We start from the raw sequence: 57671 nt of genomic DNA on the forward strand, positions 1-57671 counted from the left end.
GGCACGGCATACCGCAGCGGTCGGCGCGCCGAGGGCCGCGGCGAGCTCCTCTGGGTCATCGCCCACGCCTCTGGGGGATCGCCAGGCCCCGACCCCGGCGACGCCGCCGACCTCGCCCGCGCCGTCGACGAGCTCGCCCGCGGCCGGGTCTCGGTCAGCCGGGCCCCGGAAAGTGCTGTCCCCGCGCTGACCGCCGCGCTCGACGCCCCGAAAGACGACCGGTGGATGGTGAGGGCCCGGCGTCGGCACCTGTGCGCCGCTGTACTCCTCGACCTCGTGACCGAAGACGACGGCGCGGTACGAGGTCCCAGCATCGTTCACCCGGCGGTGCAGCGAGCGCAGGTCTGGATCGAGGCCCACCTCGACGAGCCAGTCACGGTGAACCAGCTGTCCCGGGTGCTGGGTCTGTCGCATACGCAGCTGCACGAGGCCTTTGTCACGTCGATCGGCACCAGCCCCAAGGACTACGTACTGCGGGTCAAGCTTGAGCGCGCGAAGGTGTTGCTCAGGTCCGGGTCGCTGGGCATCACCGACGTGGCCCACCAGCTGGGGTTCTCCTCGAGCCAGCAGTTCGCGCGCGTGTTCCGCCGGTACGAGGGGGTTTCGCCCAGCCGGTGGCGCGACCACGGAGATTAACGCGACGAAGATCTCTCGACATGTCCATACGCCGGGGGGACGCCTCAGTCCTGACCGGCCCCGACGACGCGTTCTTCTGCCACCGCGTCAGCGAGGCGCTCGCCTTGGGATACCTCCTCCACGAAGGTCCGTCGCTGACGTTCAACGGCAGCGACGTCAACGCCGTCAAGGAAGGCCGCGACGCCTGGCAGGGCAAGGGCTGCTGCGCGCCTCCCGCCACCGCTGCGGTCCCCTCCGCAGGCGCCAAGGCAGACGCCTGCGGCAACTGCACGCCCGGATGTGCCTCGTCGGCGTAGATCCGTGGTGGAGCATACGGTCAGCGTGGGATCAGCGAGCCCTCTTCCGTGACCATCAGGCGTGCCTGGTGGCCGGCCGGCGAGCAGTTGCGGCCGTTGGGATAGGTGGGCTGCGGGGTGGTGCTGATCTGTCGGTTGAGCACGGTGGCGCCGCGCTGGTTCTTGAGTACCAGCGTGACGTGTATCGGCTTTCCTGGCAGGTCACTTATGATCGCGAAGCCAGGCCAGATGGAGGGCTCGGGGGTTTGGCGGGTCCTGGCTGCCGGGCTTTCTGCGGCGGTAGCGGATTCCGTGCTCATCACGGGGTTTCCTGGGGTTGCCGGTTCGTCCGGCGAGGTCTTACGCAGCTGTAGCGTGCGCTTGTGGCAGGTGTCGTCCCAGCACACGGTGAGGGCCGCGTCGGCCACCCTGTTCGCCAGTTTTGGGTGAGCCTCGACCCGGATCCCGGCGGGCGCGTCTATCAGGGTGCAGAGACGGGTGTCTCCCGCAAAAACCCCGCACCCGGTCAGCAGCGTCAGAGCCGCCAGAGGTACTGCTAATCCGACGTTGTGTCGCACGCTGGCTCCTCGGCAACCGTCTGCATTTTGATCAATGGCCACTCATGCTCGCACGGCAACTGCACCGTGCCGCTCGGCTCGGACGGTCGCTGACGCTGGGAGGGGGGTTTGTTGGTGTGCAGGGTGGCCGCTGGCCTGGTGTGTTGTTGGTTTACTGAGAGACGAGATGAGCCGTTCGAGCGGGCAGGTCGGGGGCGGTGAGCTGGGGTTATGTGTTCTTAGAACTCCTAACGAAATGATCTTCGAGGTGGTTGGATCACTCCAGGAGCGATGATCCGGGGGTGCGGAGTGGCGCGGCCGAAGCCGTGGGAAGTCGATGACGAGTTGTGGGCGGTGATCGAGCCGCTGCTGCCCAAGGTCGAGCGCCGTACCCGGCATCCGGGGCGCAAGCGGCATCCGGACCGGCTGGTGTTCCAGGGCATCCTGTTCGTGCTGCACACCGGGATCTCCTGGGAACACCTGCCGCAGGAGCTCGGCTTCGGGTCGGGCATGACCTGCTGGCGCCGCCTGGCCGAGTGGACCGAGGCCGGGGTGTGGCCCCGGCTGCACGGGGTGCTCCTGGCCAAGCTGCGTGGCGCGAACGCCCTGGACTTCTCCCGGGCGGCGGTCGACGGCTCCCACATCCGGGCGTTAAAGGGGGATCCAAGACGGGACGAAGCCCTGTAGACCGGGGCAGGACGGGCAGCAAGCGCCACGTGATCACCGATGCCACAGGCATCCCGCTCGCCGCCACCCTGACCGGCGGCAATCGTAACGACGTCACCCAGCTGATCCCACTGCTCCAAGCCGTGCCGCCCGTGCGCGGCAAGCGCGGCAGGCCCCGGCGCCGCCCGGACGTGGTGCTGGGCGACCGCGGCTACGACCACGACAAGTACCGCCGCCTCGTCCGGGACCTCGGCGTGAAGCCGCTGATCGCCCGCCGCGGCACCGAGCACGGCTCCGGCCTGGGCACCCAACGCTGGGTAGTAGAGCGCGCATTCGCCCACCTGCACTGGTTCCGCCGCCTGCGGATTCGCTGGGAGATCCGCGACGACATCCACGAAGCCTTCCTCACCCTCGGATGCGCACTCATCTGCTGGCGACGCCTGAATTCATTGCGATAGGAGTTCTTATGCCGCTGCTCTGCGCCGGCGCCGTCCGGGGCCTGGTGACAAGTGGCACCTGGACGAGGTGTTCGTCAAGATCAACGGCGTGCAGCGGTACCTGTGGCGGGCCGTGGACCAGCACGGGAACGTGCTCGACATCCAGCTGCAGAACCGGCGGGACGAGGCCGCGGCCAGGCGTTTCTTCCGGAAGCTGATGAAGAAGACCCAGTCGGTGCCCCGGGTGATCGTCACCGACAAGCTCCGCTCCTACGGCGCCGCCCACCGCCACGAGATGCCGTCGGTCGAACACCGCTCGCACAAGGGCCTGAACAACCGGGCCGAGAACTCCCACCAGCCGACGAGGCAACGCGAGCGCGCGATGAAAGGCTTCCGATCGGTGGATGCCGCACAACGGTTCCTGGCCGCGTTCAGCGGCATCTCACCCCACTTCCGACCCCGCCGCCACCTCCTCACCGCCCCGACCTACCGCGCCGAGATGATCACCCGCTTCGCGATCTGGGACCAGATCACCGGTGTCGCCGGCCTGCCCGCCGTAGCCTGAGCCGCTGTCACCACCGAAGCCGAAACGCGCCGAACCGGCTCACACCCTCGAGCACTCGCTCAACCTGACAACGCCCCAGGCCGTGCTGTTCGAGGCGGCGGCGGAAGTTCCAGTCCTGCCTGTATGCCTCGTCCGCGGTGACCCAGGCGACCGGTGTGCCAGCATCCATGGTGCGGGCGATGATGGCCTTGGCCAGGTCGCCCTTGGTCGCGAACTCCCGCTCCTCGGGGATCTACGCCGCACGGCAGCGCCGTCAGGACGATCAGGTCGGCACGCAGCCCAGGGGCCGGCGCGCCCCGGTCGGTGAGCCCGGCGGTGCGAAACTGCCCCGGCCGGACGAGGGCCAGGGCTGGATCCTGCAGACATGACGGCATACGGGAAGATGGACGCACAGGCATGGACTCGCTCGGTGCTCATACGGACTCGACACCCATATGATCGCCAGCGGCCATGCCTGTTCTGCGTCCGGGGCCGCTGTCGGCACAAGCCGACAACCCGTCACATCCAGTGTTCAGCAGGCGAACCGCCCACCTCGAGACGTCTCAGAGACCCTCCCTGCACAACGGAGCTTCGTTCTGTTACCGCCAAAATCTCCTCCAGGGAACGGGCAACACCATGGTTTCCGAATTCTCCCTCTTTATCGTAACGTCCAACGAGCTCCTTCGAGGCGGTCACATCGAGGGCGTGCTGATCGCTTTTCCCGACATAAAGCTCGTTTAGCCGGAGACCGGAGCCGACTCCCCATTCAAGTTTGAATTCGGCAACCGGCGCATACTTGCGCAGATCGATGTTCTGATACGCGCCCGTAAATGTTCCGGCGTCGATCCATTCCGGATCCCCGGTCCTTGCTGCGCCAGCCTGAGCGAATCTCTTGACCTTCAGTTTCACTTCCGATCCCTCGTTCTTCATCAGGATCAGATTGGTTGCGTCCAGGGTATTGGTGTTGTTGTAGGTCAGCTCTCCCGCCGTGTTGCCGACGTCGACATGGTTGAAGATATCGAGGTCGAGCAATTTCTCTCGGTCGCTTAGATTAGCTGAGAGAACGGAGGTGTCCTCCTCGACGGTTGTATTAACCTTGACCTCATTGATCTTGAGCCAGTTGTTCTGTACGCCGTCGGTCAGCTTCACATAACGGGCCGATGTACCGCCGATGTCCACAACATTGATGTTTCCCGCGTCAGTGAACGTGATCGGGTTACCCCACCTCATCCCGTCCGAACTCAGTTCGATCTTGCCGGAGGACAATACGTCCTGGTCGGAGTTGATGAGCATGTCATAAATCGGGATCTCGCTTCCCAGATCGAATATGAAATACCGATTTCCGGTAGACCCCCTGAGCCAGAGATACGTGGACGGATCACCGTCCACAATATTGCTCACATTCCCCGAATAGATACTGGCATTATAAGCTGTTGCAGACAGGGACGTTGAACCGCCGAAACTTACGGAAAGCTTCGTAAGTGCGAAGGTCCTTGCCTCCTCGGACGCGTTCCTCACGCGAATGTATTTAGCCGCATTGATGTGTGGATCCGACCAAGACATCGCGCTCCAGTTTCTCCCGTCTGCCGAGAACTCGGCGGTCAGAAACTTGAGGCCATCGTCAATTTTCAGAGTGTGCGTGTTCTTCAGCCTGTTAAATTGGAATCCAAAATAGTCCCCGGGTTCCAGCGTGATCTCGGCGACGTGCCGCAGTGCTGCGGAAGCGCCTTCGAACGTCAGCGCCTGATTCTTCAGCGCGGATACGTTGGTATAGACCTCTGCTGGTTTTTCCACGTTCACCTGAAACTCTTTGGCGGATAGGCAGCGATTCGGTGATCCGGTGTTCTCGTCGGTGGCACGGTAACGCAAGAATTGTGCGTAAATGTCGAGTCCTTGAGCAGAGATCTTGCTCGTTTCGAATTCCGCATCCTTTGTCCAGTGGCTGTTATCGAGTGACGCTTCGAGCACACCCTTTTTATAGTACTTCGTGTCGTCCATCGCGATGTGTACGTTGTCGATATGCTCTTTCCTGCCTAGATTGACGCCGAAGTACGTGCCGCGCGACACCACCGTGCCCGAGTCGGTCGCCGTCGTCATATCGCCGTCCAGCATCCTCGTGTAGTCGAGGGTCGTGCTGCCGAAACCGCGCACCTTGGGCGGCAGGGAGAGTCTTTCCATAAGCCGCATTTCCAGCAGGGACAGGATCTCCTCGGTGAAGGGAGCGATCTCTTTTTGCGCAACGACCTTTGTCGAGGACGACACTGCTGCTTTAAGCTCTGCTCTGCGCTCAGAAATCAAGTTCATGGCTGCCCGGATTGATGCGGGATCATTCGCAGAGATTTCTCTCAATTTCAGCATTCCTTGCACAGCGTTCCTGCTCGACTGTGCAATCTTCTTCATTTTGTCCAACCAAGGCGTGAGCTCCCCCGAGATACCGTTCGTGCCTTGGTATGCCTTGAGTGTGTCTACGGCACGGACAATCTCTTCGAATGATCGAGCCAGGGACGGAAGCCGGCAGTACCGCCGCCTCGACCGCGGGGGCGATCGGCAGGCCGACGCCGCCCTGCACCGGATCGTGCAGACCCGCCTGCGTGTAATTCGCGCCCCCAGGACCACCAGGAACGCCGTATCAGGAAGGCAAGACCCGACGTGAAATCGTCCGATGCCTCAAACGCTAGGTTGCCCGCGAGGTCTTTCACCTGATCCAGCCCACATCATCACAGTCTTCGTCATAGCGGCTGTGTGATAACGCGTGAGACGTGAGGAACCCCCGTCGGACTGTTCCGGCTGGGGTTCTGCGTGTATCGGCAGGTCATGCTGTGCGCTGCTCGACGCTGTCTTGGCGGAGGTCCGGGCCCTCCGGAGGAGGCGGTGACGACGTGCCGCGCCGTGCCATTTCGGACGGCCGTCGTTGGCGCGTGCGGATCTCGGGTTTGGTGCCCTTCCTCCCCGGCGTGCGATCCGTGCCGAGATGGACGCGGGTGCACCGCTTGATCTGGCGCACGTACTACCGCGAACAGGCCACGGAACGGGACCGGTGGGAGTGATCCCTGTCGCCCGAGGCCGGTTGAAAGCCACACCCGACGCCCCTGGGTGGGCCAACCATACGAAGGGCTCGCCCGGTCCCGTGGAAGAACGTAGGGAGTGGTTGTGAGGGCCGCGTGGCGTGCAACGCGGCCGCACAAGGTCCATCGCAGTGGCTCCGCAGGTGGCCAGGGGGCCCAGAGAAGAGAGCTTCATGCCAGCCCGGCCGCCCACAGGCACAGTCTTGAAGCACCTCGGCAACAGGTTCCACGGCGAACACCTCGTGCTCACGCGGCACTCCTGGGACGGGTCGTCCCATGACGTCCCGTCCCGCTCAATCGCCCGCAGTACCGGTGTTGCCATGAAGGCGACTGTGCCTCCAAGTGCGCTCGAGGTGCTCGAGGTGGAGAGCCGGCAGTGCTCAGACTGCGGTGCCCTCGGCGGCGGCCAGCATGTTCTCGATGAGGTCGGCGGCGCGCGGGGTGCCGCCCTCGGCCCGGGCAGCGGTCTGCAACCGCCGGGATCGGTCGCGGCGTTCCAGGTCCGTGACCAGGTCGTTCAGCGCCGCGCGAAGGGTTTCGGCGATGGCGTCCGAGGTGTCCACACGGCGGGCGATGCCGAGTTCCACGAGCCGGTCGGCGTTCATGAACTGCTCGGCTCCCTGCGGCACGGCGATCATGGGAACGCCCGCGAGGAGCCCCTCGCCGCAGCCGCCCATGCCGGCGTGGGTGACGAAGGCGTCCGCCTGTTCCAGGATCGCGCGCTGCGGGACCCAGGAGTGCACCTCGACGTTGGGCGGGATGTCGCCGAGTTCCCCGGGGTCGGTGTACTTGCCGATCTGGAGTACGACGTGCCAGCCGGGCAGGTCGCCGAAGGCGGCGAGGCACTGGCGGTAGAACTCCGGCCGGCGCGTGTACGCGGAGCCGAGCGAGATCAGCAGCACATGGTCGGCGGCCGCTGGGCGGGTCCAGCCGTCCGTGTCCGCACGGGTGTCGAAGCAGGGGCCGACGAAGGTCACCCTGTCGGTGTCGACTCGATCGGTGTGCGGCTGCATCGCTCGCGGGATCAGGGCGAGGGCCCGGGCGGGCGGCCCGGAGAAGGAGTCCACGTCCCTGGTGGTTGCCCCGCAGTCGGCGAGCCACCGCGCGAACTTCTCCCGGTACGCGTCGGCTCCGGGCAACTTCCGCAGATGCACGGCCACTTCCTCCTCGTAGCCGTCCCAGCCGACGAACGTCGGGGACAGCTGAAGGAGGGGACGGTCCTGCGCCTCGGCGAGGGCGCGCGCGGCGTAGGCGCCGATGTCGTAGAGGTACAGGTCAGCCGGGTCGTCGTCGTAGGCGGCGCGCAGTTGGGGGAGCGCCTGGACGGCGTCGTCGAGGAAGAGGCTCGCCGCGGCGATGGGGTCGTCGGGCCAGTTGTTGTCGGCGACCGGAAGTGTGGAGGCGCAGGGCACCGGTTCCGCGCCGGCGGACTCGATCCGGTCGGCCATGACCGGGTCGTTGGCGTAGGTGACCCGGTGGCCGCGGGCCACGAGCTCGCGGATGATCGCGAGGCTGGGCAGGACGTGGCTGACGATGGGTACGCCGACCATCGCGATGTGGGCACGGGGGCGGGGCATGGCTGATCACTCGTTTCGGGGTGGGGCGGGCGGTATGACGAGGACGCGGTGTCAGGGCCTGCCGATCTGCGCGGCGGCTGCCTCCAGTTCCGCGATCGACCCCGACATGATCGTCCGTACGTGCTCGGTGATGTGTTGCACGGGCCAGTCCCACCACGCCACGGCGAGGAGGCGGGCGACGTCCGCGGCGTCGTAGCGGGTGCGGATGAGCCGGGCGGGGTTGCCGCCGACGATGCCGTAGTCGGGTACGTCGCCGGTGACCACGGCGCCGGAGGCGATGATCGCGGCGTGGCCGATGCGTACGCCGGGCATGACCGTGGCGCCGTGGCCGAACCACACGTCGTTGCCGACGACCGTGTCTCCCCGGCCGGGCAGGTCGGTGATCAGGTCGAAGTGCTCCGCCCAGGAACCGCCCATGGTGGGGAACGGAAAGGTGGACGGGCCGTCCATACGGTGGTTGGCGCCGTTCATGATGAACCGGGTGCCCGTGCCCAGCGCGCAGTACTTGCCGATGACAAGCCGCTCGGGTCCGTAGTGGTACAGCACATTGCGCGTCTCGAACGCGGTCGGGTCGTCCGGATCGTCGTAGTACGAGTAGTCACCGACCTCGATCAGCGGCGACTTCACCAACGCCTTGAGCAGGACGACGCGCGGGTGCTCGGGCATCGGGTGGAGCACGGTGGGGTCGGCGGGAACGGTCGGCATCGTGGAGACGGTTCCTCTCGGGTGGGCCACTAATGCAACAACTGCTGTATTAAGATGCTGGCACAGCCCAGGCACGTTGATCAACCGGATATTGGATTCCCGATGACAGACCCGACGGCCACGACGCCGGACCGCCGTCCGGGCGGTCGCACCGCCCGCATCCGCACCCAGGTTCTCGACGCGGTGCGCGCCGAACTCGCCGAAGTCGGCCACGAAGGACTCACGATGGAGGGTGTCGCGACGCGCGCGGGAGTGCACCGCACCACGGTCTACCGGCGCTGGCGCGATGTCGGTGGTCTGCTCGTCGACGTCATCGATGCCGCCGGCGAGATCGACTGGCAGCCGCCGGACACCGGCTCGCTGCGCGGCGATCTGACGGCCCTCAACCAGGAGATCCAGGAGTCCTTGGTCGTACAGCCGTCGTTCGCCGTCGCTCTGATGGCCGCCTCGTTCCACTCCGAGCGGGCCGCGCGGGCGCAGAAGAAGCTGTGGGCGGACCGGTACACCCAGTGCGAGGTTCTCATCGACCGCGCTGTCGAGCGGGGTGAACTCCCCCCGCGGCGCACGGACGCGCGGAGCCTGTTGATTGCCGCCACGGCGCCGCTGTACCACCAGCTGGTGCTGCTGCGCTCCGATCCCGACCCGCAGCTCCCGGAGCGGGCCGCAGCGGCGGCGGTGCTGGCGGCTGCGGCGGGTGCCTTTCCCGTCCGTCGGGAAGAGAGCGTGTGAGCGAGGAGACAGGGAGCGAACGCAAGCGCAAGAGACGGTGAAGGGACCTCGGCCGGGGGCTCGGTCCCGCCGCCCGGGGACGGAGCCGGGGGAGAGAGGTGCCTGCCGCGTGTGCGACGGCGATGACCGCTTCCACGACGTCGACCCGGAAGTGCACGTGCCGGCGTGGCGCGTACGAAGTGCGAGGGCGGCTCAACAGGCTTTCGAGGCCGGTCCGGGGCCACCGCACGGCCGTGCCCGGCGGAGGGCCGGGCCGTTCGCTGTGCCTCTCCGTTCGCTATACCTCGGACACGGTGAAGAGGCCGCCGTCCGGGTCGCGAATGACGTACGCGGTCTTCGAGGAACCGGCGTGCGAGAACTCGCCCCCGGCGGCGGTCGCGGCCGCTGCGGTCCGCTCGATGTCAGGGACGTGGAAGTCCACGATCCAACGGGGCCGGATCTTCGGATCCGGGGCGGATTCGACGCCCCCGCCGCATAGCGTGACGACCGTACGTCCGGCGACCTGGACGAAGACATGGTCCTGCGCGTAGTCGACCATGCAGCCGCCGGGCGGTCTGGCCCAGCCGAGGACCGCTGTGTAGAAGACGGCGGCCTCGAAGGCGTCACGCGTCTGCAGATCCAGCCGGGCGGGAGCGCTGCCGTACCCGACCGACCAGGCCAGGGCGGGGCCCTCCCAGAAACCGAAGACGGCACCGTCGCGGTCGGTGGCGAGCGCCGCTCGTCCCTCGCCCAGGTCCAGCGGCCCGTTCGCGAGGGTCGCGCCGCGCTCTTCGACCCGGTCCGCGGTCTCATCGGCGTGCTTCACGGCGAAGTACGGTGTCCAGACCGTGGGCGGGCCGATGCAGGGGCAGCGCGACCCGATTCCGGCAACGGGCTTGCCGTGCGCCGTGGCCACCGAGAAATCGCTGCCGAGGTCGCTGTCACGGAAGTCCCAGTCCATGACCGACGCGTAGAAGGACTGTGCGGCAGCCAGATCGGGTGCCATCAGGTTCACCCAGCACGGTGCGCCGGTCACCGGCGTGATCCGTTCGAAGGCCGACATTCGATGCTCCTTCCGCTCCTTCCGGTGAACGCGTCGCCTTCGCGCTGGGCGCTCGGCGTTTCCGGCAACCGGCGGAGCCTTCGAACGGCCAGGGCGTACCGGTCACCGCAGGCCTCTCAGCCGGACACGGGGCGGCCGAAGAGGACGTCGTATCCGGGGGGAAGCTGTAGCAGGATGCGGCGCAGGAGATCCTCGTCGCAGGCGTCCGCCACCACGCTGAGAACGGCGCTCGTGTCCCACGCGGCGGTCTGCTCGGTGGCGCCCTCGACCCACGCGGCGGTGGCACGTACGAGCCGTTCGGGGGTGAGTGGTTCGGCGGCCTGCAACGGGTTGAGCAGGATCAGCGCGAATGTTTCGGGGAGCCGGGCGGCAAGTTCGTTCCGCTCCTTGCCGACCAAGTGCGCCCCGAGCAGCGCCAGGACCACCCGAGCGGCCCGTTCCGCTTCCTGGGGCGTGGGATAGGCGCCGCGTTCCTGGACCGTTTCGAGGAACGCCTGCCATCGCATGTGCGTCAACGGAGGCCCCTTCCCGTGGACCGCGGGCGGAGGGCGGGGCGAGACAGGGGGGAAAGGGCGTGCGCCCCGCCCTCGGCGGTCCACCGATCTAACGCGTCAGGCGGTGATCCGCTTGTCGGAGCCGGCGGTCCTGACCGGTCGCGATCTCCCGGGTGAGCCGATCGAGTTCGCGGAAGGGGTCGGTGCGCATCAGCATCACGAATCACCTCCGGGACGAGTCCGGATATTCTCGTCATGCGCCTCAACTCGGTTGTAACATGTCATCCAAAGGATGACAAGTGTGATGTCATGCGAACGATGACACGCATACGTCCGGGAGGGCTGCTCCGTGACCGAAGTCGACGCGCATGCCTCAGCCGAGATCCCCGGCACCGCGGGTGTTCCGGCCTCGCTCCTCGCCGCCGCCACCGCGCTCGGCACGATCGACGCCGTCCTGCGACAGGCCTGCACACCCGACGGCCCGGAGCCCGCAGGCGCCGCGCCCGAGCCCGCGGACGCGCTGGACGCCCTCCTTCTGCTGGGTGACGTACGTCGGCGTCTCGCGGTATGGGAGCCGTCCCTCATCGAGGTCGCCCGCGAGGCCGGAGCCAGCTGGGCCGAGATCGCCCAGCCGCTCGGTGTCACCAGCCGACAGGCCGCCGAACGCCGCTACCTGCGGCTGCGTACCGGTCCGCTGGGCACCACCGGCGAACAACGGGTACAGGCCATCCGCGACCGCCGCGCCGCCAACCGCACGGTCGCCGCCTGGGCGCGGGACAACGCGGCGGACCTGCGTCGGCTCGCCGGCCGGATCACCTCCCTCACCGACCTCCCAGAGAGGGCCGCCGCAGCCGTCGGCGAGCTCGACGAGGCCCTCGGCGACGACGACCCCGCCCGTCTCATCGGGCCGCTCGCCGACGCGCGCCTCCACTTGGAGGACCATCGCGACCTCGCCGACCGCGTCGACCGCCTCGTCCATCAGGTCGACAACCTGCGCAGGCACAGCGTCAGTCGGCGGCGCGGAGTGACCATGCCCCCGGAGCGGCCGAGTCCGGGGACCGCGCGACGGTGAGCCCACGGGTCCGACCCACGCGGCCGCTCGCCCGGCGGAGTCGGCGTACTCGCTCGACACCCCGGTGAAGCTTCGGTCACCTTTCCCGGGCCGCTGCTCGGCTCCCTCTCCCGCCCGCTTCGGCACCGGCGATCTTCCTGGCCAAGGCGCGGGCCGAGATCGCGGACGGCGCACCGTCGGCCGAGGCCGAGCAGCGTTCGCGGCGGCGGACCACGGCACTGATCGGAGGACGGGAGCGATCGGCGCCTTCGGCGGAGTCCTGGTCAACCTGGCCTTCCGGCAGTCCTTCCTGAAACGCGCACCAGGGGCAGGACGCATTCCTGGCCTTCCTCGGATACTTCTCGGCCGGTGTCTGGTGGTGACCTGGGCCTGCTACCTCCGACGTCCGCACGTCACCCGCCGGGGGTGTGAGAGCGCCGAAAGTCCACCAGGCTGTGCGATGCGGGAAAGACCGCCGTCCGATGCCGGAAATACCGCCGTCGCGGCCCTGCCGGGATGAGTATCGGACCGCTTCGTCCTAGGGTGCGAGCCATGGCAGAGAGTGCAGCTCACCGGGGTGCTGCGGGGTGGGGTGATCACTCTGCCGCCGGCCCCGGAATCCCCGATCCGCGTCGATGGCAGGCGCTCACGGTGTGTTTGATCGCAGGGTTCATGACCCTGCTGGACGTATCCATCGTCAACGTTGCCCTGCCGTCGATCAGGGAAGGGCTCCACACCCCGGAGTCCGACCTGCAATGGGTCCTCTCCGGCTACGCACTCGCCTTCGGCCTGTTCCTGATCCCCGCCGGACGGCTCGGCGACGCGCGGGGACGCCGCGTGGTGTTCATGGCCGGGCTCGCCCTGTTCACCCTGGCATCGGCGGCCTGCGGAGCGTCCCAGTCCAGTCTCTGGCTGGTCGTCGCCCGACTGGTACAGGGCCTCGCCGGAGGCATGATCTCGCCCCAGATCTCCGCGTTGATCCAGCAGATGTTCTCCGGTCAGGAGCGCGGCCGGGCGTTCGGCATGTTCGGCACGGTGGTCGGCATCTCCACCGCTGTGGGCCCGCTGTCGGGCGGGCTGCTGATCCAGGCGGCCGGGGCCCAGGAGGGCTGGCGCTGGGTGTTCTACGTCAATCTGCCGCTCGGGGCCGTCTGCCTCCTCCTCGCCAGGCGGCTGCTCCCGGACACTCCCTCGGCCGGCCGGGTGCGATTGCGTGATCTGGACCCCCTCGGGGTCCTGTTGCTCGGCGCGGGCGTACTGACGCTGCTGCTGCCGTTCGTCCAGGCGCAGCAGTGGCCGGGCGACTGGAAATGGCTGCTGATCCCGGTGGCCGCGGCGCTGCTCGCCGCCTTCATCGGCTGGGAGTCCCGGTGCGGCAGGCGCGGTACGCAACCCGTCGTCACCCTGTCGCTCTTCCGGGTCCGCTCCTACTGGCTCGGCTGCCTGCTGATCCTGCTGTACTTCTGCGGATTCACCTCGATCTTCTTCATCACCACCCTCTACCTGCAGAACGGACTGCACTACTCCGCCCTGCAGGCGGGAATCGCCATCACGCCCTTCGCGCTGGGCTCGGCCGTCGCGGCGGGCCCAGGCGGCCGATGGGTCGGCCGCCTGGGACGGCCCCTCGTCGTGGCCGGGCTGATCACGGTGACCGTGGGGCTGGCGGGCACCGCGCTCGCCGTGCACCTGGTGCCGGGGCGGGGGGCGGGGTGGGCGATGGCGGCCCCACTGCTGCTGGCGGGTCTGGGCAGCGGCCTGGTCATCTCCCCGAACCAGGCGCTGACCCTCTCCGAAGTGCCGGTGGCCACGGCCGGGAGCGCCGGCGGAACCCTCCAGACCGGCCAGCGCGTCGGTTCGGCGATCGGGATCGCGGCGGTCGGCTCGGTCTTCTTCGCCCAGTTGGTCGGCAACGGGTGGGCCATCGCATACGACCACGGACTTGTCGTCGCGGGCGCCTTCATCGTGGCCGCCCTGCTCATAGGGCTGGCAGATGTGTTCGGGGAACGCCGGGGCAGGAGCCGTACACAACGATCCGTCCGCATTCCATCCGCAGGGAGAACGCCATGAGAGACGGCGAGCTGAGTGGAACCACCGGCACCGGGACCACCGGCACAGAGTCCGGCATCGAGCCCGACGGCAACGCGACGTACGGACACAAGGCCTTCAAACGCTCCAGGAGCCACTTCGCCGACCGGATCACCGCCGACGGCCGCGACGGCTGGCCCGTCGAGGCCGGCCGCTATCGGCTGGTCGTCAGCCGCGCCTGCCCGTGGGCGAGCCGCGCACTCGTGTCCCGGCGGTTCCTCGGGCTGGAGGGAGCGCTCTCGCTGGCGGTGGCCGATCCGATCCAGGACGACCGCAGCTGGCGCTTCACCCTGGACGAGGGCGGCCGGGACCCGGTGCTCGGCATCAGATACCTCGGCGAGGCGTACGACGCGCGGGAACGTGACTACCCCGGCGGGGTCAGCGTGCCCGCGATCGTCGACGTACCCAGCGGCAGACTCGTCACCAACGACTTCCAGCAGATCACGCTGGACTTCGCGACCGAGTGGACCGCGCTGCACCGGCAGGGCGCCCCCGATCTCTATCCCGAAGCCCTGCGTGACGAGATCGACGAGGTCATGCAGGGCGTCTACCACGATGTGAACAACGGCGTGTACCGCGCGGGCTTCGCGGCGGAGCAGTCCGACTACGAAGCCGCGTACGAGGATGTGTTCCGGCGCCTGGACCTGGTGTCCGAGCGTCTCGCGGACCGGCGCTACCTCGTCGGCGAAACCCTCACCGAAGCGGACATCAGGCTGTTCACCACGCTGGTGCGCTTCGACGCCGTCTATCACGGACACTTCAAGTGCAACCGCTCGAAACTGGCCGAGGACCGGGTCCTGTGGGCGTACGCCAGGGACCTGTACCAGACCCCCGGATTCGGTGACACGGTCGACTTCCACCACATCAAGCAGCACTACTACCGGGTCCACACCGGCATCAACCCCACCGGCATCGTGCCCGTCGGCCCCGAGCTGTCCGGCTGGCTGACCCCGCACCACCGGGAAGAGCTGGGCGGACGCCCGTTCGGCGACGGCACCCCGCCGGGGCCGGTGCCGCCCGGCGAGGAGGTCCCGCCGTCGGGGCGTCCCTGAACCGGGCACCCGCGGTGGCTCCCGCCGAGGCAGGGGGCAGGGCCCTGTCGAGTCGGCAGCGATCACAAGATATCTTGATGTCAAGCAATGTTGCAGACGTGGAGCGGAGCACAGGGTGACTGACTCGACCATCATCTATACACACACCGACGAGGCCCCGGCCCTGGCGACGTATTCGTTCTTGCCCGTCGTCCAGGCCTACGCCTCCACGGCCGGGGTCAATGTCGAGAGCCGTGACATCTCGCTGGCCGGGCGCATCATCGCCGGCTTCCCCGAGCGTCTCCAGGAGAGCCAGCGCATCGACGACGCGCTCGCCGAGCTCGGTGCGCTGGCCAAGACGCCCGAGGCCAACATCATCAAGCTCCCGAACATCTCGGCCTCGATCCCGCAGCTGAAGGCTGCCATCGCCGAGCTCCAGGCTCAGGGCTACGCGCTTCCGGACTACCCGGACGACCCGCAGACCGATGAGGACAAGGATGTCCGCGCGCGCTACGACAAGGTCAAGGGCAGTGCGGTGAACCCCGTGCTGCGCGAGGGCAACTCCGACCGCCGCGCCCCCGCCTCGGTCAAGAACTACGCCAAGACGCACCCGCACCGCATGGGCGCCTGGTCGGCAGACTCGAAGACGAACGTCGCCACCATGGGCGTCGATGACTTCCGCTCCACCGAGAAGTCCACGGTCATCGCCGAGGCCGGTTCGCTGCGCATCGAGCTCGCCGGTGACGACGGCAGCATCACCGTGCTCCGCGAGTCGGTGCCGGTGCTCGCGGGCGAGGTCGTCGACGCGGCGGTCATGCGCGTCGCGGCCCTGCGCGAGTTCTTCACCGCGCAGGTCGCCCGCGCCAAGGCCGAGGGCGTGCTGTTCTCCGTCCACCTCAAGGCCACCATGATGAAGGTCTCCGACCCGATCATCTTCGGCCATGTGGTCCGCGCCTTCTTCCCGAACACCTTCGCCAAGTACGGCGATGTGCTGGCCGCGGCCGGCCTCTCCCCGAACGACGGTCTCGGCGGCATCCTCAAGGGCCTGGACTCCGTGCCTCAGGGCGCCGAGGTCAAGGCGTCCTTCGAGGCCGAGCTCGCCGAAGGCCCCGCGCTGGCCATGGTCGACTCCGACAAGGGCATCACCAACCTGCACGTACCGAGCGATGTCATCGTCGACGCCTCCATGCCGGCCATGATCCGCACCTCCGGTCACATGTGGGGCCCGGACGGCAACGAGGCCGACACCCTCGCGGTGCTCCCCGACAGCAGCTACGCGGGTGTCTACCAGGTCGTCATCGACGACTGCCGCGCCAACGGTGCCTTCGACCCGTCGACCATGGGCTCCGTACCGAACGTCGGCCTGATGGCGCAGAAGGCCGAGGAGTACGGCAGCCACGACAAGACCTTCGAGATCCCCACCACCGGTACGGTGCGGGTCGTCGACGGCAGCGGCAACGTCGTGCTGGAGCAGGTCGTGGGCGCGGGCGACATCTTCCGCATGTGCCAGGCCAAGGACCTGCCGATCCAGGACTGGGTCAAGCTCGCCGTCACCCGCGCCCGCGCCACGGGCGCCCCGGCCGTGTTCTGGCTCGACGAGGACCGTGCCCACGACGCGCAGTTGATCGCCAAGGTCAAGACGTACCTCGCCGACCACGACACCGACGGCCTGCAGATCGAGATCATGTCGCCGGTGAAGGCGACCGCGTTCTCACTGGAGCGCATCCGCCGCGGCGAGGACACGATCTCGGTCACCGGCAACGTGCTGCGTGACTACCTGACCGACCTGTTCCCGATCCTCGAACTGGGCACGAGCGCGAAGATGCTCTCCGTCGTCCCGCTCATGAACGGCGGCGGCCTGTTCGAGACCGGCGCAGGCGGTTCCGCACCCAAGCACGTCCAGCAGCTCGTCAAGGAGAACTACCTGCGCTGGGACAGCCTCGGCGAGTTCTTCGCGCTGGCTGCCAGCTTCGAGCACCTGGCGAAGACCACGGGCAACGCGCGTGCCCAGGTCCTCGCCGACACTCTCGACCGCGCGACCGGCACCTTCCTCAACGAGGACAAGTCGCCGAGCCGCAAGCTGGGCGGCATCGACAACCGCGGCAGCCACTTCTACCTGGCCCTCTACTGGGCCCAGGAGCTGGCGGCGCAGACCGACGACGCGCAGCTGGCGCAGGCGTTCGCCGGCCTGGCGAAGACGCTGGGTGAGCAGGAGCAGACCATCGTCGACGAGCTGGTCGCGGTGCAGGGCTCGCCGGCCGACATCGGTGGCTACTACCAGCCCGACCCGGCCAAGGCCTCGGCCGTCATGCGCCCGTCGGCGACGTTCACCCAGGCCATCGCCGGCCTGCGCTGACGAGACCGGCATGGAAGGGGGGCGTTCCGGCGCCCCTCACCTCTCGTCCCTTCCGCCCCGGCCGGCATCATGCCCGGCCGGGGCGGTCGCGTACGACGAGCCGCTGCGCCGGTAGGTTCGAACGACCGGATCAACTGCTCGTCGAAGGGGGAGAGACCATGCCGGCAGGCAAGAACGCGGTGGTCACCGGAGGATCGCGGGGTATCGGCCGCGCGATCGTCGAGCGCCTGTGCCGCGACGGGGTGCACGTCGTCTTCAACTACGCCACCAGCGACGACGCGGCCGAGGAGGTCGTCCGCACGGTGCGGGACAACGGCGGCACGGCCACGGCCATCCGTCTCGACCTCACGGACCCGGACGGGGCCCGGCAGCTGATGGAAGCCGCCGAGGAGCGGCTGGACGGACTCGACATCCTGGTGAACAACGCCGCGCTGTGCCTCCCCCCGTCCCTCATCGCGGACACCGACCCGGAGGTGTTCGACAGGGTGATGACGGTCAACACCAGAGCGGTCTTCATGACGATCCGCCACGCGGCGGGGCGGATGCGCGACGGCGGCCGCATCGTGAACATCTCCACCGCGAACACCGTGCGGCCGGGCCCCGGCATCTCCGCGTACGCCGCCAGCAAGGGTGCCGTCGAGCAGCTCACCGCCGTTGCCGCCCACGAACTCGGAGCACGCGGGATCACGGTCAACACCGTCTCGCCCGGCGCGACCGACACCGAGCTGCTGCGCGGCACCAACCAGCCGGAGGCGCTCGAGGCAGTCGCCGGTATGACCCCCCTCGGCCGACTGGGCGAACCTGCGGACGTGGCCGATGTGGTCGCCTTCCTGGCCGGCCACGACGGCCGGTGGATCACCGGCCAGAACGTGCGCGCGACGGGCGGGCTGGCCTGAGGGACGCCCGGGGTCGCCCGGACCGGTCACCGGACCCGGCGTTCACCGTCCTTGCCGGTAACAACGTTGCCCGGTGCGGCAGTTCGGGCTGCCCCGAGGTGCCGTGGCGAAACGATTGAGTGAACCGGTGCGCGGTCGTGGCGGGTTGAGCGGGAGAGAACTCCGTACCCTGCGCCGTGGACCACGTCGTCGTCCGTCACCCCCGCCGATTGCCATATCGGGGGCGAGCGGGGCGGAGGCCCGGACCGGAGGGCGCCCTGACGAGTGAAAGTCACGCGACGGCGGGCGCAGGGCCGCACAGAGTGGCCCCGCGGCTGATTTGCTGCACCTGGAATCTGGCGTGACGCGCGCGGGAGCGGCCGGTCGGCCGGCCGGTGGAGGCGGCGCCCCTGGCGGGTGCGCGGCCTACCCGCGAATGGCAATCGAAGGAGCGTCCCAGTGACGACGACGGGCTCAACCGGGGCAGCCGACGAAGAGGAGGCGTACGCGAACGAGATTCCGGTACGCGCCAAGCAACCGGGCAATGTCGTCATCAAGTGGCTGACCACCACGGATCACAAGACGATCGGCACGCTCTACCTCGTCACGTCGTTCGCCTTCTTCGTCGTCGGTGGTGTGCTGGCCCTCGTCATGCGCGCGGAGCTGGCCCGTCCCGGGATCCAGATCGTTTCGAGCGAGCAGTTCAACCAGGCGTTCACGATCCACGGCACGATCATGCTGCTGATGTTCGCCACCCCGCTGTTCGCCGGTTTCACGAACTGGATCATGCCGCTGCAGATCGGCGCACCCGATGTGGCGTTTCCGCGGCTGAACATGTTCGCGTACTGGGCGTATCTCTTCGGCTCGATCATCGTCGTGGCCGGCTTCCTCACCCCGCAGGGCGCGGCCGACTTCGGCTGGTTCGCCTACTCCCCGCTGACCGACGCGGTCCGCTCGCCGGGCATCGGCAGCGACATGTGGATCATGGGCCTGGCCTTCTCCGGCTTCGGCACGATCCTCGGCTCGGTCAACTTCATCACCACGATCATCTGCATGCGCGCCCCCGGCATGACGATGTTCCGCATGCCGATCTTCGTCTGGAACGTCCTGCTGACCGCTGTGCTGGTCCTGCTGGCCTTCCCGGTCCTCGCGGCGGCCCTCCTGGTGCTGGAGGCGGACCGCAAGTTCGGTGCGCACGTATTCGACCCGGCCTACGGCGGCGCGCTGCTCTGGCAGCACCTCTTCTGGTTCTTCGGCCACCCGGAGGTGTACATCATCGCCCTGCCGTTCTTCGGAATCGTCACCGAGATCCTTCCGGTCTTCAGCCGCAAGCCGGTCTTCGGTTATCTCGGTCTGATCGGGGCGACGATCGCGATCGCAGGCCTCTCGGCGACCGTGTGGGCGCACCACATGTTCGTCACCGGCGGTGTGCTGTTGCCGTTCTTCTCGTTCATGACATTCCTCATCGCGGTACCGACCGGTGTGAAGTTCTTCAACTGGATCGGCACGATGTGGAAGGGGTCGTTGTCCTTCGAGACACCGATGCTCTGGTCGATCGGCTTCCTGGTCACCTTCCTCTTCGGTGGTCTGACCGGTGTGATCCTGGCGTCGCCCCCGTTGGACTTCCACGTCTCCGACTCGTATTTCGTCGTCGCGCACTTCCACTATGTCGTCTTCGGCACCGTGGTCTTCGCGATGTTCGCGGGATTCCACTTCTGGTGGCCGAAGTTCACCGGCAAGCTGCTGGACGAGCGGCTCGGCAAGATCACGTTCTGGACGCTGTTCGTGGGCTTCCACGGCACGTTCCTGGTGCAGCACTGGCTCGGTGCCGAGGGCATGCCGCGCCGCTACGCGGACTACCTCGCCGCCGACGGCTTCACCGCGCTGAACACGATCTCGACGATCTCCTCGTTCCTGCTCGGCCTGTCGATGCTGCCGTTCTTCTACAACGTGTGGAAGACCGCCAGGTACGGCAAGAGCGTCGGGGTCGACGACCCGTGGGGCTACGGCCGTTCGCTGGAGTGGGCGACGTCCTGCCCACCGCCGCGGCACAACTTCCACACCCTGCCGCGGATCCGTTCCGAATCCCCGGCTTTCGACCTGCACCACCCCACGGTGCGGGCCCTCGACGAAGCCGTCCGTCCTGACCAGCAGGCGTGAGTACAGCGGTACCCGGATAGGAGAAGCGCGTGGACCCCGACAAGGACACCGCCCGCGGTCTTGCGCAGCTGGAGGGCTATCTGCTGTGGAACGCCGAGATCGAGGAGGCACGACGACGGGCGGGCCGCTTCACCGACGAACTGCCCTGGCTCACCACGGCACAGCGTGAGGACGTGCAGCGCGTCTACACCGCGGACCGTGTCGCCGCGTCGCGGGCCATGCTCTGGCGGATCTGCGTCCGCGCCGCCGAACTGCGCGATGAATACGACGCGCGCTACCGCAGGCTGCGGGCCCGCTGTGTAGCCGCCGGTGTCGTGCTCGTCGGCGCGGTCGGCGGCACCTGTACGGCGGTCACTCTCCTGGTGCGCTGACCCCGAGACGTCGTCCGTCCGCCGTCCTCAGCAGGCGAAGTCGGAAGCGGCTCGTGAAGATGAGAGATGACGGGCGCGTGCGACGGGGCAGGCGAACGGACGACCGCGCAGGCCCGAGAAGGGACGAACACCGTGGCACGACCCAGGATTCTCGTTGTCGGCGCCGGATTCGCCGGGGTGGAATGCGTACGCCGCCTGGAGCGCGCCCTCATCCCCGGCGAGGCGGAGATCGCGCTCGTCGCCCCGTTCTCGTACCAGCTCTATCTGCCACTGCTGCCGCAGGTGGCGGCAGGTGTGCTCACCCCGCAGTCGGTCGCGGTGTCCCTGCGCCGCAGCCGCAAACACCGCACCCGGATCATCCCGGGCGGGTCCATCGGAGTGGACCCCAAGGCGAAGATCTGCGTCATTCGCAAGATCACCGACGAGATCGTCTACGAACCGTACGACTATCTCGTCCTCAGCCCAGGGAGCGTCACCCGTACCTTCGACATCCCCGGCCTGGTCGACCACGCCCGCGGCATGAAGACGCTCGCCGAGGCGGCGTACGTACGCGATCACGTGATCGCGCAACTCGATCTCGCGGACGCCAGCCACGACGAGAACGAGCGGGCCTCGCGCCTGCAGTTCGTGGTCGTCGGCGGGGGCTATGCCGGCACCGAGACGGCCGCCTGTCTGCAGCGTCTCACCACGAACGCGCTCAGGCAGTACCCGCGACTCGACCCGAAGCTGATCAAGTGGCACCTCATCGACATCGCCCCGAAGCTGATGCCGGAACTCGGGGACAAGCTCGGCCGGAGCGCCCTGGAGGTGCTGCGCGGACGCGGCATCGAGGTGTCGCTCGGGGTGTCCATCGCCGAGGCCGGGCCGGAGAAGGTGACCTTCACCGACGGCCGGGTGGTGCCCTGCCGCACCCTGATCTGGACGGCGGGAGTCGCCGCGAGCCCCCTGGTCTCCACATTCGACGCGGAGACGGTACGCGGCCGGCTGGCGGTGACGCCCGAGATGGTCCTGCCGGGCTTCGACGGCATTTTCGCGCTCGGTGACGCCGCGGCCGTACCGGACCTGAGCAAGGGCGGCGGGGCGGTCTGCCCGCCCACCGCGCAGCACGCCATGCGCCAGGGCCGCAGGCTCGCCGACAACCTCATCGCCACGCTGCGGCACCAGCCGCTGAAGCCGTATGTCCACAAGGACCTCGGTCTCGTCGTGGACCTCGGCGGCAAGGACGCGGTCTCCAAGCCGGTCGGTATCGAAATGCATGGAATCGCCGCCCAGGCCGTCGCCCGCGGCTACCACTGGTCGGCGCTGCGCACCAATGTGGCCAAGGCGCGGGTGATGACCAACTGGATGCTCAACGCCATCGCGGGCGACGACTTCGTACGCACCGGTTTCCAGGCCCGGAATCCGGCCAAGCTACGTGACTTCGAGTACACGGACTCCTACCTCACCCCGGCACAGGTCCGCGAGCACACCGCCTCGCTGCACACCGGCACCTGACCCGTAACCGCTCGGCAGGACGCGGCGTGAACCATGCCCGAAGGCATCGGGACGGTCATCTGCTCCGGGGCGGGTGACCCGTGGGCGCACTCCCCGGCCGGCCGAATCAGCTGCTGCCCTCGTGCCCGGCCGTCAGCCCGGGATCCCGTTCCGCCACCGGTTCCAGGATGTCGTCGATGCTCTTCAGCAGCTCCGCGTCGAGTGTCACACCCGCCGCCCCGACGTTCTCCGTCACCTGCTCGGGCCGGGAGGCGCCGATGATCGCGGCGGAGACGTTGGGGTTCTGCAGCACCCAGGCGACCGCGAGCTGGGCGAGACTCAGACCGGCCTGGTCGGCGAGCGGCCGCAGCTGCTGGACGCGCTCCAGCACGTCGTCGCGGAGCCAGCCGGCGACCATGCTCGCGCCGCCCTTGTCGTCCGTCGCCCGGGAGCCCGCCGGGAGTGGCGCCCCGGGCTTGTACTTGCCCGTGAGGGCGCCCTGGGCGACCGGCGACCAGACGATCTGACCGATGCCCAGCTCCTCCGACGCGGGCACCACTTCGCTCTCGATGACCCGCCACAACGCCGAGTACTGCGGCTGGTTGGAGATCAACGGGACGTGGAGTTCGCGGGCCAGTGCGTGGCCGTCCCGGAGCTGGTCGGCCGTCCATTCCGAAACGCCGATGTACAGGGCCTTGCCGGAGCGGACGACGTCGGCGAACGCCGGCATGGTCTCTTCCAGCGGCGTCGAGTGGTCGTAGCGGTGCGCCTGGTACAGGTCCACGTAATCCGTCTGCAGTCGGCGCAGCGAGTTGTCGATGGACTCCATGATGTGCTTGCGGCCGAGTCCCCGGTCGTTGTGGCCGGGACCGGTCGGGAAGTACACCTTGGTGAACACCTCCAGTCCCTCACGGCGTTCGTTCCTGAGCGCCCGGCCGAGGACGGCCTCGGCTCGTGTCTCCGCATAGACGTCCGCCGTGTCGAAGGTGGTGATCCCGGCATCGAGCGCGGCACGGATACAGGCGATCGCCGCGTCCTCCTCCACCTGGGAGCCGTGGGTGAGCCAGTTTCCGTAAGCGATCTCACTGATGGTCAGGCCGCTGCGGCCGAGTCGGCGGAATTCCATGTGCCTGCTCTCCCTGTGCTCGTGGGGGACGGATCATGCGAGGGCGTCCATGCTATTGCGCCGTCCGGCGCGGCTCGGACAGGCTCAGAGCCTGTCGGGTGACCTCTGATCGGGCGGCCACGGCGTGGCACGCACGCTTCCGGCGTTGCCGAAATGCCCTAGTAGCTCCTTCCCCAAGCTCTCAAGGAGCCGGGGAGACCCCATCCGAGGCCACCCCGGCGCCTTGGAATCGCACGCACCACGCCGCGTCCGCTCTCCGATCGAAGGTCACCCGACAGGCTCTCAGGCACGAGGGCGCGGCCTCGCACGGTGGATGAAGGCGCGGGCCACGCCCTTCGGGCGTGCGGCGGAGTCACCCGTCAGTGCGCGGGGTCACCGGCCTCCGCCACCGAGGCCGTGCCCCGGAACGCGCCCAGGATCTGCTCGGCCGCCAGTGTGGCCGTCAACTCGCCGTCCCGTACCCGCTGTTCCAGCCCCGGTGTGAGCGCGCGTACCTCCGGATGGGCACGCAGACTCTCCAGCAGTTCGTCCCGCACCATCGTCCAGGTCCAGTCGACCTGCTGGGCACGCCGCTTCGCCGCGAGCCGCCCGGTCGATTCGAGCAGCGCACGGTGCTGCTCCAGCCGCTCCCACAGCGTGTCGAGGCCGGTCGACTCCCGGGCGCTGCAGGTGAGGACCGGGGGCGTCCACGCCGCGTCCACCGGGTGCATCAGCCGCAGCGCGCCGGCCAGTTCGCGCGCGGCCGCTCGCGCGTCGCGTTCGTGCGGGCCGTCCGCCTTGTTGACCGCGATGGCGTCCGCCAGCTCCAGGACGCCTTTCTTGATGCCCTGGAGCTGATCGCCGGTACGGGCCAGTGTCAGCAGCAGGAACGTGTCGACCATATTGGCGACCGCCGTCTCCGACTGGCCGACGCCGACCGTCTCCACCAGCACCACGTCGTATCCCGCTGCCTCCATCACCACGATGGACTCCCGGGTCGCCTTGGCGACCCCGCCGAGCGTTCCCGCGGTGGGGGAGGGACGCACGAACGCCGCGGGGTCCACCGCGAGGCGCTCCATTCTGGTCTTGTCGCCCAGGATGGAGCCGCCGGTACGGCTGGAGGAGGGATCGACGGCCAGCACCGCGACCCGGTGGCCGAGCCCGGTGAGCATCGTGCCGAGGGCGTCGATGAACGTGGACTTCCCGACCCCGGGCACGCCGCTGATGCCGATGCGCCGGGCCCGGCCGGAATACGGCAGCAGCTCGCGCAGCAACTGCTGGGCCAGCGACCGGTGATCGGGGCGAGTGGACTCGACGAGAGTGATGGCGCGTGCGATGTACGCCCGCTTCCCGTCGAGCACGCCCTTCGCGTAGCTGTCGATGTCGATCTTCGGAGCCATCGGTTCAGCGGCTCACAGCTCGTGGCCGAGCGCGGCACCGAGCCGCGTCACCAGGTCGTACGCGGCATCCGGAATCACGGTGCCGGGCGGGAACACGGCCGCTGCCCCCGCCTCGTGCAGCGCCTGGACGTCCTGCGGCGGAATCACCCCGCCCACCACGATCATGATGTCGTCGCGGCCCTCGGCCGCCAGCTCCTCGCGGAGCGCCGGGACGAGGGTGAGATGCCCGGCGGCCAGCGAGGAGACGCCCACGATGTGCACATCCGCCTCCACCGCCTGCCGCGCCACCTCGGCGGGCGTCTGGAACAGCGGGCCGACGTCGACGTCGAAGCCCAGGTCGGCGAAGGCGGTCGAGATCACCTTCTGTCCGCGGTCGTGGCCGTCCTGCCCCATCTTGGCGACCAGGATGCGCGGACGGCGCCCCTCGGCCTCCTCGAACCGGTCCACCAGCGCCCGGGTACGGTCGACGGAGGGGGATTCACCTGCTTCGTTGCGGTACACACCGGAGATCGTACGGATCTGGCCGGCGTGCCTCCCGTACACCTTCTCCAAGGCGTCCGAGATCTCGCCCACGGTCGCCATCGCGCGTGCCGCGTCGACGGCGAGTGCCAGCAGATTGCTGTCGAGGCCGGGTCCGGGGTCCCGTCCGGCCGCCGCGGTCAGCGCGCGCAGAGACTCCTGGCAGGCCGACTCGTCGCGCTCCTCGCGCAGCCGGCGCAGCTTCTCGATCTGCTGGGTGCGCACCGAGGAGTTGTCGACCTTGAGGACATCGATCTGCTCGTCGGTCTCCACCCGGTACTTGTTGACCCCGATCACCGGCTGACGCCCCGAGTCGATCCGCGCCTGCGTACGGGCCGCGGCCTCCTCGACCCGGAGCTTGGGGATGCCCGCGTCGATGGCCCGCGCCATGCCGCCCGCCGCCTCGACCTCCTCGATGTGCTGCCACGCGCGCCGCGCCAGGTCGTACGTCAGCTTCTCCACGTACGCGCTGCCGCCCCACGGGTCGATGACCCGGCCGGTGCCGGACTCCTGCTGGAGCAGCAGCTGGGTGTTGCGGGCGATGCGCGCAGAGAAGTCCGTCGGCAGGGCGAGCGCCTCGTCGAGCGCGTTGGTGTGCAGCGACTGGGTGTGGCCCTGGGTCGCGGCCATCGCCTCCACGCAGGTCCGGGTGACGTTGTTGAACACGTCCTGCGCGGTCAGCGACCACCCCGACGTCTGTGAATGGGTGCGCAGGGACAGCGACTTGGCGTTCTTCGGCTCGAATTCCCTGACCAGCTTGGCCCACAGCAGCCGGGCCGCCCGCAACTTGGCGATCTCCATGAAGAAGTTCATGCCGATCGCCCAGAAGAACGACAGTCGCGGCGCGAACGCGTCCACGTCGAGACCGGCGTCCCGCCCGGCCCGCAGATACTCCACCCCGTCCGCCAGGGTGTACGCCAGCTCCAGATCGGCTGTCGCACCCGCCTCCTGGATGTGATAGCCGGAGATGGAGATCGAGTTGTAGCGCGGCATCTTCTGCGAGGTGTACGCGAAGATGTCGGAGATGATCCGCATCGAGGGCTTCGGCGGATAGATGTACGTGTTGCGGACCATGAACTCCTTCAGAATGTCGTTCTGAATGGTCCCGGCCAGCTTCTCGGGCCCAACGCCCTGTTCCTCGGCGGCGACGATGTACAGCGCGAGTACGGGGAGCACCGCACCGTTCATCGTCATCGACACCGACATCCGGTCCAGCGGGATGCCGTCGAAGAGCTGCCGCATGTCGTAGATCGAGTCGATCGCCACACCCGCCATGCCGACGTCGCCGGTCACCCGAGGATGGTCGCTGTCGTAGCCGCGGTGGGTCGGCAGGTCGAAGGCGACGGAGAGGCCCTTCTGCCCGGCCGCGAGGTTGCGGCGGTAGAAGGCGTTGGACTCCTCGGCTGTGGAGAACCCGGCGTACTGCCGGATCGTCCAGGGCTGGTTGACGTACATCGTCGGGTACGGGCCCCGCAGATACGGGGCGATGCCCGGATACGTACCGAGGAAGTCGAGCCCCTCCAGGTCACGCCCGGTGTACAGCGGCTTGACCGTGATGCCTTCCGGGGTCTCCCACAGCAGATCACCGTCGGACCTGCCGGAGGACTCCTTCACGGAATCGCGCCACTGGTCCTCGGACACCTCGGCGACGCCGCCCGGTCCGAGCCCGATGTCGGAGAAGTCAGGGATACGCATTACGCCACACCCATACGGTCGAGGACGGAAGAGAGCACGGCCACCACATCGGAGCCCGCGAAGACGTACTCGTCGACACCGGTGTACCCGCCGGGTCGGCCGGCGAGGAACACCCGCAGCGCGCCGGCCGAGGCCAGTGCCTCCGCGACCGCCCCGGCCTGCTCGGCGTAGAGCGCGTCGCTGGAACAGACGCACGCCACGGCGGCCCCACTCGCCTTGAACGCGTCGGCGGCCGTCGCCGCGTCGACCGACTCCGGGTCGTGGACCGGCTCGATCCCGCCCGCCTGGAACAGGTTCGAGGCGAACGACGCCCGCGCCGTGTGCGCCGCGGCCGGGCCGAGGGCGGCGAGGAACACCCGCGGCCGCTGCCCGGTCGCCGCGAGATGGGCGTCCGACCGGGCACGCAACGCCTCGAACGCCTCGTCACGACGGACCCTGGGCAAACCGCCCGACGCCGTGGCGGACACCTCGGCGGGGGGCGCCCCGCGCTCCACCGGGCGCTCCGTCAACTGCGGGAACTCACTGACCCCGGTGACCGGTTCCTTGCGCCGCGCCAGATCCTTGCTGCGGGCCGCCCAGGTCGCCGCGAGCCGTTCCCCGATCATTCCCGAGCGCAGGGCGGCCGCCTGGCCGCCCGACCGCTCGATCTCCTGGAAGAACGCCCAGGCGGCGTCGGCGAGTTCGGCGGTGAGCCGCTCCACGTACCAGGAGCCGCCCGCCGGGTCGATCACCCGGGCCAGATGCGACTCCTCCAGGAGGATCGTCGACGTATTTCGGGCGATGCGCCGGGCGAAGGCGTCCGGCAGACCCAGGGCGTGATCGAACGGAAGCACGGTGACGGAGTCGGCCCCGCCGACCCCCGCGCCCAGGCATGCCAGCGTCGTCCGCAGCATGTTCACCCACGGGTCGCGCCGCGTCATCATCACCGACGACGTCACCGCGTGCTGGCGCTGCGCCCCGGCGCCGGCAGCCCCGCACACCTCGGCGACCCGGGCCCACAGCCGCCGCGCGGCCCGCAGCTTGGCGATGGTCAGGAACTGATCGGCCGTCGCGGCATACCGGAACTCCAGCTGGGCACAAGCCTCTTCGAGGCTGAGCCCGGCTTCCGTTAGTGCCCGCAGATAGGCGACCCCGGTCGCCAGCGAAGCGCCCAGCTCCTCGGCGGCAGAGCCGCCGGCCTCGTGGTACGGCAGGGCGTCGACGGTCAGCGCCCGCAGACCGGGATACTCCCGGGCGCACCGCCGGGCCCAGTGGACCGCCGTCGTGAGGTCGGGTCCGGCGCCGCTGCGAGCGGCCTGCCCGAGCGGGTCGGCGCCGAGGTTGCCGCGAGCGGCCTGCGCGTCGACGCGCCGCTCCGTGTAGAGCCGGAGCAACTCCGTTGCCGCAGCGTCGAGTTCACCTCCCGCTTCGAGCGCCACGGGGGCGAGATCCAGATGGACGCCGTCCAGCGCCGCCGCCAGAGCGGACACCGGAATGCCTCCGGCTCCGCCCACGGCCAGCCACAGCGAGGTGACACCGTTCTCCAGATCGGCGAGCACCGCCTCGTTGAGGCGGGCGGCATCCGGCAAGGTGTGCCGCTGCCGTACGTCCCAGCCGCCCGCCGCATTGCCCTCGGCCTTGCCGCCGCGGGTGAAGGGGGCGAAGCCCGGATATCCGGCATCGGGCGCGCTGTCGCGCGAGGTGTAGAGGGGGCGGGTGATGAGCCCGTCCTCCACCGTGGTGGACAGTGCTTCCTCGGCGGCCGAACCCGAAACATCCTTGCCCGACTTGCGCAGCACGCCTTCGACGAGGCTCTGCCACTGCTCATGGGCGGGGTGAGGGAATTCGGCGGCCAACGAAAGCCCGTCGGCAGGCTGGACCGTCATGGCCCAGATGCTAGGTCAGGTCTCGGACGAGCAGCAGGGGCTCCGTCTGTGACCTTGCCCTCTCCGACCGCACTTGATCCTTCACACACGGTCGCGTAGTCGGCCCGGAGCCGACTGTTGGTGCTTCCTCCAATGAGCCTGGCATTTGCTCCATGAATCAGCCAGATGGATTGCAGCTGCGAGATGAAACCGAATATCTTGTGGCACATGCAGTCCTACACAATCGGGCAGGCGGCGCGTCTGCTGGGGGTCAGCCCCGACACGGCCCGCCGCTGGGCGGACGCCGGACGGGTCGCGACCCACCGCGACGAAGGCGGCCGCAGACTCATCGACGGCCGGGATCTGGCCGCGTTCTCGATCGAGATCGGTCAGGGCGGGGGAGGCGAGGACGACACCTCGTACACATCGGCCCGCAACGCCTTCCCGGGCATCGTCACCGGAGTGAAGCTCGGCGATGTCGCGGCCCAGGTCGAGATCCAGGCGGGCCCGCACCGGCTGGTGTCGCTGCTCACCCGGGAGGCCGTCGAGGAACTCGGACTGGAGGTCGGCATGCAGGCCACCGCTCGCGTGAAGTCCACCAACGTGCACATCGACCGCGTCTGATCGCGCCTCACCCACGACGTGCATCAGACACGACGTGGATCACCTACGACGCGCATCAACTTCAAGGAGCCCCGGCATCATGACGACCACCCTCACCAAGCGCCGCGCCGCCGCCGCGATCGTGACCACCGCGCTACTGGTCCCACTCGCCGCGTGCGGCAGCGGTGGCGGCACCGAGAAGGACTCCACCGGGAAGTCCGCGGCGTCGTCCGGCACCCCCGGGGCCCGGCTGACGGTGCTGGCCGCGGCCTCGCTCACCGATGTGTTCAAGACCGCGGGCGCCGCGTACGAGAAGGAGCACCCGGGAACGGAGGTGACGTTCTCCTTCGCCGGCTCCCAGGAACTCGCCGCCCAGGTCAAGCAGGGAGCCCCCGCCGACGCCCTGGTCACCGCGGACACCAGGACGATGGACGGGCTGAAGTCGGACACCGGCACCCCCACCGTCATCGCCAAGAACCGCCTCGTCATCGCCACGGGGGAGGGCAACCCGGAGAAGATCGCGAGCCTGAAGGACCTGACGAACCCCGAGCTCAAGGTCGTCCTGGCCGCACCGGAGGTTCCGGTCGGCCGGTACAGCAAGCAGGTCCTCGACGCGCAGAAGCTCACCGTCAAGGCGGTCTCCCAGGAGCCCAACGTCCGCGCCGTCCTCAGCAAGGTCGAGCTGGGCGAGGCCGACGCCGGCATCGTCTACAAGACGGACGCCGAGACGGCCACCGACAAGGTCGACGCCATCGACATCCCCGACGCGCAGAACGCCATCGCCTCCTACCCGGCGGCGACGCTGCGGCAGTCCAAGAACGCCGAGGCCGCGACAGCGTTCGTGAAGTGGCTGAGCACCCCCGAGGCGCAGAAGATCCTGCAGGCCGCGGGCTTCCAGCAGCCTTAGAGGAGCTCACCGGCACGCCGTACACACCGCACCGGGCTGCCCCGTCCGGGGGGACGGGGCAGCCCGGTGCGGACGAACCAGTCCCGCACGTACCGACCGATGACCCAGGGAATCCGATGAGAGCACTCCGCAGCCGGGTGCCGGGCGCGCGCACCCCCGTCCTCCTGGCCCTCCCCGCGCTGCTCGCCGTCGCGTTCCTGATGATGCCGTTGATCGGCGTCCTGGCCCGCACCTCCTGGGCCGACCTGGGCACCCATCTGACCAGCCCGGGAGTCACCCAGGCGCTCAGACTGTCGCTGCTCGTCTCGTTCTGGGCCCTGGGCCTCTCGCTGCTGCTCGGGGTGCCCCTGGCCTGGCTGCTGGCCCGGGTCGACTTCCCCGGCAAGGCGCTCGTCCGCTCGCTGGTCCTGCTGCCGATGGTGCTGCCACCCACCGTCGGAGGCGTGGCGCTCCTCCTCAGCTTCGGCCGCCGGGGCCTGCTCGGCCCCTGGCTGGAGAGCACCTTCGGGATCACCCTGCCGTTCCACACCTCTGGCGCGGTGGTCGCGGCGACCTTCGTCGCGATGCCGTTCCTTGTCATCAGCCTCGAAGGCGCACTGGCAGGTCTGCGCCCCTCGTACGAGGAGACCGCGGCCTCCCTGGGCGCCTCACCGGTCCGGGTGTTCTTCACGGTCACCCTCCCGATGGTCGCCCCCGGTCTGGCCGCCGGGGCCGCACTCACCTGGGCTCGGGCGCTCGGCGAGTTCGGCGCGACCATCACGTTCGCGGGCAACCTGCCCGGTACCACCCAGACGCTGCCTCTCCAGGTCTACCTGCTGCTCCAGGACTCCCCGGAGGCCGCCACCTCCGTCTCGCTCCTGCTCCTCGCCATCGCCATGGCCGTACTGATCGCTCTGCGCGGGCGCTGGACCGGAACACCGCGCGACCGCGCACGCGCCCCCGAGCGCGCCACGGACGACATGGCTGCCATGGACGGCACGGACGGTACGGGCACGGCCTGCTCCCCGACCGTCCGGCCGGGCCACGAAGCGCATCCCGTCCCGCAGGAGAGCCGGTCGCTGCACGCCGAGGTCACCGGCTTCACCCGGCTGACCCTCGACGCGGCACCAGGCACCACCATCGCCGTCGTCGGACCCAACGGCGCGGGCAAGACGACCCTGCTGCGCGCCCTCCTCGGCCTCACCCCGCGCGCCCGGGCCCGGCTGCGCCTCGGCGACACCGACGTCACCGCGCTGCCCCCGCACCGCCGCCAGGTCGCCTGGGTGCCGCAGAACGGTGCGCTCTTCCCGCATCTGAGCGCCCTGACGAACACGGCGTACGGACTCCGCGCCCACGGCGTCCCCCGGGCCGAGGCCCGACGCGAGGCACAGCAGTGGCTCGACCGTCTGGGCGTCGGTGGTCTCGCCCACCGCAGGCCCGCCCAGCTCTCCGGCGGCCAGGCCCAGCGCGTGGCCCTGGCCAGGGCGCTCGCCGCCCGCCCCTGGCTGCTGCTGCTCGACGAGCCGCTCGCCGCCCTCGACCAGACCACCCGCGCCCACGTCCGGCACACCCTGCGCACCCACCTCGCCGGCTTCGGCGGCGTCTGCCTGATCGTCACCCACGACCCCGTCGAAGCGGTTTCGCTGGCCGACCGGGTGCTCGTACTCGACGAGGGCCGCATCCTTCAGCACGCAGCACCGGCCGAGGTGACCCGGCGTCCGCGCTCGCCCTGGGTGGCCCGGATGCTCGGCCGCAACGCCTGGCCCGGTACCGCCGCCGCCGACGGCACCCTCGGCCTCGCCGACGGCGGCCGGCTCGTCGTGGCGGACTCCCTTGCCGAGGGGACGGCGGCCCTCGCGATCATCGCGCCGGAAGCGGTCTCCGTGCACGAGGTCAGGCCAGGGGGAAGCCCCCGTAACGTCTGGTCCGGCACGGTCCGTGAGCTCACCGCCGTGGGCAGCAGGCTCCGGGTGGTGATCGGCTCGGAGGAGGTCCCGGACCTGGTTGCCGAGATCACCCCCGAAGCGGCGACCGAGCTGGGCCTCAGCGAGGGGACGGCCGTATGGACCGGCGTCAAGGCGACCGAGGTCACCGTCGTCACCCTGTGACCGATCACCGGGAATCACGCGGTCGCAACTCCAACGACCGCCGCCCCCGTCGCGCGGCCAACTGTTCCTGGTCGCGGTATACCGGGAAACGAGACAGCCGACCCGGCGCCGCGATGCTGACCCGGAGAAGAATTCTGACCTGGCGAGAAGCGGTGACGATTTCGCATTCTCGCTATCTTCTTCGGTGTCCTCTGTCGGCGTCCCTGCGGCGTTTTACTTTGTCGAATTCCCGGCCGCGTGCGACGTTTGATCCGGCCAGTCGTCGAATCAATTCGGATACGTGTCGGGAAAAGGGGAAGTTCATCGTGCAGACCGCCAGGGCCGTCCCGGCATCCACCGTCGTCAATCTGCGCGATCTGGGCGGCATCTCTCTGGGCCCCGGCCACCAGGTCCGACCGGGCGCCGTACTGCGCTCCGGCCAGCTCAGCGGGCTGGACGCGGTGCGGGACGTGGTGGTGGCCGAGCTCGGCATCCGTACCGTCGTCGATCTGCGGACCGCCGACGAGCGCACGGCGGCCCCCGACCGGCTGCCTCCGGGCGCACGGCTCTTCGTCGCCGATGTGCTCGGCGACAACCCGGGCGTGGCACCTGCCCGGCTGCGCGCGCTGCTCGCCGACCCGGTCGAGGCGGAGCAGCTTCTGGGCAGCGGGAAGGCCGAGGAGATGTTCGCCGAGACCTACCGCCAGATGGTGCTCTCGCCGGGGGCCGCCGCCGCCTACCGCGCCTTCGTCGAGACGGCCGCCGACGACCGGGCCCGCCCGGTGCTCTTCCACTGCACGGCCGGCAAGGACCGTACCGGCTGGGCCACCGCGCTGCTGCTGATGATGCTCGGTGCGGAACGGGACGTGGTGCGGGCCGAGTTCCTCGCGGTGAATCCGGTCGTACGGGTCGCCTATGCCCCGTACGTACAGGGTTTCCTGGACGCGGGCGGTGACCCGGAGATCGCCTCCGCGATCATCGAGGTCCGCCCCCGCTATCTGGACATGGCGTTGGACGCCATGGACGAGCGGTGGGGCGGGCTCGACGGATACGTGCGCGACGGGCTGAGGATTCCGCAGCCCGCGGTGGAGCGGCTGCGCAGTGGACTCGCGATGTCCGCCTGAGCTGAACGCCGGAACCCGGTTCCTTCCCGATTATACCCCTCAGGGGTATGTCGCCTCGCGTCGGGGCAGGGTGCCGCCGACCGGCACGAGGGCATTGCCGGGGGCCTGGGTATGGTGAAAGGGCCGGAATGCGAATACTCCGAGAGGGGCCTACGTTGACCGAACGCAAGCCTGCGGGCGTCAGCTTCGAATCATGGGTCGACAAGCAGATCCGCGAGTCCGAGCAGCGCGGTGACTTCTCGCAGTTGCCGGGATTCGGCAAGCCTCTCGACTCCCTTGACGCTCCGTACGACGAGACCTGGTGGATCAAGCGGAAGATGCAACGGGAGGGGGTCTCGGTTCTCCCGCCGGTCCTGGCGTTGCGCAAGGAGGCGGAGGACGTGCGTGAGGCCGTGTCCGGGGCGCGGACGGAGGGCGACGTGCGGCGCATGCTGGCCGAGGTCAACGAGAAGATTCGGGCAGCCATTCGACGGCCGCCCCCCGGGCCCCTGCTGAACCTCAAACCGTTCGACATCGACGCCATGGTCGACGAATGGTGCGCGGCCCGGCGTTCGTCGTAGCCCCGGGCCCGGGGTCTCGGGGGCAAGGGCCCGGCAGCGGCCGGCCAGGTATCGGACACGCAATCGGATGCGTAATACTCCCTCTATGAGATCGAGTATTACGCGCACGGATGGCGGTGCGCGTCGCGAGAGCGTACGGGTCAGGCGCGCGACCGCACAGGATGCCAGGCGGCTCACCCGGCTGGTCAGGACCTCACGCGCCTACGAGGGCCACTACGCCGCCATGGTCGCCGGGTACCGGGTGGGGCCCGACTACATCGAGACCCACCAGGTCTTCGCGGCCGTCGAGGCCGGCACCGACCGGCTCCTCGGTTTCTACGCGTTGATCCTCGACCCGGCGGAACTCGACCTCATGTTCGTCGCCGACGACGCACAGGGTCTCGGTATCGGGCGGCTGCTCGTCGCGCATCTGCGCGACGAGGCGCGGCGCACCGGCCTGACCGGCGGCGTCCGCATTGTCTCGCATCCGCCCGCCGAGGGCTTCTACCGGAGCGTGGGCGCCCGGCGCACCGGCACCCTCGCCGCCAACCCGCCCGCGGTGATGTGGGACAGGCCCGAACTGGTGCTGCCGGTCGACTGAACCGACGCGGGAAGGGTTCGGCCGGAACCCGTGCCCGGATTCCGGCCGAACCCCCTTTCCCATACACCGTGTTACGAGGGGAAGCCCCCGTACGGACGCGTGATGATCTCCATGGCGTGACCGGCGGGATCGAGGAAGTACACACCTCGGCCACCGTCGTTGTGGTTGATCTCGCCCGGATGCTTCCGATGCGGGTCCGCGTAGTAGGTGAGCCCGAGCTCCTTGATACGGGCGTACGCCCTGTCGAACTCCGGCTCCGAGACGAGGAAGGCGTAATGCTGCAGGGCGATCGACGCTTCGGGAACGGTCGCGAAGTCCAGGGTGACGCCGTTCGCGGTGGCGACCGGGACGAACGGGCCCCATTCCGTGCCGACTTCCAGGCCCAGTATGTCCGCGAGGAACTCGGCGGACTCCCGGTTGTCCCGGGCGGAAATGATGGTGTGATTCAACTCGACTGACACTGTGGAATGCCTCCAACAGGCATCTCACGGGCACCTCCACGCCTCACCCGGCCGGTGACCGACGCGCGATGCCGTACTCAAGATCCTAGACGCGTCCGGACGGGGCGTCGAGGGACCGGTGTGATCGCAGTGAGGTCTACGGTGGGTGAGGAGGGCCAGGCGATGCACTCCGTGCATCGGGACGGAGGCTCACGGTGCTCGGACTGGTGCTGCTGCTGTGCTCCACGTGCTCCACCCTGCTGCTCGTCCCTCGGGTGGCCCTGCGCAACTCTCTCGCCCCGTGGCCGGCCGCCGGCATGGCGCTGTGGCTCCTGGTCTGCTGGTTCGTGTTCCCGGCCCGGGTGCTGGCCCGTTCCTCGCGTGAACGCGAGAGATGACCCCCGTACAGGGCGTCCGGATCAGCCCGCATCGACCGCCGTGGGGTCCCGGACGTCGGTGACCGTGAAGAGCCCGCCGTCCGGGTCCAGCAGGGTCGCCTCGCTGCCCTGACCCAGCGGACGCTGTTCGACGAGACCGCCACCGTTCTGCCGGGCCGCCTCGACCGTGGCCGCCACATCGGCGACGGGGAAGTGGACCTGCCAGTGCGGGCGGACCAGCGGATCGGGTGCCGCCTCCACCGCTCCGGAACTGATCCGGGCGAGCCGGCGCCCGTTGCAGTCGACGACGACCTCGTCCTTCTCGTACGAAACCTCGCAGCTCCCGGGGTGGCCGCTCGCCCAGTCGAGCACCCCGCCGTAGAAGATCGCTGCGTCGAAGGCGTTCCTCGTGTGCAGTCGCAGCCAGGCGTGCGAGTAACCGTCCGGCGCCGGGGGCGAGGTCGCGGGCTCGGTCCGCTCCCAGATGCCGAACACCGCGCCGTCGAGATCGGCCGCCAGCGCCCCGCGCCCCTTGCCGAGCGCGAGCGGCCCCACCGCGACCGTGCCGCTGCGCTCACGGATGCGTGAGGCCGCCGCGTCGGCGTCGGGGACGGCGAAGTAGGGCGTCCAGGCAACGGCCACCTGGTAAGCGGTCGCCACCGCGCCGATGCCGGCGACCGGCACATCCCCGCGGCGTGCGACGGAGAACTCCTGCCCCAGCTTGCCCGGCCGGAAGGTCCAGCCCAGCACGGCGCCGTAGAACTCCTGCGCCGCTCCCAGGTCGCGGGTCATGAGATTGACCCAGCAGGGCGCTGCGGATCCGGTCAGCGGCGCCGGCATCGACGCCGCCCCGGGATGGCTTCGGGTCATGGTCCTACTGCCTTCATCGGTTCTGCGGCCTGCGCGTGGCCGTCGGAGCCTCACCAGCCTCACCGCGGGCGGCCACTCCCGCAACACGCGGCGCCGTCGCGCACTGAGCTGCGGCGCGGTGCGGTGACTGACCTCCCGGCGGTCCGGGAAGTCAGTCACGCTGCTCGTCGGTGTCGCGATGGATGGGCTGGTTTCCGCGATCACCGAGCTCGTAGGGGGACAGCCCCCGGCCGTTGGGCGGGAAGCTGTCGTCGGCGTGGACATCGCGTTGCTCGATGTGGCTCCGGTGGTCCGGTAGCGGTGGCTGGTCCTCGGGCCGGGGCGGCGGCGGCTCCTGGGCCCGGCGCTTCTTGCCCAGCCAGAAGCCGCCGATCAGCATGCCCACGACCGCCACTCCGACAATGCCCATCACTGCGCCGACCGCGCCGCGCCCTTCGGCGGCGAGGGTGACGGCCAGTGAACTGAGGTCTCCGTTCGATACGTCCATGCCTCCCGGATACCCCGAGGAGCAGGCATCACTCGGTAATAACTGCGAATTCATGTTTTAAGTGGATATAGACCTAAAAGAGTTTCGGTGGTGCGGGCGCTCGGCCCGTCAGCCTGACGGCGGCCTCGTGTCGCCGTCACCCGGCAGCGGGGCGAGCCTGGTGAGGATCCTCGAATTCGCTGGAGGGAAGCGATGGGAGTGCCGAATCCGCTCAGCCGGTGGCCGGTCTACCGGCAGTTGACCGGCGGTGATCCGCTGGGCAGGGGGCGTGCCGCGATGTCGCCCGCGACAGCCGGTCTCAGGCCCCGTACCGCCACGTCCGACCGAGTCGTGCAGTCCGTCTGCCCGTACTGCGCGGTCGGCTGCGGTCAGCAGGTGTACGTCAAGGACGACCGCGTCGTACAGATCGAGGGTGACCCCGATTCGCCGATCAGCCGGGGGCGGCTCTGCCCCAAGGGATCCGCGACGCTCCAGCTCACCACGGGCCCGTCCCGCCACCACCAGGTGCTGTACCGGCGCCCGTACGCGAGCGACTGGGAGCCGCTCGATCTGGAGACGGCCATGGACATGGTCGCCGACCGGGTGGTCGAGACCCGGCGCAGGACGTGGGAGTGGGAGCACGAGGGGTTCCGCACGGCCCGCACGCTCGGTATCGCGAGCCTCGGCGGGGCCACCCTCGACAACGAGGAGAACTACCTGATCAAGAAGTTGCTGACCGGGCTCGGCGTGGTGCAGGTGGAGAACCAGGCACGGGTCTGTCACAGCTCGACCGTGTCCGGCCTCGGTACCTCGTTCGGACGCGGCGGGGCCACCACCTTCATGCAGGACCTCCAGCACGCCGACTGCATCGTCATCCAGGGGTCCAACTTCGCCGAGGCCCACCCGGTCGGCTTCCAATGGGTGATGGAGGCCAAGGCGCGCGGCGCCCGCATCATCCATGTGGACCCGCGCTTCACCCGTACGAGCGCCCTGGCCGACCTGCACGTACCGATCCGGGCGGGCAGCGACATCGCCTTCCTCGGCGGCATCATCAACCATGTCCTCACCGAGGAGAAGGACTTCCGCGAGTACGTCCTCGCCTACACCAACGCGGCCACCCTGGTCCGTGAGGACTTCCGCGACACCGAGGACCTCGACGGCGTCTTCTCCGGACTGGACGAGGAACGGCGCCACTACGACCGGAGGAGCTGGCAGTACCAACAATCCGACGACGGCGAGGACGTGCACGACCGTACCCACGGAGCGGCCGGCTCCGAAGCACACGGCTCGGGCGGCCCGCGGACCGCCCCACGGCCCCCACGTGACGAAACCCTCCGGCACCCCCGCTGCGTCTACCAGATCCTCAGGCGTCACTACGCGCGCTACACCCCCGAACTGGTCGAGGAGACCTGCGGCGTGCCGAGTGCGGTGTTCCGGCAGGTGTGCGACGCGCTGACCGCAAACTCGGGACGTGAACGCACCAGCGCGTTCGCCTACGCCGTGGGCTGGACCCAGCACTCGGTGGGAGCCCAGTACATTCGTGCCGCGAGCGTGCTCCAGCTCCTGCTGGGCAACATCGGCCGCCCCGGCGGCGGCATCCAGGCGCTGCGCGGCCACGCGTCGATCCAGGGCTCCAGCGACATCCCCACCCTCTTCAACCTGCTGCCCGGCTACCTCCCCATGCCGCACGCCCACGCCCACCCGGACCTGGGCGCGTACATCGACGCCGGCCGCACCGGCAAGGGGTTCTGGGGCAACATGCGGGCCTACTTCGTCAGCCTGCTCAAGGCGTACTACGGGGACGCGGCCACCGCCGACAACGACTTCTGCTTCGACCACCTGCCCCGGCTGACCGGCGCCCACTCGACGTACGAAACGGTGCTCGCGCAGCTCGACGGCGTCTGCAAGGGCTACTTCCTGATGGGTGAGAACCCGGCCGTCGGCTCGGCCAACACCCGATTGCAGCGGCTCGGCATGGCGGAGCTGGACTGGCTGGTCGTACGGGACTTCTCGCTCATCGAGTCCGCCACCTGGTGGCAGGACGGACCCGAGATCGAGACGGGCGAACTGCGCACCGAGGAGATCGGCACCGAGGTCTTCTTCTTCCCGGCCGCCGCCCACACCGAGAAGTCCGGTTCCTTCACCAACACCAACCGATGGCTCCAGTGGCACCACGCCGCGGTCGAGCCGGACGGCGACGCCCGCAGCGACCTCTGGTTCATGTACCACCTCGGCCGCCGCATCAAGGAACGCCTGGCCACGTCCACGGACCCGATGGACCGCGCCGTCCAGGACCTGACCTGGGACTATCCCGTCGAGGGCGCACGGGACGAACCGGTGGCCGCCGCCGTGCTGGCGGAGATCAACGGGCACGCCCCGGACGGGGCGCCGCTGTCCGCGTACACCGAACTCAGGGGCGACGGCTCGACCGCCTGCGGCTGCTGGATCTACTGCGGCGTGTACGCGGACGGCGTCAACCGGGCCGCCCGCCGCAAGCCCCACACCGAACAGGACTGGGTGGCCGCCGAATGGGCCTGGGCCTGGCCGGCCAATCGCCGCATCCTCTACAACCGGGCCTCGGCAGCCCCCGACGGCACACCGTGGAGCCCACGCAAGGCCTATGTGTGGTGGGACGAGAACGAACGCCGCTGGACCGGACACGACGTCCCGGACTTCATCGAGGACCGGGCGCCCGGCCATGTGCCGTCCGACGACGCGACCGGCCCCGACGCCCTGCGCGGTGACGACCCGTTCATCATGCAGGCCGACGGCAAGGGCTGGCTCTACGCCCCCGCCGGACTGGAGGACGGCCCGCTGCCCACGCACTACGAACCGCAGGACTCGCCGTTCACCAACGCCCTGTACCCGTCGCGCTCGCGCTCTCCCGTCCGGCACCTGCACCCGCGCGAGGGCAACCGCTACCACCCCAGCGGGGACGAGCCGGGCGCGGACGTCTATCCGTACGTCGTCACCACGCACCGCCTAACCGAACACTTCACCGCGGGCGGCATGAGCCGCTGGTCCCCCTATCTCGCCGAGCTGCAACCCGAGTTCTTCTGCGAGGTCTCGCCCGGACTCGCCGCCGAACGCGGTCTCGAACACGGCGGCTGGGCCACGATCATCACCGCGCGGAACGCCATCGAGGCACGTGTCATGGTGACTCGGCGGATCACCCCGCTGACCGTCCAGGGACGCACGGTGCACCAGATCGGGCTGCCCTTCCACTGGGGTCCCAACGGGATCGCCACCGGTGACGCCGCCAATGAACTGGTGGCCATCGCACTCGACCCCAACGCCCTGATCCAGGAGGACAAGGCGCTCACCGCCGACATCCGTCCGGGCCGCCGTCCCAGGGGCCCGGACCTCCCGGAGCTGGTGGCCGAGTACCGCCGCCGCGCCGGCATCACGGCACAGACCGGAACGGAGGACCGGGCGTGAGGAAGGACCTGTTCAGCGGGCCGGAGCCGGACCCGGCGGGCGACGCCGGGCACCGCGACGCACCGCCGCGCGTCGGCTTTTTCACGGACACGTCGGTCTGCATCGGCTGCAAGGCGTGCGAGGTCGCCTGCAAGGAGTGGAACGCGCTCCCCGAGGACGGCCTCGCGCTGACCGGCATGTCGTACGACAACACCGGCGGACTCGGCGCGTCCACCTGGCGTCATGTCGCCTTCATCGAACAGCCGGTGCCGGACGGGCGTACCGAGCTGCCGCTCGTCGGCACGGGTGCGGCGGCCGGGAGCGCCGACGTACCCGAACCCGGACCCGACGGGATGCGCTGGCTGATGTCCTCGGACGTCTGCAAGCACTGCACACACGCCGCGTGCCTGGACGTCTGCCCGACGGGATCGCTGTTCCGGACGGAGTTCGGGACGGTCGTCGTCCAGGAGGACATCTGCAACGGCTGCGGCTACTGCGTGCCCGCCTGCCCCTACGGGGTGATCGAGCAACGCCCCGCCGACGGGCGGGCGTTCAAATGCACACTCTGTTACGACCGGCTGGGCGCCGGCCAGGAACCGGCCTGCGCGAAGGCGTGCCCGACCGAGTCCATCCAGTTCGGGCCGCTGGACGAACTGCGCGAACGGGCCGCCCTGCGGGTCGGACAGCTCCACGACGCCGGCGTCACCGAAGCCCGGCTGTACGGACACGACCCGGACAACGGGGTCGGCGGCGACGGGGCGTTCTTCCTGCTGCTGGACGAGCCGGAGGTCTACGGGCTGCCCCCGGACCCGGTCGTCACCACCCGTGACCTGCCCGCGATGTGGCGGCACGCGGGCGTCGCGGCACTGTCCCTCGTCGGTGGAGTCGCACTTTCCTACGTACTGCCCGCCCTGAACCGTCGGAGAGGACAGCGATGACCGGCACCGGGAGCACGAGAACAGAACGGAAGGGCCGACCGAACCGGCGGCGGCGCGGTGAACAACTCATGGTGCCGCGCGCCGAGTTCGGCTCCTACTACGGACGTCCCGTGATCAAGGCGCCCGCCTGGTCCGCGCGTGACATCGCGGGCTACTTCTTCCTCGGCGGACTTGCCGGGGCGGGCTCGGTGATCGCCGCGGGTGCGCAGCTGACCGGCCGCGGCGGGACGGCGACCGCGATGAAGGTGTCCTCCCTCGCGGCGATCACCCTCTCGGCCGCCGCACTGGTAAACGACCTCGGCCGCCCCGCCAGATTCACCCACATGCTGCGCGTCCTCAAACCGACCTCCCCGATGAGCATCGGCTCCTGGCTGTTGTCCGGATACGGACCGGCCGCAGGCGCCGCCGCGCTCTGCGCCACCACCGGCCGGCTGCCGCGGACCGGTGCGGCGGCCACCGGTGCCGCCGCCCTGCTCGGCCCGGCCGTGGCGACGTACACCGCCGTCCTCGCGGCCGACACCGCCGTACCGGCCTGGCACGGAGCACACCGCGAACTACCGTACGTCTTCGGCGCGTCGGCGACGGCGGCCGCCGCGGGAATGGCGCTGGTCACGGCCCCCACACAGGACAACGCGCCGGCCCGGTACGCCGCGGTGCTCGCCGCGGCGGGCGAGAGCCTCGCGAGCCGGGCCGCGGAACGGCGGCTCGGCATGGTGGCCGAGACCTGGGGCCGGGGGAGGGCCGGTGCGCTGCTGCGCTCCGCCCGCGTCCTGACCGCCGCCGGTGCCGTGGGCGCGGCGCTCCTCGGTGGCCGCGGCCGCCCCGCCGCCGTCGGGGCCGGGCTCGCGCTGCTCGCGGGTTCGGCCTGCACACGCTTCGGGATCTTCGCCGCGGGCATCGCCTCCGCCGAGGACCCCGTCTACACCGTCGGCCCCCAGCGCGGGGACGCACCACACAACGACGAGCGGAAGGAACCGCGGTGAACAGCATCAAGGAGAGGGAGCCGGGGGAGAGCCTGCACGGGCAGGAGGTCACGGTCGTCATCAGCGGGTGCGACACGGGCGACGCGCGGACGGTCTTCGACGCGCTGCGGGCCGCTTTCACCACCGACCGGGCCTCCGTCGACGTACCGAGGAAGCTCGCGGAGAGGCGCCCCACGGCATGGGTGGCGACCGTCGACGTCACCGAGGAGAGGGTGATCTCGGGACCGGTCACACTCGGCGCACCCGTGAAGATCGATGTGCAGGGCGGCTACTGGGCGGTCGAACGGCTCCGGCGAAGCCTGGCACACGCCTTCGACGTACGCGTCGTCGGGACGGTCTCCGGAGACCAGGAGGAAGAGGTGCGCCTCCGCCTGGAAAGCCACCGGAGCAGCGGGAACAGCGGGAGCCGATAGGCCGGCAGGCCACCGCCCGGAGACGGAGCAATGAAGCAGGAAGGCAGGGCACGTCTGGTAGGAATCGGACAAAAGGCCACCTCTGAAAGGTGCGAGTGAGTGGACCCCTCTCGTGGGCGGGGCGACGGTGCGCGACAGCCGGGAGCAACCGGTGACCGCTCCACCCTGACCCTGCACATCAACGGAACCGAGCAGACGCTGACGCTCGATCACCGCACCACGGTCCTGGACGCGCTGCGCGAACACCTCGACCTCACCGGCGCGAAGAAGGGCTGCGACCACGGACAGTGCGGGGCGTGCACCGTCATCGTCGACGGACGGCGCGCAAACAGCTGTCTGCTGCTCGCCGTCGCCCACGACGGCGCCCGCATCACCACCGTCGAGGGCCTCGCCGACGGAGACCGGCTCCACCCGCTCCAGGAATCCTTCCTGGACCGCGATGCCCTGCAGTGCGGCTACTGCACACCCGGCCAGATCTGCTCGGCCGTCGGCATGCTCGGCGAGGCGGCGGACGGCTTCCCGTCCCATGTCACCGCGCGCACCGCGCCCGTATCCACCCCGGCGCCGCTCGACGCCCCGGAGATCCGCGAACGGATGAGCGGCAACCTGTGCCGCTGCGGCGCCTACCCCCGTATCGTCGAGGCGATCGAGGACGTGGCGCCATGAAACCCTTCTCCTACCTCCGCGCCCGGTCCACCGAGGAAGCGGTGCGTGAGAGCAGCGCCCACCGCGGCGCCGGATTCCTCGGCGGCGGCACCAACCTCGTCGACCTGATGAAGCTCGGTGTGGAAACCCCCGATCTGCTCATCGACATCAGCCGACTGCCCCTGGACCGGGTGGCCGACACCGACGATGGCGGCCTGCGCATCGGCGCGACCGTACGCAACAGCGACCTGGCCGCCCACCCCGCGGTACGCACCCGCTACCCCGTCCTGTCGCAGGCACTGCTGTCCGGCGCCTCCGGGCAGCTCCGCAACACCGCGACGACCGGCGGCAACCTGCTGCAGCGCACCCGCTGCCCGTACTTCCAGGACACGTCCAAACCGTGCAACAAACGGGACCCCGGCACCGGCTGCCCGGCCCGCGAGGGCGTACACCGCGATCTCGCCGTACTGGGCCACTCCGAGCACTGCGTCGCCACCCACCCGTCCGACATGGCCGTCGCCCTGTCCGCCCTCGACGCCACCGTCCACCTGCACCGTGCGGACGGCGAACGGACCGTCCCCGCCGCCGAATTCCACCGGCTGCCGGGCGACAGCCCTCACCTGGACACCGAGATCAGGGCGGGCGAACTCATCACCGAGGTGGTCCTCCCGCCGCGCCCCGACGGTGCCGGATCCCTCTACCGCAAGGCCCGTGACCGGGCCTCGTTCGCCTTCGCCCTCGCATCCGTCGCCGCGGTGATCAGCGTCCGCGACGGCCGGATCGAGCATGCGGCGCTGGCCTTCGGAGGGCTCGCCCACCGGCCCTGGCGCGCATACGCCGCGGAAGACGTGCTCCGGGGCGCACCGGCCACCGACGAGACCTTCGCCCGCGCCGTGGACGCCGAACTCGCCGCGGCCCGGCCCCTGCGCGACAACGCGTTCAAAGTGGGCCTCGCCCGCAGCCTGGCCGTCGACGCGCTGGCCGAACTCGCCGCCGACAGCTGAGCAACCGCAGATACGCCGACCCGCAGACGTGAGGACCCCGTCATGAGCCAGGCCCCTCCACCCCTGGGCACCCCCGTCGTCCGCCGCGAGGGCCGGGACAAGGTCACGGGCACCGCCCGCTACGCCGCCGAGCACACCCCGCCGGGCTGTCTGTACGGCTGGCCCGTCCCCGCCACCATCGCCCGCGGCCGCGTCAGTGCCATCCACACCGACGAGGCGCTGGCCCTACCGGGCGTGCGCGCCGTCCTCACCCACGACAACGCCCCGAGGCTGAAGCAGCCCGACGACCCGATCCTCGCCGTCCTCCAGGACGACCGGGTCCCGCACCGGGGCTGGCACATCGCGCTCGTGGTGGCCGACACCCTCGACCGGGCCCGCGCCGGGGCCGAGGCGCTGCGGATCTCCTACGAACCCACCGGGCACGACGTCCTGCTGACCGAGGACCACCGCGGCCTGTACATCCCGAAGATCGTCAACGGCGACTACCCCGCCGTCCGCGAACGCGGCGACGCCGACCGGGCCTTCGCCACCGCACCCGTCCAGGTCGACGTCACCTACACCCTCGGCGCCCTGCACAACCACCCCATGGAGCCGCACGCCTCCACCGCGCAGTGGACGGACGACGGCAGGCTGACCGTCCACGACGCCAGCCAGGGCTCCACCAAGGTCCGCGACAGCCTCGCCATCGCGTTCGGACTCCGCCCGCAGCAGGTCACCGTGGTCTCCGAACACGTCGGCGGCGGCTTCGGCTCCAAGGGCACGCCGCGCCCGCACGCCGTCCTGGCCGCCATGGCCGCACGTCACACCGGGCAGCCCGTCAAGATCGCCCTGCCCCGCCGTCAGATGGCCGCCGTGGTCGGCCATCGCGCGCCCACCGTGCAGCACGTCCGGCTCGGCGCCGAACTCGACGGCACCCTCACCTCGGTCACCCATGAGGTCATCACCCAGACCTCCACCATCAAGGAGTTCGTCGAGCAGGCAGCCGTACCGACCCGGGTCATGTACGGATCCGACCACAGCCGTACCGCCCATCGGGTGACTGCCCTGGATGTGCCGAGCCCTTCCTGGATGCGCGCACCGGGCGAGACCCCGGGCCTGTACGCGCTGGAATCCGCCATGGACGAACTCGCCTCCGCCCTCGGCATGGACCCCGTCGAACTGCGGCTGCGCAACGACCCGGTGAGCGAACCCGACTCCGGCCGCCCGTTCAGCAGCCGCGGCCTCGCGGCCTGCCTGGAGAACGGCGCCACACGCTTCGGCTGGTACGACCGCGACGCACGCCCCGCGGTCCGCGAAGAGGGACCGCTGCTGCTCGGCACGGGCGTCGCTGCTGCCACGTACCCCGTGTACATCCTGGCCTCCAGCGCCTCGGCGCACGCGGCACCCGACGGCTCGTACCTCATCCGGGTCAACGCCACCGACATCGGCACCGGCGCCCGCACCGTACTCGCACAGATCGCCGCCTCCGTGCTGGAAACCCCGGTGGAGAACGTCCGGATCGACATCGGCAACAGCGAACTGCCCGATGCCCCGCTGGCCGGCGGCTCCTCGGGCACGGCTTCCTGGGGCTGGTCCGTGCACAAGGCGTCCACGGCCCTCCTGCGGCAACTGCGCGAGCGAACCGGCCCCCTGCCTGCCGGGGGACTGACCGCCTTCGCGGACACCGAACAGGAGATGTCGGCGGAATCCCCCTACGCCCGACATGCGTTCGGAGCGCACTTCGCCGAGGTCGCCGTCGACTCCCGCACCGGAGAAGTGCGGGTGCGGCGGATGCTCGGCGTCTTCGCCGCCGGGCGCATCCTCAACCCCCGTACCGCACGCTCCCAGTTCACCGGCGGAATGACCATGGGGATCGGCATGGCCCTGACCGAGTCCAGCACCATGGACCCCGCCTTCGGCGACTTCACCGAGAGCGATCTGGCCTCCTACCATGTGCCGGTCTGCGCCGACGTGCCGGACATCGAGGTGGACTGGATCGACGAGGTCGACCCGCATCTCAACCCGATGGGCAGCAAGGGCATCGGCGAGATCGGCATCGTCGGCGCCGCGGCGGCCGTCGGCAACGCGGTGCGGCACGCCACCGGCGTCCGGTTGCGGAGCCTCCCGATCACCCCGGACACATTGCTGCCGTATCTGCTGTGACCTGGGCGGATCCTCTCCGTACGGTCGGTCCGCCGTCTCTTGTGTTGCGCAACCGGCTCCGCCGAGTCACCCTGTGGAGTGACCCAGAAGTGGCATCTGCTCACTCTTCGTGTTCGGGGGGTCGTTGGTTCAATGAGGCGAAGTCCGTGGGCCTCGATGTGAGGAGCCTCGACGATGACCGTTCAACTCGACCGGCACTACTCGGTCGAACTCCAGGTTTCGGCAGAGCGTGTGTGTCAACTGCGGCGAATAATCGCAGCGCACCTACGCCACTGGAGTCTCGAACTCCACATCCGGCCGGTGTGCCGGGGTGTGGAGGAGCTGCTGACCAATGTCCACCGGCATGTCGGTGACAACAACAACTGTGTCGTCGAACTCCGCTGGTCGGGGCGGCATCTCACGGTCTCCGTCGCCGACAACGGCGCCGAGATGCCGCGGCTGCTCAGCACCGGCGGCGGCGGTCTCAGCCGCGTCATGGCGCTGAGCGACAGCTGGGGCACCTGCCGTACCGCAGAGGGCAAGGTCGTCTGGTTCACCCGATACGCGAAGGAGCCGCGGACCGTCGAGCTGGTGCCGTCGGCGCCGCTGCCCGGTGGGCTGGAGTTCCGCCGCCCGCCGGCCGCCGTACCGGAGGCCGATCCCGAAGCGACGGCGGCGTCCGACACCGCCCCCGCTCTCGTCTGAGGCGGGCGACCCATCCCCCTCGTACCCGCTGAGCGCTTCACCTGACCGGCGCGGACGGCGTGCACACCGCACGCACGGTCCGCGCCGGTCGGGTGTCCGCCCGGCAGGGCCCGCGTTGCGGCACGGCGCCCGGCGCGGCACGGTCGAAGTACCGAGGCAAGGAGAGCAGAGCCATGCCCATCGCGACGGTCAACCCCGCGAACGGCGAGACCCTCAGAACGTTCGACGCGCTCGCGGAGGCCGAGATCGAGCAGAAGCTCGACGCCGCCGTGACCGCGTTCCGGCGGTACCGCACCACCGGGTTCGGCGAACGGGCCCACCTGCTGAACGCCGCCGCGGGCCACCTCGAAGAGGATCAGCAGGACATCGCGCGCACCATGACCACCGAAATGGGCAAACCCGTCAAGGCGGCCCGCGCGGAGGCCGCCAAGTGTGTGAAGGCGATGCGCTGGTACGCGGCCCACGCCGAGGAACTCCTCGCGGACGAGCACCCGTCGGCGGCCGATGTGCGGGACTCCGGCGCGTCCCGGGCCTATGTCCAGTACCGCCCGCTGGGCGCCGTCCTCGCCGTGATGCCGTGGAACTTCCCGCTCTGGCAGGTCGTCCGGTTCGCCGCCCCCGCGCTGATGGCCGGGAACGTCGGCCTGCTCAAGCACGCGTCCAACGTCCCGCAGACGGCGATGTACCTGGAGGGCCTGTTCCGCCGGGCCGGATACCCGGCGGGATGCTTCCAGACCCTGCTGGTGGGGTCCGGAGCCGTCGAGTCGATCCTGCGCGACCGTCGGGTCGCCGCCGCCACCCTCACCGGCAGCGAACCGGCCGGGCGCTCGGTCGCGTCCATCGCCGGCGACGAGGTGAAGCACACCGTCATGGAACTGGGCGGCAGCGACCCGTACCTGGTCCTGCCGTCGGCGGACGTCGCCAGGGCAGCCCGTACGGCCGTGACCGCCAGGGTGCAGAACAACGGCCAGTCCTGCATCGCGGCCAAAAGGTTCATCGTGCACGCGGAGGTGTACGACGAGTTCGCCGAGCGGTTCACCGTGGGCATGCGCGATCTGACCGTCGGGGACCCGCTCCAGGAAGCCACCGATGTCGGCCCGCTCTCCAGCGAACAGGGCCGCACCGACCTGGAGGAGCTGGTGGACGACGCGGTACGGCAGGGTGCGCGCGTGCTGTGCGGCGGCGGCCGGCCCGACGGCCTGGGCCCGGAGCTGGAGCGCGGCTGGTTCTACGCCCCCACCGTCCTCACCGGGATCACGCCCGCCATGCGCATCCACCGCGAGGAGACCTTCGGCCCCGTCGCCACGCTCTACCGGGTCGAAGGACTCGACGAAGCCGTGGAACTCGCCAACGACAGCCCCTTCGGCCTCAGCTCCAACGTCTGGACCCGCGACACGGAGGAGGCCCGCCGGTGTGTGCGCGATCTGGAGGCGGGCGGTGTCTTCTTCAACGGCATGACGGCGTCCCACCCCGCGCTGCCCTTCGGCGGGGTGAAACGCTCCGGCTACGGACGCGAACTCGCCGGCCACGGCATCCGCGAGTTCTGCAACGCGACCACGGTCTGGTACGGCCCCTAGTAGGGCTTTTGGCCCTGGCAGGGGTTGTGTTGAGCCAGCGGCGCGCTGCTGACCTCGGTGACCCGACCCGGCCCGGCCACAGGCGCTCGCAAGCCCGTCAGCGAGCAGCAGGTCACCGAGACGGACGCCAACGCGCCGCGGCTCCGGTTCCCGACCCCGAGCCGTGTGCGTGCCCGCCCTGCCGGGGGAGTAAGCGGCCGTGACCTGGGGTGTGCGGTCTCGGCTCGGCGGATTGCAGTGGCGGCGTCGGCGGATCGAGGTGACGCTGTCAAGAGAGCGTGGCCGGCTTCGCACGGCGGTGTGCGTCGGTGGCCACGCCGAACAGGAAGGCGACGGCCATGGCAGGGATGCCCCACGTACGGCGCGAGCAGACGGGCAGCAGGGAAACGATCACCGGCCCGTCCCTTTTCGCCGGGATAGTGCTGCTGGTGAGCGGCGTGCTCAGCATTCTCCTGGGCGTGACCGGCATCGCACGCGACCACTTGTTACTACCCGGCGTGGTCGATCCCCGTGATGACCCTCGACCTGCTCATCATGTGGGCGCTCAGCAGGTTCTACGCCTGATCCGGGCCCCGCGCTGCTCGGCCCTACCGGTGGCGTGTTCGGATCAAGGTGAAGGGGAGCGGCGCAGGTGCGTCAGCAGGTTGTCGTCAGTCGGCGACCGGGCCCGGAGCGGGCTGACACCGCTCCGGGCCTGGTCGGCGACTCAGCGGCCGAGCGCTCGTTCCAGCTCTGCCTTCGTCATGTGCGACCGCCCGTGGACGTTCTTCTTCTTCGCCTCTTCGTAGAGCTGCTCGCGCGTCGGTCCCCCGGCTCCGCTGTGGGAGCGCAGACCGCCGCGCCGGGAGGACGACATGTCCTCGATGGACGTGCGGCTCGCGGTCTTCGACTCACCGGCGCGGGCGCGCTCCTTGTTGACCGTACGGGCCGCGATCTCCTCGGCCCGGTCCTCGCTGACCCCGCGCTCCTGAGCGCTCTCCTTGATGTGTTCGTACTGTCGTTCCCGTTTGGGGTTGGATCCACGTGGCATGGTGCGGTCACTCCTCTCCCTGGGACCCGCCCCGGAGCTCGGCCCGGGGCCCGATCGGGCTTCTCTCCAGTGTCCCAGCGGCCCCGGAGACCTGCACGCCTGTCGCGTACCCGGTACGGCGAACGGCGGGTTGCCCGGCCCGCTCAGTAGCGCAGGGCCGCCGCGATGCGGCCGTGTTCCGTGAGCGCGTCGTCTGCGAGGAAGACCACGTCGGCGCCGCTGTCGAGGGCCGCCTCGACGAGCTCGTCGACGATGTCCTCACGGACCGAGCCGTGCGTGAGGTCCGCGGCTTCACCGCTCACCGGTTCCAGGTGCTCGTCCGTCACCCGCACTGTCTGTTGGAAGTGCTCCTCCACCGCGACCAGTCCGGCGCGCCCCTCCCGTACCGCGGCCCACACCTCGTCGAGACCGCCGGCGAAGGCACGGCGGCCGCGCGCCTCGTCCAGCCTGCCGTCGATCTCCGCGGTGAACCGCTGCCGCCGCTCGGCGAGCGCGGGCCGGAGCTCCTTCAGCAGGTTGCCCGGCGTCATATCGGTCGGCACGCCCTTGGCGACCCGGCCCACGGCCGACTTCGAGCTCTCCCCGACCTCGTCCAGAAGCGCGAGCGCGGGCGCGAGGCCGACCAGATACAGCGGGCGCGGGTCCTTGGCCAGTAGCGCGCGCAGCTTCTCGTCCACGGTGCGAAGGAAGTTGCGCGTCTCCTCGTTGGTGAAGGTGCTCGGGGTGTCGCCGATCTGCTCCTCGCGCTGCGGGTTGGGGGCCTCCCGCGGAGCCTTCAGCGGGAACCCGTCGGTCCGCTCCTCGTTCAGAACATCCTGCGTGCCGCTCCACAGGGCGGCGTGCTCGGCCGACACGGTGAGCGCCCAGAACGGCTGGGACTGAGCCTTCGCGGCGACCAGATTGCGGGTCAGATACGTGTCGCTGAGCACCACCCGTTCGGGCGCGGTACGGGGAATCTGCCAGATCTGGTGCTCGTCGGCGGTGACGAGGACGACCAGGGCGTCCAGGGTCCGGCGCGGGTCCAGCTCGGTGACCGCCCGGTCGAGCTGCTCCTTGACGGCGTTCCCGGCCTCGTGGGTGACGGCGGGGTCCGCTTCCAGCCGGCTGACGGCCTCGGCCACCAGGTTGCGCAGCCGTACGGCGTCCTGGGCGTTGTCCGGAGCGCGGCGGTGCGTCGGCATGGTCAGGGACAGGGCCGGATAGGGCCTGGCCGCACGCAGTTCCTTCAACTGGCCGGTGGTCAGGGCGTCCGTGTCCATCGTTCTCTCCCAGGGGCTGGTATCCGCTCCCGAGCGAAGCGGGCGAATTCAACGAGTTAATTCATACCGTTTGAACCTAATATGGGCGAGTTGTTGGTTTTTGGTCCGAGGGTGGCCCTGCGACTCCTCGACTCTGCCCTTGTCCCTTACGCCCTTCCGGCGAACTTCCGAACAGACGGAGTGTCCGTGAACCCGACCAGTCCCTCGCGCCCCGCCTTCGGTGGCCGCGCAGTCCCTATTCCGGCCCTCGCCGTGCTGGCTGCGATGATCGTCGCCGGTACCGCCGCCTGCGGCGGGTCCGGGACCACCTCGCCGGGCAGGGCCAGGAGCACCCGCACGGTGTCCCCGGAGCCGGCCCTCACCCGGTCCGCGAGCACCACCCCGCGTAGCCAGCAGGAGTTCGCCTCCTCGGCCGCCGCTGCCGCCGAGCGCGACCGGCAGAAGGCCACCAAGCGACTCGAAGGCGTCCAGGGCCAGGGCAACGCGGTCAAGGACGTCTCGGTGACGGGGCTGCCGGTCGAGAAGTCCGAGCGGTTCCGCAGCGCCCTCGTCCGGGTCACCAACCGTACGGACAAGGCGGCCTTCTATGCCGTGAAGGTGGAGTTCGCCGACTCGTCCGGCAAGGTGCTCGACTCCGTGGTGCTCGGCTTCCCGGACGTCCCGCCCGGCCGGACCGTCAGTCAGCACGCCAACAGCAGCAAGGCGGCCGGAGTCAAGACGTTCCCCCGGATCGCCCAGGCCGAGCGCGGCTGACGCCCGGGTCCGCGACCGAGGGGATCGGGTCCGTGGCGCTGGACGTGCGGCAGGAACCCGGTATCGGCGCGGTGGCCTGCGCGATGCTGCGCGGCGGACTCGGCCGGTTCGCGGCCGGCGCCGTGCGCACCGCCGTGACCGACCTGGCGGAACCGCCTCGCCCTGCTCCCCGTCGCCGGGGAGCAGGGCGAGCGTGCGGCCCTTCGGCCGTTCGCCTCCCGTGAGGAGGCCGTGACCTGGTGCGCGAGCGGCCCGGCCGGCTGAAACGGCGGGGGAGGAGCCTGCTCGCGCCCGGGCCGGTCTACCAGATCGACTCGACCCATTCCGGGTGATCGATGAACGGGTTCCGGTTGTGCTGGTACTTATCGAATATCACGTCGTTGCGCCGCTTCTCGAAGCTGTCCGGCGGGTCCTCCTGGCTCCACGTCTTCAGCACCGAGAGGCGGCCGATGTACGGTGCGGAGCCGTTGGACACCTTGTCGTTGGGTTCGAGGTCGGGGAAGGCGTCGTCGCCCTCGTAGCGCACCGCCATGTACAGGATCATGCGGGCCACATCGCCCTTGACCGCATCGCGCGGTTCGAAGGAGTCGCTGTCGGTGTAGTTGCCCGGTGCGCCGCTGACCGCGCTGCCGCCGTTGTCGAAGTCCTTGTTGCCGCGGATGGAATTGACGGTGACATCCGCCGGGCGCAGGTGGTGGATGTCGGTGCCGGGGCCGGTGGCGGTGCCGAAGTCGCCGTGGGACTTGGCCCAGACGTGTTCGCGGTTCCACTGGCCGACCGAGCCGCCGTTGTCGCTCTTGGGCTCGGAGCGCCCGGTGTAGAGGAGGATCACGTTCGAGGGGTTGGCGGGGTCCTCGTCGGTGGCCTTGAGGGCGTCCCAGACCTGGCTGTAGGAGATCTTGGTCTGGTTGCTGATGATCGTGTGCAGTGCGCTCTTGAGCGCGGTTCCGGACTTGCCGAGCGCGTCCTTGTAGTACGTGTCGTCGAGGGTCCGGAGCGGTGTCGCGGCGACCGGCGCGGCTCCGGGTGTGGCGGCCTGGGATGTGGCGGCCGGTGCGGTGGCCGCAGTGCCGGCGAGTACGGCGAACGCGGCCAGGGTCGCCAGCAGGGGGCGCCGGTAGTGCAGGTGACGACGGGACATGTGGGGTGTCCTCTCCGAAAATGCGGGCACCACGAAGCCGTCGCAGGGTGGGGGCGGCGCCGCGGTGGTCGTGTGGTAGGTGGTCAGCGGGAGCCTTCCACACGCACCGTGGCCCCGGTGTGGACGCCGTGTACTTATCATGTGCAGGTCAAGTGAGGGCTGGTTCGTGGCGCCGGGAGCGGACCGCCGAGGCATCGGATGCGGCGGGCCGGGCGCGGGGCGAGAATGACCGAAAGGACGAGGAGGCGGCATGAGTGACGAGCCCGAATCCGTATCCGCAGCCCCAGGAGTCACTCCAGTGCTGCGGGGAGTGACTCCCGACAGCCTCTTGCACACCGGCGGGAGCGACCATCCGTCGGCAGAGGACCTGGTACTCGCCTCCGGGCGGGACCTGACCCCGAAGAATCTTCAGTGGGCGGAGCGCAGGCTCGCCCAGGAGGGCCGGTCAGCGATCGACAAGGCACTGCCGTAGTTCGTGGCCAGGCGGTCCGGGCGGCGCGGGGAGTGTGTGGGCACTCCCCGCGGCTCGGCTAGCCTGGGTGCACAATGAACCGTTTGACGACGTCAGGGGCCGGGTACGACCTGGCCCGCTTCCCCGAGGACCCGCGCGATCCGTTCCGCGCCTGGGACGCTGCCGATGAGTATCTGCTGCGGCGGCTGGAGGGGACCGACGGGTCGGAACCGGTCGGCCTGTCGGGCGCCGTGGTCGTGGTGGGCGACCGCTGGGGCGCTCTGAGCACCGTGCTGGCCGCGCACCGCCCCGTGCAGATCACCGACTCCTACCTGGCGCAGCGCGCCACCCGGGCGAACCTGGAACGCAACGGCGCGGCCGCGGACGCCGTACGGCTCCTGTCGGCCAGGGACACCCCGCCGGACCGGATCGACGTCCTGCTGGTACGCGTCCCCAAGAGCCTCGCACTCCTGGAGGACCAGCTCCACCGCCTCGCGCCGGCCGTCCACGCGGGCACCGTCGTCATCGGCACCGGCATGGTCAAGGAGATCCACACCTCCACCCTCAAGCTCTTCGAGCGGATCATCGGCCCGACCCGCACCTCCCTCGCGGTCAAGAAGGCCCGGCTCATCTTCTGCACCCCGGACCCGGCCCTGCCCCGTACGCCCAGTCCCTGGCCGTACCGCTACGACCTGCCCGAGGACGTCGGCCCGGTCTCCGGCCTGACCGTCACCAACCACGCCGGGATCTTCTGCGCCGAGCGCCTCGACATCGGCACGCGCTTCTTCCTCGGCCATCTCCCCGCGCGCACCGGCCCCGACCGGATCGTCGACCTCGGCTGCGGAAACGGCGTCGTCGGACTGTCAGCCGCGCTCGCCAACCCCGAAGCGACGGTCACCTTCATCGACGAGTCGTACCAGGCGGTCGCCTCCGCCGAGGAGACCTTCCGGGCCAACACCGGCCCGGACGCCACAGCCGAGTTCGTGGTCGGCGACGGGCTGACACAGTTGCCGCCCGCCAGTGTGGACCTGGTCCTCAACAACCCGCCGTTCCACTCCCACCAGGCCACCACGGACGCGACGGCCCGCACCATGTTCCACACGGCGCGCGCCGCACTGCGGCCGGGCGGTGAGCTGTGGGTCGTCGGAAACCGGCACCTCCGCTACCACACCCAGCTGCGCCGGACCTTCGGCAACTGCACCACGGTCGCGGGCAACCCGAAGTTCGTCGTCCTGCGCGCCGTCAAGCGCTGACGCCCGCCGGGGACGCCCCGGCCCTTCCGGATTCTTGCAACACGTTCTACTCTGTGCGCCGCCGCACACGGGCGACGCGACCGCGAGACTCCTGGAGGGGCCGTGCACCTCGAATACACGCCTGAACAGCAGCAGTTGCGCGCCGAACTGCGTACGTACTTCGCCGGACTCGTCCCCGACAACGCCTACGCGCGCCATGCCGACCCCGCCGTACAGAAACGCTTCTACCGGGAGACGATCCGGCGCCTCGGCGCCGACGGTTGGCTCGGCGTCGGCTGGCCGACGGAGTACGGCGGCCGCGGACTGTCCCCGATGGAACAGTTCATCTTCTTCGACGAGGCCGCGCAGGCGGGCGTACCGCTCCCGCTGATGGCCCTCAACACCGTCGGTCCGACGATCATGCAGTTCGGCACCGAGGAACAGAAGGCCTACTTCCTGCCGAAGGTCCTCGCCGGCGAGATCGACTTCGCGATCGGCTACAGCGAACCAGATGCGGGCACGGACCTCGCCGCGCTCAAGACCCGCGCCGTACGCGACGGCGACGACTACGTCGTGAACGGGCAGAAGATCTGGACCACCAACGGCGACACCGCGGACTGGGTGTGGCTCGCCGTCCGCACCGACCCGGACGCGCCCCCGCACAAGGGCATCACCATGCTGCTCGTCCCGACGAGCGACCCCGGCTACTCCTGCACCCTGATCAACACCCTCGCCTCGCACGACACCACCGCCAGCTACTACGAGAACATCCGCGTCCCCGTCTCGCGCCGCGTCGGCGACGAGAACAAGGGCTGGCGGCTGATCACCAATCAGCTCAACCACGAACGCGTCACCCTTGCGGCCCACGGCACCATGGCCGTCCGCGCCCTCCACAACGTCCAGCGCTGGGCGGCGGACACCGCGCTCGCCGACGGCCGCCGCGTCATCGACCTCGGCTGGGTCCGCACCCTCCTCGCCCGCACCCACGCCAGGCTCGACGCCATGAAGCTCCTCAACTGGCAGATGGTGTCCGCGGTTCAGAACGGAACCCTCACCCCTCAGGACGCCTCCGCCGTCAAGGTCTACGGCTCCGAGGCCCGCCGCGACGCCTACGCCTGGCTGATGGAGGTCGTCGGCTCGGCCGGACCGCTCAAGGAAGGATCGGCGGGCGCCGTACTCCACGGCGAACTCGAACGCGGATACCGGTCCGCCGTCATCTTCACCTTCGGCGGCGGCAACAATGAGATCCAACGGGAAATCATCTCGTGGATCGGCCTGGGGATGCCGCGCGTACGGCGGTGAGCGCGTGCGACCACAGATTTTAGTTGTCACATACCAGAGCTAGTTGGCACCAGGCGGATCCGAAATCAGGCTAATGGGCGCCGGAGGTGACTGGGCGGCCAGACGGAGCGGTGGATCACCGCAGCTTAGAGTGGCTCACGTTGCCGAGAGCCGCCGCGTGGCTGCGTACAGCTACCGGCGAGGCGCACGGAGCAGGGACTCGCGTGTCTCCGAGACATCGTCGCGTCTGTGAGCGGGGTGCCTACTGGCGGTGTACTGGTGGTAGCGGATCAGCTCATAGTCGGGCGGGGTGCTGCGGAGTCGCTAGGCGCTTCGTCGTCGTGTGGGGGCGTGCCCGTCGTGTGATCGGTGAGGGCGGCCAGCCCGGCGGCGTACGCCTCAATGCGATTGAGCAGTTCGCGTTTGGCGCCCTTGCGGTTGGCCGGCGTGCGCAGCTGATTGATCGACGCGACCACGTGCTGGGTACTGCATCTTGCTTCTCGCAGAAATTCGAGGAGTGGGCTGTGAAGGTGGTCTCCCTCGGTGACTTTGGCCCAGGTGAGGACGGTTGCGGCGTCGTTGCTGGGTGACGTTGTGCCCTGCCGGAACTGGCCCAATCCGTCACAGAGCTCGGCCCAGTGGGCATCAGGCAGTCGCCAGTGGTGGAGGGCGTGGCGGCGGTGCTGGTAGTCGATGAGTGCGGCGGTGCGGTCAAGTTGGCGGGCGACGGCCTCAACGGATTCCTCGAAGGCTGGCCAGAGGCCGTTCGGCGTGAGTTCTCGTTTGAGGACCTTCAGGGATTGTTGTGCGGTGTTCCACGGGATGTGGAGGGCCTGGGCGCACTGGGGCCATGTGCCGCCGCCACTCATTTCGGCGAGCTTGAGGGAGGCGACGCGGCGCAGGTGCCGTACCTTCCAGTCGCTGTGATCTCGCCACTTGTCCAGTAGGTCGCCGAAGTGTGTGAGCGTGATCGCTTGAGGAAGGAGAGCGGGTACGTGCCGGATGTGGAAGCGGGACTGGCGCGAGGGAATCCTCTGCCTGGCGTGGTGGTGGCCTCCGGCGCGGTAGAAGCCATGGGATCGCGGTGTCAGAGCGCGCGCAAGGTTGGGTGAGACGTCCATCCGCCGCAGTGCCGCGCCGATGCTGGCCGCGTTGCGGTCGAATGCGGAGGTGGCGAGTGGTTGGACGCGGTCGATCAGGCCGGGGCTGGCTGCGTGTTCTTCGCCGAGGACGGCGCCGGCGGTGAGCAGTAGTGCGGCGCATTCGGCTGGATCCTGGGGTGCAGCCCAGGTGTTGCTGGCGCGTTGGCCTGTCGACGTCAGGTTGCCTCGGGCAGCGTCGGCAACGTGTCGGTCGATCAGGTCGGTCAAGGCTTTGGAGGGCACGAAGCGTGCGCTGTCAGGCCAGCTGAGTCGGACAAGCTGCGCGGCGACGATGAGGTCGGCAAAGAAGTAGCGATCTGGTGTCGGCTGGTCGACGCGGCTTGTCCGGTGGCCGTGGTCCAGAAGCTGGTCGATGCGGTGCTGCAGGACCAGGACGCGCGAGATGTCTGTGTCCGAGATCGCGTTGGACCTTGGAGTCTGGTCGAGTCGCGCCCCGCAGGGTGAAGTGTGAGCGTCGATGTGGCGGCACTGCGCCGGGTGCAGGCCACTCACGGCCCGCTGCATGATCAGTCCTTGGCGTTCTGTGTTTGTGGGCTTGTTCGGCATTCCGCCGCAACGAGGACAGTCGTGTGCGAGCAGGCGCCGGTGAATCGTGCAGGCGAACACGACAGGCAGATGCCAGCACAGCTTCCAGGGGCCGCCGTAGAGGTCTTGAACAGCGCTTCCGTTCCCGGCGAGACAGCCGGGACAGTAGCGGCTCGAGAGATTGGCAGCCCACATCTTGGAGACGGAGGCGGTGTTGCGGTTGCCGTCGATCCGAGCGGCCTGCAACGGCGGATAGGAAGCCGCGAGGGCGGAGAGGGTCAGCGCGCTGGCCTCGTCCTCATGCAGGCGTGTGGCGGCAGCGAAGGCAGAGCTGCGCTCTGGCGGTAG

The 57671-nt window shown here is 69.5% G+C and carries 49 protein-coding genes and 4 pseudogenes (1 of these 53 running past the window's edge); 34 read left to right on the forward strand and 19 right to left on the reverse strand.

From position 1 onward, the window contains the following. Together ACZ7L9_RS33940 and ACZ7L9_RS33945 are read left to right on the forward strand one after the other, a co-directional pair. Positions 1-636, forward strand: a 636-nt coding sequence (locus tag ACZ7L9_RS33940; RefSeq protein WP_471421375.1) for a helix-turn-helix domain-containing protein, incomplete at its 5' end; no start/stop codon positions are given. 20 nt (positions 637-656) lie between these two features. After that, on the forward strand, positions 657-932 hold the full coding sequence (locus ACZ7L9_RS33945) for a DUF1737 domain-containing protein (protein WP_471421376.1): 276 nt from the start codon (positions 657-659) through the stop codon (positions 930-932). A 20-nt stretch (positions 933-952) separates the two neighbouring features. Here the strand turns inward: ACZ7L9_RS33945 and ACZ7L9_RS33950 are convergent, their stop codons facing one another. Next, positions 953-1489, reverse strand: a complete 537-nt coding sequence (locus tag ACZ7L9_RS33950) for a hypothetical protein (protein ID WP_471421377.1) — start codon at positions 1487-1489, stop codon at positions 953-955. A 270-nt stretch (positions 1490-1759) separates the two neighbouring features. Between ACZ7L9_RS33950 and ACZ7L9_RS33955 the strand changes: the two genes are divergently transcribed. Both ACZ7L9_RS33955 and ACZ7L9_RS33960 read left to right on the forward strand, forming a co-directional pair. Further along, positions 1760-2592, forward strand: a protein-coding gene (locus ACZ7L9_RS33955; protein ID WP_471421378.1) for an IS5 family transposase whose coding sequence is annotated in 2 segments (ribosomal slippage) — positions 1760-2104 and positions 2107-2592 — 831 coding nt in all. Because the reading frame shifts where the segments join, the coding sequence is not laid out codon by codon here. Between the two features lie 7 nt (positions 2593-2599). After that, positions 2600-3136 (forward strand): annotated as a pseudogene (locus tag ACZ7L9_RS33960) (IS6 family transposase); the annotation flags it as partial. A gap of 73 nt (positions 3137-3209) precedes the next feature. Here ACZ7L9_RS33960 and ACZ7L9_RS33965 read toward each other — a convergent pair. Together ACZ7L9_RS33965 and ACZ7L9_RS33970 are read right to left on the reverse strand one after the other, a co-directional pair. Next, a pseudogene (locus ACZ7L9_RS33965) lies at positions 3210-3386 on the reverse strand (transposase); the annotation flags it as partial. Between the two features lie 248 nt (positions 3387-3634). Then, positions 3635-5515, reverse strand: coding sequence for a discoidin domain-containing protein (locus tag ACZ7L9_RS33970; protein WP_471421379.1), 1881 nt, complete (start codon positions 5513-5515; stop codon positions 3635-3637). A 106-nt stretch (positions 5516-5621) separates the two neighbouring features. Between ACZ7L9_RS33970 and ACZ7L9_RS33975 the strand changes: the two are divergent. Continuing rightward, a pseudogene (locus ACZ7L9_RS33975) lies at positions 5622-5793 on the forward strand (IS110 family transposase); the annotation flags it as partial. A gap of 767 nt (positions 5794-6560) precedes the next feature. Here the strand turns inward: ACZ7L9_RS33975 and ACZ7L9_RS33980 are convergent. After that, complete coding sequence (locus ACZ7L9_RS33980) at positions 6561-7757, reverse strand: macrolide family glycosyltransferase (RefSeq protein ID WP_471421380.1); 1197 nt, start codon at positions 7755-7757, stop codon at positions 6561-6563. A 51-nt stretch (positions 7758-7808) separates the two neighbouring features. Continuing rightward, positions 7809-8462, reverse strand: a complete 654-nt coding sequence (locus ACZ7L9_RS33985) for a CatB-related O-acetyltransferase (protein WP_471421381.1) — start codon at positions 8460-8462, stop codon at positions 7809-7811. Between the two features lie 102 nt (positions 8463-8564). Here ACZ7L9_RS33985 and ACZ7L9_RS33990 point away from each other — a divergent pair, with 102 nt between their 5' ends. After that, entirely contained in the window at positions 8565-9191 is a 627-nt protein-coding gene (locus tag ACZ7L9_RS33990; RefSeq protein WP_471421382.1) for a TetR/AcrR family transcriptional regulator, read from the forward strand. Between the two features lie 277 nt (positions 9192-9468). Here ACZ7L9_RS33990 and ACZ7L9_RS33995 read toward each other — a convergent pair whose 3' ends face one another. Beyond that, complete coding sequence (locus tag ACZ7L9_RS33995) at positions 9469-10233, reverse strand: VOC family protein (protein ID WP_471421383.1); 765 nt, start codon at positions 10231-10233, stop codon at positions 9469-9471. A gap of 116 nt (positions 10234-10349) precedes the next feature. Continuing rightward, positions 10350-10739, reverse strand: coding sequence for a DUF2267 domain-containing protein (locus tag ACZ7L9_RS34000; RefSeq protein WP_471421424.1), 390 nt, complete (start codon positions 10737-10739; stop codon positions 10350-10352). Between the two features lie 337 nt (positions 10740-11076). Here ACZ7L9_RS34000 and ACZ7L9_RS34005 point away from each other — a divergent pair, with 337 nt between their 5' ends. The 8 genes from ACZ7L9_RS34005 (at position 11077) to ACZ7L9_RS34040 (ending at position 22150) form a co-directional block, all read left to right on the forward strand. Next, complete coding sequence (locus ACZ7L9_RS34005; RefSeq protein ID WP_471421384.1) at positions 11077-11799, forward strand: type III effector protein; 723 nt, start codon at positions 11077-11079, stop codon at positions 11797-11799. Positions 11800-12330: 531 nt separating this feature from the next. Continuing rightward, positions 12331-13845 (forward strand): MFS transporter, encoded by a 1515-nt coding sequence (locus tag ACZ7L9_RS34010; RefSeq protein ID WP_471421385.1) that lies wholly within the window; start codon positions 12331-12333, stop codon positions 13843-13845. Continuing rightward, positions 13842-14915, forward strand: coding sequence for a glutathione S-transferase family protein (locus ACZ7L9_RS34015; RefSeq protein WP_471421386.1), 1074 nt, complete (start codon positions 13842-13844; stop codon positions 14913-14915). The genes ACZ7L9_RS34010 and ACZ7L9_RS34015 overlap by 4 nt, the downstream gene beginning before the upstream one ends. A gap of 115 nt (positions 14916-15030) precedes the next feature. Beyond that, positions 15031-17250, forward strand: a complete 2220-nt coding sequence (locus ACZ7L9_RS34020; RefSeq protein ID WP_471421387.1) for an NADP-dependent isocitrate dehydrogenase — start codon at positions 15031-15033, stop codon at positions 17248-17250. Between the two features lie 158 nt (positions 17251-17408). Beyond that, positions 17409-18146 (forward strand): glucose 1-dehydrogenase, encoded by a 738-nt coding sequence (locus ACZ7L9_RS34025; RefSeq protein ID WP_471421388.1) that lies wholly within the window; start codon positions 17409-17411, stop codon positions 18144-18146. A gap of 438 nt (positions 18147-18584) precedes the next feature. Further along, positions 18585-20285: an aa3-type cytochrome oxidase subunit I gene (gene ctaD, locus ACZ7L9_RS34030; RefSeq protein WP_471421389.1), complete on the forward strand. Its 1701-nt coding sequence runs from the start codon at positions 18585-18587 to the stop codon at positions 20283-20285. Positions 20286-20314: 29 nt separating this feature from the next. Further along, a complete protein-coding gene (locus tag ACZ7L9_RS34035) occupies positions 20315-20656 on the forward strand; it encodes a hypothetical protein (protein ID WP_471421390.1) in 342 nt (113 codons plus the stop codon). A gap of 132 nt (positions 20657-20788) precedes the next feature. Continuing rightward, on the forward strand, positions 20789-22150 hold the full coding sequence (locus ACZ7L9_RS34040; RefSeq protein WP_471421391.1) for an NAD(P)/FAD-dependent oxidoreductase: 1362 nt from the start codon (positions 20789-20791) through the stop codon (positions 22148-22150). A gap of 106 nt (positions 22151-22256) precedes the next feature. On the opposite strand, the gene ACZ7L9_RS34045 is transcribed toward ACZ7L9_RS34040, so the two are convergent. From ACZ7L9_RS34045 to mutA, 4 genes are all read right to left on the reverse strand, one after another. After that, positions 22257-23255: an aldo/keto reductase family protein gene (locus ACZ7L9_RS34045; protein ID WP_471421392.1), complete on the reverse strand. Its 999-nt coding sequence runs from the start codon at positions 23253-23255 to the stop codon at positions 22257-22259. 359 nt (positions 23256-23614) lie between these two features. Then, positions 23615-24634, reverse strand: a complete 1020-nt coding sequence (meaB, locus tag ACZ7L9_RS34050) for a methylmalonyl Co-A mutase-associated GTPase MeaB (RefSeq protein WP_471421393.1) — start codon at positions 24632-24634, stop codon at positions 23615-23617. 12 nt (positions 24635-24646) lie between these two features. After that, positions 24647-26848 (reverse strand): methylmalonyl-CoA mutase, encoded by a 2202-nt coding sequence (gene scpA, locus ACZ7L9_RS34055; RefSeq protein WP_471421394.1) that lies wholly within the window; start codon positions 26846-26848, stop codon positions 24647-24649. Further along, positions 26848-28713, reverse strand: coding sequence for a methylmalonyl-CoA mutase small subunit (gene mutA, locus ACZ7L9_RS34060; protein WP_471421395.1), 1866 nt, complete (start codon positions 28711-28713; stop codon positions 26848-26850). Before mutA ends, scpA begins: the two co-directional genes overlap by 1 nt. Positions 28714-28920: 207 nt before the next feature. On the opposite strand from mutA, the gene ACZ7L9_RS34065 reads away from it, so the two are divergent. The 6 genes from ACZ7L9_RS34065 to ACZ7L9_RS34090 all read left to right on the forward strand — a co-directional run bounded on the left by ACZ7L9_RS34065 (position 28921) and on the right by ACZ7L9_RS34090 (position 34532). Further along, positions 28921-29316, forward strand: a complete 396-nt coding sequence (locus ACZ7L9_RS34065; RefSeq protein WP_471421396.1) for a TOBE domain-containing protein — start codon at positions 28921-28923, stop codon at positions 29314-29316. Between the two features lie 79 nt (positions 29317-29395). After that, positions 29396-30202 carry a molybdate ABC transporter substrate-binding protein gene (gene modA, locus ACZ7L9_RS34070; RefSeq protein WP_471421397.1) on the forward strand — a complete coding sequence of 269 codons (807 nt, stop codon included), beginning with the start codon at positions 29396-29398 and terminating at the stop codon, positions 30200-30202. Positions 30203-30318: 116 nt separating this feature from the next. Next, complete coding sequence (locus ACZ7L9_RS34075) at positions 30319-32289, forward strand: ABC transporter permease (RefSeq protein WP_471421398.1); 1971 nt, start codon at positions 30319-30321, stop codon at positions 32287-32289. Positions 32290-32594: 305 nt separating this feature from the next. Continuing rightward, positions 32595-33392 (forward strand): tyrosine-protein phosphatase, encoded by a 798-nt coding sequence (locus ACZ7L9_RS34080; protein WP_471421399.1) that lies wholly within the window; start codon positions 32595-32597, stop codon positions 33390-33392. 155 nt (positions 33393-33547) lie between these two features. Further along, a complete protein-coding gene (locus tag ACZ7L9_RS34085) occupies positions 33548-33952 on the forward strand; it encodes a DnaJ family domain-containing protein (RefSeq protein WP_471421400.1) in 405 nt (134 codons plus the stop codon). Between the two features lie 85 nt (positions 33953-34037). After that, positions 34038-34532, forward strand: coding sequence for a GNAT family N-acetyltransferase (locus tag ACZ7L9_RS34090; protein ID WP_471421401.1), 495 nt, complete (start codon positions 34038-34040; stop codon positions 34530-34532). Positions 34533-34603: 71 nt separating this feature from the next. Here ACZ7L9_RS34090 and ACZ7L9_RS34095 read toward each other — a convergent pair whose 3' ends face one another. After that, positions 34604-34993, reverse strand: coding sequence for a VOC family protein (locus tag ACZ7L9_RS34095; protein ID WP_471421402.1), 390 nt, complete (start codon positions 34991-34993; stop codon positions 34604-34606). Between the two features lie 185 nt (positions 34994-35178). Here ACZ7L9_RS34095 and ACZ7L9_RS34100 point away from each other — a divergent pair. After that, positions 35179-35370: pseudogene (locus tag ACZ7L9_RS34100) on the forward strand (DUF6328 family protein); the annotation flags it as partial. A 21-nt stretch (positions 35371-35391) separates the two neighbouring features. Here ACZ7L9_RS34100 and ACZ7L9_RS34105 read toward each other — a convergent pair. Further along, a complete protein-coding gene (locus ACZ7L9_RS34105) occupies positions 35392-36219 on the reverse strand; it encodes a VOC family protein (protein ID WP_471421403.1) in 828 nt (275 codons plus the stop codon). A 151-nt stretch (positions 36220-36370) separates the two neighbouring features. Continuing rightward, positions 36371-36706, reverse strand: coding sequence for a DUF6479 family protein (locus ACZ7L9_RS34110; RefSeq protein WP_471421404.1), 336 nt, complete (start codon positions 36704-36706; stop codon positions 36371-36373). 192 nt (positions 36707-36898) lie between these two features. On the opposite strand from ACZ7L9_RS34110, the gene fdh reads away from it, so the two are divergent. From fdh to ACZ7L9_RS34155, 9 genes are all read left to right on the forward strand, one after another. Next, positions 36899-40123, forward strand: coding sequence for a formate dehydrogenase (fdh, locus tag ACZ7L9_RS34115; protein WP_471421405.1), 3225 nt, complete (start codon positions 36899-36901; stop codon positions 40121-40123). Then, positions 40120-41040, forward strand: coding sequence for a 4Fe-4S dicluster domain-containing protein (locus ACZ7L9_RS34120; protein ID WP_471421406.1), 921 nt, complete (start codon positions 40120-40122; stop codon positions 41038-41040). The genes fdh and ACZ7L9_RS34120 overlap by 4 nt, the downstream gene beginning before the upstream one ends. A gap of 68 nt (positions 41041-41108) precedes the next feature. Next, a complete protein-coding gene (gene nrfD / locus ACZ7L9_RS34125; protein ID WP_471421407.1) occupies positions 41109-42023 on the forward strand; it encodes an NrfD/PsrC family molybdoenzyme membrane anchor subunit in 915 nt (304 codons plus the stop codon). Beyond that, positions 42020-42436, forward strand: a complete 417-nt coding sequence (locus ACZ7L9_RS34130) for a hypothetical protein (RefSeq protein WP_471421408.1) — start codon at positions 42020-42022, stop codon at positions 42434-42436. The genes nrfD and ACZ7L9_RS34130 overlap by 4 nt, the downstream gene beginning before the upstream one ends. A gap of 99 nt (positions 42437-42535) precedes the next feature. After that, a complete protein-coding gene (locus ACZ7L9_RS34135; RefSeq protein ID WP_471421409.1) occupies positions 42536-43102 on the forward strand; it encodes a 2Fe-2S iron-sulfur cluster-binding protein in 567 nt (188 codons plus the stop codon). After that, the gene (locus ACZ7L9_RS34140; protein WP_471421410.1) at positions 43099-44085 is read left to right on the forward strand and encodes an FAD binding domain-containing protein; all 987 of its coding nucleotides are present in this window, start codon (positions 43099-43101) and stop codon (positions 44083-44085) included. Before ACZ7L9_RS34135 ends, ACZ7L9_RS34140 begins: the two co-directional genes overlap by 4 nt. A gap of 42 nt (positions 44086-44127) precedes the next feature. Further along, a complete protein-coding gene (locus ACZ7L9_RS34145) occupies positions 44128-46227 on the forward strand; it encodes a xanthine dehydrogenase family protein molybdopterin-binding subunit (protein ID WP_471421411.1) in 2100 nt (699 codons plus the stop codon). Between the two features lie 174 nt (positions 46228-46401). After that, complete coding sequence (locus ACZ7L9_RS34150) at positions 46402-46911, forward strand: ATP-binding protein (protein WP_471421412.1); 510 nt, start codon at positions 46402-46404, stop codon at positions 46909-46911. 173 nt (positions 46912-47084) lie between these two features. Next, on the forward strand, positions 47085-48488 hold the full coding sequence (locus ACZ7L9_RS34155; protein ID WP_471421413.1) for an NADP-dependent succinic semialdehyde dehydrogenase: 1404 nt from the start codon (positions 47085-47087) through the stop codon (positions 48486-48488). 268 nt (positions 48489-48756) lie between these two features. On the opposite strand, the gene ACZ7L9_RS34160 is transcribed toward ACZ7L9_RS34155, so the two are convergent. From ACZ7L9_RS34160 to ACZ7L9_RS34170, 3 genes are all read right to left on the reverse strand, one after another. Then, positions 48757-48882, reverse strand: a complete 126-nt coding sequence (locus ACZ7L9_RS34160) for a hypothetical protein (RefSeq protein ID WP_471421414.1) — start codon at positions 48880-48882, stop codon at positions 48757-48759. A 312-nt stretch (positions 48883-49194) separates the two neighbouring features. Then, positions 49195-49518 (reverse strand): plasmid stabilization protein, encoded by a 324-nt coding sequence (locus tag ACZ7L9_RS34165; protein WP_471421415.1) that lies wholly within the window; start codon positions 49516-49518, stop codon positions 49195-49197. A 143-nt stretch (positions 49519-49661) separates the two neighbouring features. Further along, complete coding sequence (locus ACZ7L9_RS34170; protein WP_471421416.1) at positions 49662-50777, reverse strand: baeRF3 domain-containing protein; 1116 nt, start codon at positions 50775-50777, stop codon at positions 49662-49664. 186 nt (positions 50778-50963) lie between these two features. Here ACZ7L9_RS34170 and ACZ7L9_RS34175 point away from each other — a divergent pair, with 186 nt between their 5' ends. Beyond that, positions 50964-51530, forward strand: coding sequence for a hypothetical protein (locus ACZ7L9_RS34175; protein WP_471421417.1), 567 nt, complete (start codon positions 50964-50966; stop codon positions 51528-51530). Positions 51531-51831: 301 nt separating this feature from the next. On the opposite strand, the gene ACZ7L9_RS34180 is transcribed toward ACZ7L9_RS34175, so the two are convergent. After that, positions 51832-52671, reverse strand: a complete 840-nt coding sequence (locus ACZ7L9_RS34180; RefSeq protein ID WP_471421418.1) for an endonuclease I family protein — start codon at positions 52669-52671, stop codon at positions 51832-51834. Between the two features lie 250 nt (positions 52672-52921). Between ACZ7L9_RS34180 and ACZ7L9_RS34185 the strand changes: the two genes are divergently transcribed. From ACZ7L9_RS34185 to ACZ7L9_RS34195, 3 genes are all read left to right on the forward strand, one after another. After that, complete coding sequence (locus ACZ7L9_RS34185; protein ID WP_471421419.1) at positions 52922-53143, forward strand: hypothetical protein; 222 nt, start codon at positions 52922-52924, stop codon at positions 53141-53143. A gap of 74 nt (positions 53144-53217) precedes the next feature. Then, a complete protein-coding gene (locus ACZ7L9_RS34190) occupies positions 53218-54375 on the forward strand; it encodes a methyltransferase (protein ID WP_471421420.1) in 1158 nt (385 codons plus the stop codon). 102 nt (positions 54376-54477) lie between these two features. Continuing rightward, positions 54478-55656, forward strand: coding sequence for an acyl-CoA dehydrogenase family protein (locus ACZ7L9_RS34195; protein WP_471421421.1), 1179 nt, complete (start codon positions 54478-54480; stop codon positions 55654-55656). A 269-nt stretch (positions 55657-55925) separates the two neighbouring features. Here ACZ7L9_RS34195 and ACZ7L9_RS34200 read toward each other — a convergent pair whose 3' ends face one another. Beyond that, on the reverse strand, positions 55926-57671 hold the 3' portion of the coding sequence (locus ACZ7L9_RS34200) for a TniQ family protein (RefSeq protein ID WP_471421422.1). The gene runs 168 nt beyond the window's last position; only the last 1746 of its 1914 coding nucleotides appear in the window; its start codon lies off the right edge, out of view — the gene reads right to left on this strand; the stop codon is at positions 55926-55928.

The sequence above is a fragment of the Streptomyces sp. NPDC111516 genome (assembly GCF_055635345.1).

What these genes read in the sequence shown, in the direction of transcription:
- ACZ7L9_RS34145 (WP_471421411.1), top strand. Translation starts at nt 44,128, where the DNA reads ATGAGCCAGGCCCCTCCACCCCTGGGCACCCCCGTCGTCCGCCGCGAG.
- ACZ7L9_RS34165 (WP_471421415.1), bottom strand. Translation starts at nt 49,518, where the DNA reads ATGCCACGTGGATCCAACCCCAAACGGGAACGACAGTACGAACACATC.
- modA (WP_471421397.1), top strand. Translation starts at nt 29,396, where the DNA reads ATGACGACCACCCTCACCAAGCGCCGCGCCGCCGCCGCGATCGTGACC.
- ACZ7L9_RS34190 (WP_471421420.1), top strand. Translation starts at nt 53,218, where the DNA reads ATGAACCGTTTGACGACGTCAGGGGCCGGGTACGACCTGGCCCGCTTC.
- meaB (WP_471421393.1), bottom strand. Translation starts at nt 24,634, where the DNA reads ATGGCTCCGAAGATCGACATCGACAGCTACGCGAAGGGCGTGCTCGAC.
- ACZ7L9_RS33990 (WP_471421382.1), top strand. Translation starts at nt 8,565, where the DNA reads ATGACAGACCCGACGGCCACGACGCCGGACCGCCGTCCGGGCGGTCGC.
- ACZ7L9_RS34110 (WP_471421404.1), bottom strand. Translation starts at nt 36,706, where the DNA reads ATGGACGTATCGAACGGAGACCTCAGTTCACTGGCCGTCACCCTCGCC.
- ACZ7L9_RS34155 (WP_471421413.1), top strand. Translation starts at nt 47,085, where the DNA reads ATGCCCATCGCGACGGTCAACCCCGCGAACGGCGAGACCCTCAGAACG.
- ACZ7L9_RS34045 (WP_471421392.1), bottom strand. Translation starts at nt 23,255, where the DNA reads ATGGAATTCCGCCGACTCGGCCGCAGCGGCCTGACCATCAGTGAGATC.
- ACZ7L9_RS34185 (WP_471421419.1), top strand. Translation starts at nt 52,922, where the DNA reads ATGAGTGACGAGCCCGAATCCGTATCCGCAGCCCCAGGAGTCACTCCA.
- ACZ7L9_RS34075 (WP_471421398.1), top strand. Translation starts at nt 30,319, where the DNA reads ATGAGAGCACTCCGCAGCCGGGTGCCGGGCGCGCGCACCCCCGTCCTC.
- ACZ7L9_RS34105 (WP_471421403.1), bottom strand. Translation starts at nt 36,219, where the DNA reads ATGACCCGAAGCCATCCCGGGGCGGCGTCGATGCCGGCGCCGCTGACC.
- ACZ7L9_RS33980 (WP_471421380.1), bottom strand. Translation starts at nt 7,757, where the DNA reads ATGCCCCGCCCCCGTGCCCACATCGCGATGGTCGGCGTACCCATCGTC.
- ACZ7L9_RS33985 (WP_471421381.1), bottom strand. Translation starts at nt 8,462, where the DNA reads ATGCCGACCGTTCCCGCCGACCCCACCGTGCTCCACCCGATGCCCGAG.
- ACZ7L9_RS34000 (WP_471421424.1), bottom strand. Translation starts at nt 10,739, where the DNA reads ATGCGATGGCAGGCGTTCCTCGAAACGGTCCAGGAACGCGGCGCCTAT.
- ACZ7L9_RS33970 (WP_471421379.1), bottom strand. Translation starts at nt 5,515, where the DNA reads ATGAAGAAGATTGCACAGTCGAGCAGGAACGCTGTGCAAGGAATGCTG.
- ACZ7L9_RS34090 (WP_471421401.1), top strand. Translation starts at nt 34,038, where the DNA reads ATGAGATCGAGTATTACGCGCACGGATGGCGGTGCGCGTCGCGAGAGC.
- ACZ7L9_RS34025 (WP_471421388.1), top strand. Translation starts at nt 17,409, where the DNA reads ATGCCGGCAGGCAAGAACGCGGTGGTCACCGGAGGATCGCGGGGTATC.
- scpA (WP_471421394.1), bottom strand. Translation starts at nt 26,848, where the DNA reads ATGCGTATCCCTGACTTCTCCGACATCGGGCTCGGACCGGGCGGCGTC.
- mutA (WP_471421395.1), bottom strand. Translation starts at nt 28,713, where the DNA reads ATGACGGTCCAGCCTGCCGACGGGCTTTCGTTGGCCGCCGAATTCCCT.
- ACZ7L9_RS34180 (WP_471421418.1), bottom strand. Translation starts at nt 52,671, where the DNA reads ATGTCCCGTCGTCACCTGCACTACCGGCGCCCCCTGCTGGCGACCCTG.
- ACZ7L9_RS34140 (WP_471421410.1), top strand. Translation starts at nt 43,099, where the DNA reads ATGAAACCCTTCTCCTACCTCCGCGCCCGGTCCACCGAGGAAGCGGTG.
- ACZ7L9_RS34015 (WP_471421386.1), top strand. Translation starts at nt 13,842, where the DNA reads ATGAGAGACGGCGAGCTGAGTGGAACCACCGGCACCGGGACCACCGGC.
- ACZ7L9_RS33945 (WP_471421376.1), top strand. Translation starts at nt 657, where the DNA reads ATGTCCATACGCCGGGGGGACGCCTCAGTCCTGACCGGCCCCGACGAC.
- ACZ7L9_RS34150 (WP_471421412.1), top strand. Translation starts at nt 46,402, where the DNA reads ATGACCGTTCAACTCGACCGGCACTACTCGGTCGAACTCCAGGTTTCG.
- ACZ7L9_RS34065 (WP_471421396.1), top strand. Translation starts at nt 28,921, where the DNA reads ATGCAGTCCTACACAATCGGGCAGGCGGCGCGTCTGCTGGGGGTCAGC.
- ACZ7L9_RS34170 (WP_471421416.1), bottom strand. Translation starts at nt 50,777, where the DNA reads ATGGACACGGACGCCCTGACCACCGGCCAGTTGAAGGAACTGCGTGCG.
- nrfD (WP_471421407.1), top strand. Translation starts at nt 41,109, where the DNA reads ATGGTGCCGCGCGCCGAGTTCGGCTCCTACTACGGACGTCCCGTGATC.
- fdh (WP_471421405.1), top strand. Translation starts at nt 36,899, where the DNA reads ATGGGAGTGCCGAATCCGCTCAGCCGGTGGCCGGTCTACCGGCAGTTG.
- ACZ7L9_RS33995 (WP_471421383.1), bottom strand. Translation starts at nt 10,233, where the DNA reads ATGTCGGCCTTCGAACGGATCACGCCGGTGACCGGCGCACCGTGCTGG.
- ACZ7L9_RS34010 (WP_471421385.1), top strand. Translation starts at nt 12,331, where the DNA reads ATGGCAGAGAGTGCAGCTCACCGGGGTGCTGCGGGGTGGGGTGATCAC.